The sequence below is a fragment of the Rhizorhabdus sp. P4_G6 genome (assembly GCF_056401045.1).
Window position 1 is genome coordinate 1 of sequence record NZ_JBFUKC010000016.1, and the last position, 57,671, is coordinate 57,671.

Here is a 57,671-nt window from a genome sequence, read left to right on the forward strand (position 1 = left end):
CGCCACCACCGCATCGAGCAGCAGCGCGCGGTCGTCGCGCGCGACGGCGACGGCGCTCGCCAGCCGGGCGTCGAGAAAGTCGGCGAGCGCATCCACCCCGCCGGCGCCGACGGTAAGCCCCGCCGCCATGGCGTGGCCGCCGCCGGCGACGAGCAGCCCCATATCCTTGGCCGCGAGCACCGCCGCGCCGAGGTCGACGCCGCCGATCGAGCGGCCCGAACCCTTGCCGACGCCCTCCGCGTCCAGCGCGATCACGATGACCGGGCGGCCGAGCTTCTCCTTTAGCCGGCCGGCGACGATGCCGATCACGCCGGGATGCCAGCCGCCGCCCGCGACCACCGCGACCGCGCGATTGCCCTGCGTGAGCGCGGCGACCTCGGCCTCTTCCTGGACGCTCTTCTCGATCGCGCGGCGTTCCTCGTTCAGGCGGTCGAGTTCCGCAGCGATGAAGCGCGCCTCCTCGGGATCCTCGGTGGTCAGCAGCCGCACGCCGAGATCGGACTTGCCGACCCGCCCCCCGGCGTTGATCCGCGGGCCCAGAGCGAAGCCGAGATCGGTGCAGGTGGGTGCGCGCGTCAGCCGCGCCGCCTCGATCAGCGCGGCGATGCCGATGTTGCGGCGGCCGGCCATGACCTTGATTCCCTGCGCCACGAAGGCCCGGTTGAGCCCGCGCAGGGCCGCGACATCGGCCACGGTGCCGAGCGCGACGATATCGAGCAGATCCAACAGGCGCGGCTCGGCGCGGGTGGCGAACCATCCCCGCGCACGCAGCAGCCGGACGAGCGCAGCGCCGAGCAGAAAGGCGACGCCGACCGCGGCAAGATGGCCGTGCGCGGCGCCGTCCGCTTCGTCGAGCCGGTTCGGATTGACCAGGGCGAACGCGCGCGGCAGCTCGGCGGCGCATTTATGATGATCGACGACGATCACGTCGATGCCGGCGTCATGGGCGAGCGCGAGCGCCTCGAATGCCTGCGCGCCGCAATCGACCGTGACGATCAGCTTCGTGCCGGCTTCGCCGATCCGCAGCAGCGCAGCGCCCGATGGGCCATAGCCCTCCATGAGCCGGTCGGGGATATAGGCCGCCGCGGGTAGGCCCAAGTCGCGCAGCAGGCGAACGAGCAGCGCTGCCGATGTGGCGCCATCGACGTCATAGTCGCCGAAGATGGTGATCGACTCGCCCTTCTGGACCGCATCGGCAAGCCGTTCCGCGGCGGCGTCCATGTCGCGGAAGATCGACGGATCGGGCATGAAATTGCGGATCGTCGGGACGCGGTGCTCCTCGATCCCGTCGCGAGGGCAGCCGCGCGCCAGCAGCAGCTGGGTAACGAGGCTGTCGGGTTCGAAATCGGCGTCGATGCCGTCCACCGTACCGCCCCGCCAGTGCCACGGCTGGCCGACGATAGAGCGGGTGATGTTGAGGACGGGAGCGCGCATGGCGGGACGTTAATGGGGGATCGGCAAGCTGGGAACCCCTCCCCATTTCCCAGCGCCGTCATTCCAGCGAAAGCTGGAATCTCTCTGCGCTAACCTGTCGAGAAGTGCCAAGAGAGATCCCAGCTTTCGCTGGGATGACGAGCGGAGGGGAAATGTGTGAAGGCCGCAGCTCCACGGGAGAGGGAGATCTTCAGTTCATCCCTTGTGGTGTTCGCCCTTGACCCAGCGGACGGTGCGGCTGGAGGCGCGCATCACCACGCTTTCGGTCGTCATGGTGCCGCCGGCGCGACGCTTGACGCCCTGGAGCAGCGAGCCGTCGGTGACGCCGGTCGCCGCGAAGATCGCGTCGCCCTTCACCAGGTCGTCGAGCTGGTAGATGCGGTCGAGGTCGGTCACGCCCCATTTCCGGGCCCGGGCCTTTTCATCGTCGTTGCGGAACAGAAGGCGGCCCTGGAACTGGCCGCCGACGCACTTCAACGCTGCTGCCGCGAGCACGCCCTCGGGCGCGCCGCCCGAGCCCATGTAGATGTCGATCGTGGTGTCGGGATCGGTGACCGCGATCACGCCGGCAACGTCGCCGTCCGGGATCAGCACGATGCCGCAGCCGATCTTGCGCAGCTCGGCGATCAGCTTTTCGTGGCGGGGGCGGTCGAGCACGCAGGCGATGATCTCGTTGGGCTGGACGCCCTTGGCCGCCGCAAGAGCGGTGACGTTCTCAGTTGGGGTTCGATCGAGGCCGACCAGCCCCTTCTCATAGCCCGGGCCGATCGCGAGCTTGTCCATGTAGACGTCAGGCGCGTTGAGCAGTCCGCCCTCTTCCGCGATCGCCAGCACGGCCAGCGCGTTGGGGCCGGCCTTGGCGGTGATGGTGGTGCCTTCGAGCGGATCGAGCGCGATGTCGATCTTCGGGCCGGTGCCGATGCCGCAGCCCACCTTCTCGCCGATATAGAGCATCGGCGCTTCGTCGCGCTCGCCTTCGCCGATCACCACGGTGCCGTCGAAATCGAGTTCGTTGAAGGCTGCGCGCATGGCCTCTACCGCAGCATGATCGGCGGCCTTCTCGTCGCCACGCCCGACCAGCTTCGATGCGGCGATCGCCGCGGCCTCGGTCACGCGCACCATTTCCAGAACGAGCACCCGGTCGAGCGCGTTACTTGCCTTCACCATGCGGGATTGCCTTCTCTATTGGGGAACGGGGGAGCGTTAGGCGAGGCTCGTGACATTGTCGAGAAGCTGCGCCTCTATTCATCCAGTATATGCATCAGCATAGGTTTGCCCGCGAGGCTCTGCGATCCGTCGAGCCGGTCGAGCGCGTCGGCAACCGCGCGCTCGGGACCGACATGGGTGACCATCGCGATGAGGACATTCCCGTCCTCGGTTGCGCCACGCTGTATGAGGCTTTCGATCGAAACGCCGGCATCGCGCATCGCCGCCGTGATCTCGGCGAGAACGCCTGGCCGGTCGGCGACGGTGAAACGCAGATAAACCCTGCCGCGACGGTCCCCGGCCAGTGCGGTCGCGGGCGTGGCGAGCGACGCCACCGGCATGGCGAAGGCCGGGCCGGTCTCGCCGCGGGCAATGTCGATAAGGTCGGCGACGACGGCGGAGGCGGTGGGGCCCTCCCCCGCGCCACGCCCCTGGAAGAACAGCCGGCCGACGAAATTGCCATGCGCGACGACCGCGTTCAGCGAGCCGGACACATGCGCGAGCGGGTGGCTGAGCGGCACCAGGCAGGGGTGAATCCTCTGGAACAGTCCCCGGGAATTGGCCTCGCCATGGCCGACCAGCCGGACCCGGAAACCAAGCGCGGCCGCCTCGGCGATGTCCGCGGCGATGACATGCCGGATGCCGGTGATCTGGATCGCGTCGAAATCGACGGCGGTGCCGAAGGCCAGGCTCGCCAGGATCGACAGCTTGTGGCCGGCATCGACGCCATCGATGTCGAAGCTGGGATCGGCCTCGGCGTAACCCAGCCGCTGTGCCTCGGCGAGAACGGCGGCGAAATCGCTGCCCTTTTCCTCCATCTCGGTGAGGATATAGTTGCAGGTGCCGTTGAGGATGCCGAACACCTCGGACACGACATTGGCGGCAGCGCCCTCACGCAGGCCCTTGATGACGGGGATACCACCCGCGACCGCGGCCTCATATTTCAGGGCGACACCGCGCTGCTCGGCCAGTTCGGCCAGTTCCAGGCCATGATGGGCGATCATCGCCTTGTTGGCGGTGACGAACGGCTTGCCCGCCGACAGGGTTTCGCGCGCGAGGGTCAGCGCCGGGCCGTCGGCACCGCCGACCAGCTCGACCACCACATCGACATTGTCGGCAGCCGCCAGCGTCGTCGCATCGTCCACCCAGCCGAAGCGGGCTAGATCGACGCCGCGATCCCGCGAGCGATCACGCGCGGACACCGCGACAACTTCGATCGACCGTCCGGCACGACGCTCGATCAGCGCACAATTCTCGTCGAGCAGCTTGATGACGCCGGCTCCGACCGTTCCCAGACCTGCTAGCGCAACCCTCAACGCCTGCGGCATGCATGGCTCCCTTTCGATTCAATCGGTGCGTCCTAGGGTGGACCGCCGATATCCGCAACGGCGCACACGCAGTCGCACTCATTGCGTTATCATAATATCGTGTTTCCAAGGCGTTGGCCGCAGCGACAGGAACGTCCCACACTAACCCCCGTTAATGTCCCATCCCTGTTCGGGGATATTCGCAGGAGATTATGCCATGGACGAGAATCGTCAGGGCGGCAGCGACCGCACCAGTCATAGTGAGATGAGTCAGGATCCCTATCCGAACCGCCAGCAGGATCAGCAGCGCGAAAGCCAGCTGGAGCGCCAGCGCCAGCGCCAGGGCCGGGAGCAGGGCGCGCAAGCCGGCCAGGGCAATCAAGCCAGCCAGGCTGGCCAAGGTTCTGGCCAGCCTGCGCGAGAGGATCAGCAGCGTCAGGGCTCGGTGGATCGCCAGCAGAACCAGCAGCGCGACCAGCAGAGCGGAACCGATCGCGACCGCCAGCAGGGCGGTCAGTCAGGCCAGAGCGGTCAGCCGGGCAGCGATCGCGACAGCGACCGGCAGCGCTAAGACGCGACACAGGCTTTGAAGAGCCGACTGGGAGAAGGGGTCGCGAAAGCGGCCCCTTCGTTTGTCGGGGCGGCGGCGGAAGCAGGGCTCCCGACGGCCTCCCCAGCCCCTACAGCAGCGTCCGCTCCAGCGTCACTTCCGCGTTTAGCAGCTTCGAGATCGGGCAGTTCGCCTTTGCGCCATCCGCCAGTCTGGCGAACTCGTCGGGGTCGATGCCGGGCACCTTCGCCTGCAAGGTCAGCGCGGATTTCGTCACCTTGAAGCCATCGCCTTCCTTATCGAGAGAAACCCTGGCGGTGGTGTCGAGTTCACCATCGCCATATCCCGCGCCGGCCAGCGCGAAGCTCAGCGCCATGGTGAAGCAGGAGGCATGCGCCGCGGCGATCAATTCCTCGGGATTGGTGCCCTTGCCATCCTCGAAACGGGTGTTGAAGCCATAGGGCTGATGGTCGAGCACGCCCGACTGGGTGGAGACATGCCCCTTCCCTTCCTTGCCGAGGCCCGAATATTGCGCGGAGCCGCTGCGAACGATCATGAAATACCTCCTCTGATGGATAGCCGCTACTGTAACGCGCGACGCAACCAGTCTCTACCGGCTGGCGTAAATGGCGATAACGGGTAGAGACGGAGACATGATGACAAAGCTGACCCTGGCCGGCCTGGCGCTGCTGATATGTGGTGCGCTGGTGGCCGCGGCCTGCGCGCCGGTGCGCGCATTCGACACGGTGATGCCCAAGGACGGCGGAAGCCGGAAGGTCGCGTCCGACATAGCTTATGGCGAGGGCCCGCGCCGCCAGCTCGACGTCTATGCTCCGGTCGCGGCGGCCAAGGGAAAGCGCCCGGTGATCATGTTCATCTATGGCGGATCCTGGGCGAACGGCACGCGCGAGGGCTATCACTTCGCCGCTCGCGCGCTGTCGGCCGCCGGTTTCGTCACGATCGTCCCCGATTACCGTCTTGTGCCGGAGGTCTATTTCCCCGGCTTCGTCGAGGATTGCGCCGCAGCGGTGCGCTGGACCCGCGCGCACGCCGCAGAATATGGCGGCGACCCGGACCGCATCGTGCTCGTCGGCCATTCCGCCGGCGCCTATAATGCGGCGATGCTCGCGCTCGACCCGCTATTTCTCGGGCGCGATCGGGCCGCTATCAAAGGTTTTGCCGGCCTCGCAGGACCCTATGACTTCCTGCCGCTCGACGGGCCGATATCGGTCAGGACCTTCGGCCGCTGGCCACGGCCCCAGGAAACCCAGCCAATCCACTATGCCGATGCATCGGCACCGCCGATGCTGCTGCTGCACGGCGCGGACGACGATACGGTATGGCCGAAAAACTCTATCAACCTGGATCGCAAGCTGCGTTCGCTGGGCGTTTCGTCGCAGCTGAAGATTTATCACGACCTCGGTCATGTCGGCATCGTCACCGCCCTCGCCCGGCCCTTCCGCGGCAAGGCGCCGGTGCTGGACGATGTGACGGCCTTCGCGCACCGCGTCGCCGGGAGCTGATCTCAGTCGAGCTGCAGAATCCGGCGGGCCTGCGCCCGGACGTCGCCGAGCCGCTCCGCCGGAACTGCGAAATAGTTGGTGGTCCGGCGGGGATAGCGGTGGCTGTCGAGAAAGCCGTCCAGGGTCAGCCCCGGCGCTTCATGGGCGAGGCGGTTCGGGATGAGGACCGCATAGCTGCGATCATCGAGGAAGGTCCAGAGATCGACCTTGCCATATCCGAGTACTTCCTGCGGCCCGCTCTCGAACATGATCACCGGGCGGGTTTTCTCGATCAACGCCGCACCGCCGCGCAGCACCCCGAGTTCGGCACCTTCGACATCGATCTTGATGACGTCGGCGGCCGTTACCAAGGCATCGAGCCGACATAGCGGCACCTCGATCTCGCGGACATCGCCACGGCCCAGCGCCAGCGAGCTGTAGCCCGATCGGGCCAGGTCTATGAAGAAAGACGCCTGGCCGTCGCGATCGGACAGCGCACAGCATTCGACCCGGACGTCGCGAAATTTCGCGCGAAGCCGCTCGGCCTTCTCGGGGATCGCCTCGAACGCGATGATGCTTGCGCCCGGCTGGTGACGCTTCACTTCGGCGACGATCGAGCCGATATGCGCGCCGACATCGATGAAGGTGCCGCCGTCTTGGACGAGGCGCGCCACCATCGTCCCGGCCAGCTGGTCATTGGCGAGCGTCCCGAGCACCTCCCTGCCGGCCGTCAGCAGCTGGTAGCGGTCGCGCAGCGACAGCGCCGCCTGCCCCAGAAAGGTTCCCAGCAGGCGTTGCCGCATCATTTGATCAGCGCTTCGTCGCGGCGATCGCGTCAAGCACGGCCTTGCGCTTGGGCGTCTCCGCAATCGGCTGGCCGCTATATTCGGCGAGACCGAAATGCATCGAGGAGCCGGCCGGACTGACCGAGTGGAAGATCATAAGCAGGTCGCCGAAGCTCCTGTCCCAACCGGCAAGATAGAGCCGATAGGCGTCGCCCATGCGCGGATCGCGGTTCAGGCGGGGAATCAGCGTGCGGTCCTTGCCGGCATAGCTCGCGTGCTGGCCGCCTTCATAGCCGATGTAGCGCAGGCCGCGCGCATCGGCCATCTGCTTGAACTGACGCGCCGAAGCAAAGGTGGATTCGATCGAGCCTTCGAGCTTCGGGAACAACGGCGCGATGTCGCTGCTATCCGCCGGCGGGTCGTTGAGGAGGAGCTGTCCAAAATAGAGCGCGGTCGACAGCGCATCGGCATGGCGGGCGGTGTCCTGGTAATCGAGCGCATATTGAAACAGCTGCGGCCAGCTGTTCTGACCGGACAGCACCCGCACGATCCGCTTCGGCTCACGCGCATAGATCCGTTCCCAGACCTTGAAGCCTTCCACCGAATGCTGGGCATAGCGGCGCATCCGCGCCTCATCGCCGGTCTTGCCGAGCTTGGCCGCCAGCCCCTCGGCCAAGGCCTGCCGCCCGGCGGGGAAGCTCATGTTCCAGATCTCGTTGCCGATCTCGACATAGGCGGTGCGGGCCGGATCGAGATGATCATGCACATAGCGCGCAAAGCCTTCCATATAGGCTGCATCGGCGTTCCAAGGCATCACGAACCAGGGATCGACCCCCGCTGCGTTGGCGAGCGCGACGAGATGCTCGACCGCCACGCCCTGCGGATTCGACTGGATCGTCGCGGCCGGCGGCGTGCGCAGCGCCCAGTTGCCCGCTTCATTCATATTGGCCTGCTGCCAATCGAGATACCGCACCGCCTTATAGGGCCGCAGGCTGTCGACGAAGGCGGGGTCGAACAGCGCCTTGGGGTCGGCTCCAGCCTCACGACAGTCGACGTGCCGGATCGGATCGGCCGGATCGGTTGCGTCGACCCGGATCTGGGCGGTGGCGACTTCGCGTTTCCAGATGAAATCGAACCGCCCCGGCCCGGCAGCGGGACTGGCCGAGCCGATGCCGCTGACCGAGCCCTTGCCGTCATACCGGCAGTGGATGGCGACATCGCCGCGATAGGCAGCGGGCGGCTTGGTCAACGCGAGGGCCGCCTGCTCGCCCGGCGGCAGCGACAGCAGCGTGCCATTCCGATCGACCAGCCGCGGGTCGACGGCCTTCCAGGATTTGGTCGAGCGCCAGGCGCCGCTGCCCGCCACGAGATTCATGAAGGCGCGCTGGTTGGTCCAGTAGATGACCGAGGAGAGATTGATGCCGAAGGCGGTCGGCTGACGCGGCAGCGGTGCCGCCGCTGTCGCGGGAGACTCTACCGCGTTCGATGCCGGTTGCTGTTTATTGTAGCTGGTGACGCCGGCAATGGCGATGCACAGCATGAGCGCGGCCAGCAGCACTAGCATTCGCTTCATGGTCTTCTCCGCCCGCATCGCCCTCTATTGGACACAGGCGGTGGAAAAGGGAAGCAGGACCGACCGCGCGGCCGAGCGATCAGCCTCTTGGCGCGGCGGGGGCGCATGTTCTACACATGTCCGAATGCTTACCGCGCTCGCCATCAGGGACGTCGTGCTGATCGAGGCGCTCGACCTAGAGTTCGGGCCGGGTCTCGGCACACTGACGGGCGAGACCGGCGCGGGCAAATCGATCCTGCTCGATGCGCTGGGACTCGCGCTGGGCATGCGGGCGGATAGCGGACTGGTCCGTAACGGCGCCGCGCAGGCGACCGTCTCCGCGAGCTTCGAGCTGGAGCCCGATCATCCTGCCTTGGCATTGATCGACGAAAACGGCTTCGACGCGGACCCGAGCGAGGCGCTGGTGATCCGCCGCGTCGTCAAGGCCGATGGCGGCAGCCGCGCCTTCATCAACGACCAGCCCGCATCGGCCGCGACGCTCCGGGAGCTCGGCGGCATGCTCGTCGAGATCCATGGCCAGCACGATGACCGTGGGCTGATCAACCCGCGGGGCCATCGCGCCCTGCTCGATATTTTCGGCCGTCTCGACGTTGCCGGCGTCGCCGCAGCGCACCGGAGGTGGCGGGCGGCGGAGGACGCGCTGGAAACCGCGCGCAGCGACCTGGAAAACGCAGCGCGGGACCGTGAATGGCTCGATCATGCCGTCGAGGAACTCTCCCGTTTCGCGCCCGAACCGGGCGAAGAGGCGGTCCTCGCCGGCGAACGATCGGACATGCAGAAGGGCGTCAAGCTGACCGACGACCTCCAACTGGTGACGTCCCATCTCGACGGTTCGGACGGCGGACTCTCGGCGCTGCGCCAGGCGGCACGGCGGCTGGACCGCATCGCCGCCGATCATCCCCTGCTCGGCGAGGCGCTGGAGGCCCTGGACCGCGCCGTCATCGAAGCGAGCGAGGCGGAAGACAAGCTCGCCGCCGCCGCGGAGGCGATGCGCTTCGATCCCGCCAGGCTGGACCTCGTTGAAACCCGCTTGTTCGAGTTGCGCGCCCTCGCCCGCAAGCACCGCGTCGACCCGGACGGGTTGGCTGCACTGCGCGATGAACTGGCCGCGCGCCTCGACCGGATCGAAGCCGGGGACGCCGGGCTGGCCAAGCTCGAAGCGGAAGCGCGGGCGACCCGCCAGGCCTATGACGACGCCGCGGTTGGGCTGAGCGAGGCGCGGCGCGCCGCCGCGGCTCGGCTCGATGCGGCGGTAGCCGGTGAACTGGCTCCACTCAAGCTCGATGCCGCGCGCTTTCGCACCGTTGTCGAGACGCTGCCCGAGAGCGGCTGGTCTCCGGCCGGGCGTGATCGGGTGGAGTTCGAGATATCGACCAATCCCGGCGCCCCATTTGCACCACTGATCAAGATCGCCAGCGGCGGCGAACTGTCGCGATTCATCCTCGCGCTCAAGGTCGCGCTGGCCGAGCAAGGCGCTGCCACCACGATGATCTTCGACGAGATCGATCGCGGCGTCGGCGGCGCCGTGGCAAGTGCCATCGGCGAACGGCTGCAACGCTTGGCTCGCAACGCCCAGCTGCTGGTCGTCACCCACAGTCCGCAAGTCGCCGCGCGCGGCCGCAACCACTGGCTGATCGCGAAAAGCCATGACGGGCTGGTCACCCGCACCGGCGTCCGTCCGCTCGACGCGGACGAACGGCAGGAGGAGATCGCGCGCATGCTTTCGGGCAACGAGGTCACCGCCGAGGCGCGGGCCCAGGCGATGCGACTGCTCGAGGCCGCCTGACCCTTAGAAGAAATCGATCCACGATTTCAGCAACCCTTCGGTTTTGACACATTCATCCGCCGTTTTGATCGGATAACGGCCGCGCGGCCTCCAGCAGCGGCCCAAGCCACTGAGAGCGTAACGAAAATCGCTGGAGACGAACGGATCGGACGTGCTATGAGCCGCAGAGCGGGCCGGGGGGCTGAGCGACACTCAAAACGGGGGGGAGACGAACAGGGAGCCGTTAGTGAACGCCGAAACCCCCATCGACGGTCTCGACCGCCGTCACCTGGTGTCTGCGCTGCGCAGTCTTCGCCGCGGCGACTTCTCGGTTCGCCTTCGGGATGATTTCTCGGGGCCGGACAACGAGATCGCACAGCTGTTCAATGAAGTCGTCGAAATCAACCAGCAGATCACCGAGGAGCTGGGGCGGCTCTCGATCGTGGTCGGCAAGGAAGGCAAGATCACCCAGCGGGGACGCGTCAAATCGGCGACGGGCGGCTGGGAGAACGCGATTCGCTCGGTCAACGAGCTGATCGAGGACATGGTCCAGCCGACCGCCGAGGTCGCGCGCGTGATCGGCGCCGTCGCCAAGGGCGACCTTTCCCAATCGATGACGGTCGAGATCGACGGGCGAGCCCTGCGCGGCGAATTCCTGCGCATCGGCAATGTCGTGAACACGATGGTGGGTCAGCTGGCGTCGTTCGCCTCGGAAGTGACCCGCGTCGCCCGCGAAGTGGGCACCGAAGGCAAGCTGGGCGGCCAGGCGACCGTGAAGGGTGTCGCCGGCACCTGGAAGGATCTCACCGACAACGTGAACCTGATGGCGGCGAACCTGACCGGCCAGGTCCGTAATATCGCCGAGGTGACCACCGCCGTCGCCTCGGGCGATCTTTCCAAGAAGATCACCGTCGAGGTGAAGGGCGAAATCCTCGAGCTTAAGAACACCATCAATACGATGGTGGACCAGCTCAATAGCTTCGCATCGGAAGTGACGCGCGTCGCCCGCGAAGTCGGCACCGAGGGAAAGCTTGGCGGCCAGGCGCGCGTCGAAGGCGTCGCCGGCACGTGGAAGGACCTCACCGACAACGTCAACCTGATGGCCGACAACCTCACCGGCCAGGTCCGTAACATCGCCGAGGTGACCACCGCCGTCGCCTCGGGCGATCTGTCGAAGAAGATCACCGTCGACGTGAAGGGTGAGATCCTCGAGCTCAAGAACACCATCAACGTCATGGTCGACCAGCTCAACAGCTTCGCCTCGGAAGTGACCCGCGTCGCCCGCGAAGTCGGCACCGAAGGCAAGCTCGGCGGCCAGGCGCAGGTGCCCGGCGTCGCCGGCACGTGGAAGGATCTGACCGACAACGTCAACCTGATGGCCGACAACCTCACCGGCCAGGTCCGCAACATCGCCGAGGTGACCACCGCCGTCGCCTCGGGCGATCTGTCGAAAAAGATCACCGTCGACGTGAAGGGCGAGATCCTCGAGCTGAAGAACACCATCAACGTCATGGTCGACCAGCTCAACGGCTTCGCGTCCGAAGTGACCCGCGTGGCCCGCGAGGTCGGCACCGAAGGCAAGCTCGGCGGCCAGGCGCAGGTGCCCGGCGTCGCCGGCACGTGGAAGGATCTCACCGACAACGTCAACCTGATGGCCGACAACCTGACCGGCCAGGTCCGCAACATCGCTGACGTGACCACCGCGGTTGCCCGCGGCGACTTGTCGAAGAAGATCACCGTCGACGTGAAGGGTGAGATCCTCGAGCTCAAGAACACCATCAACGTCATGGTCGACCAGCTCAACAGCTTCGCATCGGAAGTCACCCGCGTGGCGCGCGAAGTGGGTTCCGAAGGTAAGCTCGGCGGCCAGGCGCAGGTCGAAGGCGTTGCCGGCACCTGGAAGGATCTCACCGACAACGTCAACCTGATGGCCGGCAACCTGACCGGCCAGGTGCGCAATATCGCCGAGGTGACAACAGCCGTGGCAAGAGGCGACTTGTCCAAGAAGATCACCGTCGACGTGAAGGGCGAGATCCTCGAGCTCAAGAACACCATCAACACCATGGTCGACCAGCTCAACAGCTTTGCATCCGAAGTTACCCGCGTGGCGCGCGAAGTGGGTTCGGAAGGCAAGCTCGGCGGACAGGCCCAGGTCGAAGGCGTCGGCGGCACCTGGAAGGATCTGACCGATAATGTGAACGCGATGGCGGCGAACCTGACCGGCCAGGTCCGCAACATCGCCGAGGTAACCACCGCCGTGGCCCTGGGCGATCTTTCCAAGAAGATCACCGTCGACGTGAAGGGCGAAATCCTCGAGCTGAAGAACACGATCAATACGATGGTCGACCAGCTCAACAGCTTCGCATCCGAAGTCACCCGCGTGGCGCGCGAGGTCGGCACCGAGGGTAAACTGGGCGGCCAGGCCCAGGTGCGCGGCGTCGCTGGCACCTGGAAGGACCTCACCGACAACGTCAACCTGATGGCGGACAACCTCACCGGCCAGGTCCGCAACATCGCCGACGTCACCACCGCGGTGGCAAGAGGCGATTTGTCCAAGAAGATCACGGTCGACGTGAAGGGCGAGATTCTCGCGCTGAAGGACACGATCAACGTCATGGTCGATCAGCTCAACGGCTTCGCCTCGGAAGTGACTCGCGTGGCGCGCGAGGTCGGCACCGAAGGCAAGCTCGGCGGCCAGGCGCAGGTGCCCGGCGTGGGCGGCACCTGGAAGGATCTGACCGACAATGTGAACCTCATGGCGACCAATCTCACCAATCAGGTGCGCGGCATCGCCGACGTGGTGACCGCGGTGGCGCAGGGCAACCTCAAGCGCAAGCTGACGGTGGACGCCAAGGGCGAGATCGCGGCGCTGGCCGAGACGATCAACTTCATGATCGATACGCTGTCCACTTTCGGCGACCAGGTCACCAACATGGCCCGCGAGGTCGGCATCGAAGGCAAGCTGGGCGGCCAGGCACGCGTGCCGGGCGCCTCGGGCCTGTGGCGCGACCTTACCGACAACGTCAACGCGATGGCGACCAACCTGACCAACCAGGTGCGCTCGATCGCCGACGTGGCGACCGCGGTCACCAAGGGCGACCTTACCCGCTCGGTGGCGGTGGAAGCCTCGGGCGAGATGGCTGCGCTCAAGGACAACATCAACGAGATGATCCGCAACCTCAAGGAACAGACCTTGAAGAATGCGGAGCAGGATTGGCTGAAGACCAACCTCGCACGCTTCTCGCGGATGCTGCAGGGCGAGCGCGACCTGACCACAGTGTCGAACCTGATCATGTCCGAACTGGCACCGCTGGTGAACGCCCAATATGGGGTGTTCTACGTCGCCAAGCGCGAGGAGAATGAGACGGTCCTCGAACTGGCGGCGAGCTATGGCGCCGAAAAGCGCGAGGAGCTGAAGCCCGTCTTCAACCTGCGCGAGGGACTGGTCGGCCAAGCCGCCGCCGACAAGCGGCCGATCCTGCTGAAGAACGCACCCGCCGACTTCGTCCGGATCGGTTCCGGCCTCGGCCACGCCGCGCCCGCCAACGTCAACATCCTGCCGGCGCTGTTCGAGGACGACGTCAAGGCGGTGATCGAACTTGCCTCGTTCAGCGAGTTCAACGAGACCCACCAGAGCTTTCTCGACCAGCTGATGGAATCGGTCGGCATCGTGCTCAACACGATCGCCGCGACGATGCGCACCGAAGGCCTGCTCAAGCAGTCCCAGCTGCTGACCCAGGAGCTGCAAGCACGCCAGACCGAACTTACCACAAAGCAGGAAGAGCTTCACGCAACCAACGAGGAATTGCAGGAAAAGGCGCAGCTTCTCGAGAATGAGAAACGCCAGGTCGAGGCGAAGAACCTCGAAATCGACATGGCCCGCCGCGCCGTCGAGGAGAAGGCCGAGCAGCTCGCCCTCACCTCCAAGTACAAATCCGAGTTCCTGGCCAACATGTCGCACGAGTTGCGTACACCGCTCAATTCGCTGCTGATCCTCTCGAAGCTGCTGGCGGACAATCCGCAGGGCAATCTCAATGAGAAGCAGACCGAGTTCGCCCGCACCATCCACTCGGCCGGCTCGGATCTGTTGAGCCTGATCAACGACATCCTCGATCTGTCGAAGATCGAGTCGGGCACCGTCTCGATCGAGCTCGGCGATATGCCGATGAACAGCCTCAAGCAGCATATGGAGCGGACCTTCCGCCAGCTTGCGGCCGACAAGAATCTCGAGTTCCGGGTCGAGTTCGAAGGCGCCCTGCCCGGCGCGATCCGCACCGATGAAAAGCGCCTGCAGCAGGTTGTGCTGAACCTGCTGTCCAACGCCTTCAAGTTCACCGCGCATGGCAGCGTGACGCTTGCGGTTCGCAATGCCACGGCGGGATGGAGCACCAATCACCCAGTGCTGCGCAATGCCGACGGCGTGGTGGAGATTGCGGTCACGGACACCGGCATCGGCATTCCGAAGGATAAGCAGAAGCTGATCTTCGAGGCATTCCAGCAGGCCGACGGCACGACCAGCCGCAAATATGGCGGAACCGGGTTGGGCCTTTCGATCAGCCGCGAAATCGCGCGGCTGTTGGGCGGCGAGCTGCAGGTCCGGTCGACCCCCGGCTCAGGCTCGACCTTCACCCTGTTCGTTCCCACTCAAGCGATCGCCCCGGCGGCAATCAGCGGCGGCGGTGCGACCGCGCGCTACGACAATAGCGGCGCGAACGTGCCTAACGCCCTGCCCGCGCCGATGGAGGTAACCGACGACCGCGACGGCATCGGCGATGCGCCGTTCGTTCTCATCGTCGAAGACGACCCGGCTTTCGCATCCATCCTGCTCGACGTGGCGCATGAGGCCGGGCTCAAGGGCGTGATCTCCACCGCGGGAGCCGGCACTCTCAACACGGTGCGCAAGATGCAGCCGAACGCGATCACGCTCGACCTCGGCCTGTCAGACATCGATGGCTTCGTGCTGCTCGACCTGCTGAAGCATGACCCCCAGACGATGCGCATCCCGGTCCATGTCATTTCGGGCGCTGACCGATTGGCGGAAGCGCAGGTCCTGGGTGCGATCGGCATCACCGAGAAACCAGCGACGACGGGCCAACTGAAGGATGTCTTCTCCGCCCTGGCCGAACTGGCGAGAAACCAGCCGCACAATCCTTCGCTGACCCTGATCGACCGCGACGGCACCAGTCCATCGCCCCGCGCGGTGCCCGAGCTGGCCGGCGCCAAGATACTCATTGTCGACGACGATATCCGAAACATCTATTCGCTGACCAGCGTGCTCGAAAGCTACAATGTCGAGGTCCTCCACGCCGAACGCGGGCAGGACGGCATCCTCATCCTCGAACAGACGCCTGGTATCGATATCGCGCTGATCGACATCATGATGCCAGAGATGGACGGTTACGAGACGATGCAGCAGATCCGCCATCGTCCGAAGCTGGCCGATCTACCGCTGATCGCGGTCACGGCCAAGGCGATGAAGGGCGACCGGCAGAAATGCCTCGACGCCGGCGCATCGGACTATATCGCCAAGCCCGTCGACATCGAGCTGCTGCTCGCGCTGCTCAGAGTCTGGGTCGGCCGTTCGCGCGAATGGTCCGCCGAAGAACTTGCCCACTCGGCCGCCGAGTGATTGCGCGAATGCCGGTGAAAAACGACAGCGCCCCTATGAAGGGTTCCGATGCCTTCGGCGACGAGCGGGCGAGGATACTCGTCGTCGACGACGACGAACGCAACCTGCTCGCCTTGCAGACCGTGCTTGAGGATGTCGCCGACGTCGTTCTCGCGCGATCGGGCGAGGAGGCGCTGCGGCACCTTCTGAAAGGCGAGTTCGCGGTCATCCTGCTCGACGTCTATATGCCGATGATGGATGGGTATGAGACCGCCCAGATCATCCGGGGCCGCGAGCAGACCAAGCGCATCCCGATCATCTTCCTGTCGGCCGTGAACAAGGAGACAGAGCATCTGATCCGCGGCTATTCGATGGGCGCGGTCGATTATGTGTTCAAGCCGGTCGAGCCGGTGGTGCTGCAATCGAAGGTGGCGGTGTTCGTCGACCTCTACCAGATGCGCCGCGAGATCCAGCGCAAGGCCCGCGCCGAACAGCTGCTGCTCGACGAGAATCTGCGGGCCAATGCGGAACTGCTGCGTACCGAACAGGAGCTGCGGCTGGCCGAGCAACGCCAGCTTGCGATAATCGAGTCGCTCCCGATCATGCTCTATCTCGAGGACCCGCACGCATCGCCGCGGGTGCCAAAATATGTCAGCGGCAATTTCAAGGTCCTCACCGGTTTCGAATTCGACGATCTCCGGCATTCTCCCGACCTCTGGCGCAAGCGGCTCCATCCCGACGACCGCCAGCGTGTCGAGCAGGCGATGGCGGGCCGCGCCGAGGGCCAGGGCCTCGCCGTCGAATATCGCTGGCAGTGCGCCGACGGGAGCTACAAGCATTTCCTCGACCAGGCCGTGCTTCTCCACGATGCCGAGGGACTCCCCTTCGAGCTCGCCGGAACCTTGCTCGACGTCACCGATCGCAAGGAGCTCGAAATCCAGCTGCTGCAATCGCGCAAGATGGATGCGATCGGCAAGCTGACCGGCGGCATCGCGCATGATTTCAACAACCTGCTCGCGGCGGTTCTCGGCGGCCTCGGCATGATCGAGCGCCGCGTTGCGCTGGAGGACGACCAGCGCAAGATCATTACCATGACGAAGCGCGCCGCCGAGCAGGGCGCCGAGCTCGTCGCGCGGCTGCTCGCCTTCGCCCGCAAGCAGCGACTGGAACCGGCGCCGATCGACGTCGCGGCGCTGGCCGGCGCCGTCAACGATCTGCTCGCCCACACGCTCGGCGGGCTCATCGAGCTGCAATGGAATACCGATAGCGGCGTCTGGCATGCATATGCGGACGATGCGCAGCTCGAACTCGCGTTGATGAACCTCATCATCAACGCGCGCGACGCCATGCCGCAGGGCGGTACGATCACCGTCTCCGTCTCGAACCAAGCGCTTGCGCACGACCATGCCGGGCTGAAGGCGGGCAGCTATGTCGTCTTCGAGGTCGCCGACATCGGGGCCGGCATCCCGCCCGACATGATCGAGCGCGTGATGGAGCCGTTCTTCACCACCAAGCCCGTCGGCAAGGGCACCGGGCTGGGGCTCAGCATGGTCTACGGGTTTGCGCAGCAATCGGGCGGCACGATGCGGATCGACAGCCGGCTGGGCGAAGGCACCAGGGTCCAGATCTGGCTGCCGCGTGCGCCGGACGCTTCGGCGCAGCTGGAGGAGATCGAGAGCCCCGCGCTGCCGATGGAGACCGCCAATCCGCGCGCGATATTGCTGGTCGACGATCATGAAGGCGTCCGCGCCACATCGGGCGCGATGCTGAGCGACATCGGTCATCGGGTGACGACCGCTGCCGACGGCTTCGAGGCGCTGACACTCCTGAGCGACGGCACATGGCCGGTGGACGTCCTGATCACCGACTATGCCATGCCGCAACTGGCGGGGACGGAACTGGTCCGCCGCGCCCGGCAGACACGCCCGGGGCTGCCCGCGATCATCATCACCGGCAATGCCAATGCCTCCGAGCTGGGCGAGCTGGACGACCGCATGGCGCTGCTCTTCAAGCCCTTCACCGCGGATCAGATGCAACGCTCCATAGCGGCGCTGGTTAGTGCGCCGCTGGAGACGAAAGTGGCGTGAGCCGCAGTCCTCGGACGCGGCTGAAGGCGGCGAAGGTGGCACCTCGAGGTATCGACAGTCGCCCTCGTCCAACCCCATAGTTGGCTTTCAGCTTGAAGCATCCGTTCGTGTCGAGCGAAGTCGAGACACGTTGGCGTACGACGCGTCCCTCGACTTCGCTCGGACAAACGGTTCAAATTGAACAAAACGGACGTTAGAACGCGCCTATGACCACCGAATCTCAGGCCGCCGAGCGGCTCGCCTTCCTTGCGACTGAGATCGCGCGACACAACGCGCTCTATCATCGCGAAGATGCACCGGAGATTTCGGATGCTGATTATGACGCGCTGATGCGCGAAAACACTGAGTTGGAAGCGGAGTTTCCGCACCTGATCCGCGCAGACTCGCCTTCGAAGCTGGTAGGAGCAACGCCATCGGGGCGCTTAGCGAAGGCGCCACACGCCGCGCAGATGTTTAGCCTAGACAACGCCTTCAGCGATGAGGACGTAACTGACTTCGTCGAACGGGTGCGCAAGTTCCTGAGCTTAGCAAAAAGCTCCATCATAACGCTAACGGCCGAACCGAAAATTGACGGATTATCCTGCTCTTTGCGCTTTGAGAAAGGTCTCCTCGTCCAAGCTTTAACGAGAGGCGATGGCACAATCGGGGAAGATGTCACTCCCAATGTACGATTTGTCAGAGGCGTATCGCCCAAATTGCGAACAGGGGGGAACCTATTTTCAACTCCCCCAGATGTTTTTGAAATTCGGGGTGAAGTTTTCATGGCGAAAGATGACTTCACCGAACTAAACGAGAGACAAGCGAAAAATGGCGGCAAAATATTCGCGAATCCGCGCAATGCAGCTGCCGGATCTTTACGCCAAGTAGACCCTGAAGTGACTCGGTCTCGTCCCTTGCAATTCCTCGCTCATGGCTGGGGCAGTATTTCGGCCCAGCCAGCTGAGACTCAGAAAGGTGTGATGGATGCGATCGAAGCAATGGGAATTCCTGTTTCGAACGATTTGAAAGTCGTGGAATCGGTAGATGAAGCGTTAGCGCATTATCGTGATATCGAGACGCGGCGCGCAGCCCTGCCATTCGATATAGATGGTGTGGTTTATAAGGTTAATCGCCTAGACTGGCAACGACGGCTTGGTTTCGTCACTAGATTTCCGCGCTGGGCGATCGCGCATAAATTTCCCGCCGAGAAGGCGCAGACGCTGCTCAACGCGATCGACATCCAGGTCGGCCGCACCGGCAAACTGACCCCGGTGGCGCGCCTTGAGCCGGTGACGGTCGGCGGCGTCGTCGTCACCAACGCGACACTGCACAATGCCGACGAGATCGGACGGCTCGGTGTCTGGCCCGGCGACCGTGTAATCGTCCAGCGCGCCGGCGACGTGATCCCGCAGATCGTCGATAATCTGTCGCGCGACGAGAGCCGCGGCAGCTGGCCCTTCCCGGAGATCTGTCCGGAATGCGGATCGGCGGCCGAGCGTGAGCCGGGCGAAGTCGACTATCGCTGCACCGGCGGGCTGATCTGCCCGGCCCAACGCGTCGAGCGGCTTCGCCACTTCGTGTCCCGCCACGCCCTCGACATCGAAGGCCTCGGCCTCGTCCATATCGAAAGCTTCTTTCGCGACCGGCTGGTCGAAACGCCGGCCGACATCTTCCGTCTGACCAAGGACATTCTGCTGTCCCGGGAGCGCTGGGCGGAGGTGTCGGCGGCCAACCTGATCACGGCGATCGACGCGAAACGGTCACCGCCGCTCGATCGCTTCCTGTTCGCGCTGGGCATTCGTCATGTCGGCGAGGTGACGGCGCGCGATCTCGCCCGCCGCTATCGCAGTTGGGACGCGCTGAAGGGGATGATCGATCGCGCGGTTGCCGCACGCGAGGCGGCCGTTCAGGCCATCGGCGAAAGCGATCAGAAGTTCGCGGCGCGCGTGGCGAAGGAACTCGCGGCGATCATCGAGACCCCCGGCGTAGGGCCGGAGGTCGCCTTCGCCCTGATCGACTTCTTTGCCGAACCGCATAATGCCGTCGCCGTTGCCGACCTGCTCGACCAGCTACAGCCGGCAGACGTCATCCATGAGACACGGGCATCGGCCGTCAGCGGCAAGACCGTGGTCTTCACCGGCTCGCTCGAGACTATGTCACGCGACGAGGCCAAATCCCAAGCCGAAGCGCTGGGCGCTAAAGTATCGGGATCGGTTTCGGCAAAGACCGATCTGGTCGTGGCGGGTCCAGGCGCCGGATCGAAGCTGAAAAAAGCGGCGGAGCTGGGCATCGATGTTGTCGACGAAGCAGGATGGGCAGACATCGTCGCAGCGTCGCGGTGAATCCCGCCCGGGTTCTCCGTGACTTCTTCCGCAAAAGTACGGGGAGCCGGCCATTTTCTCTTGCGACCGTCCCACAGACGCCTAATAAATCCGCATGGGGGTCGTCAGGCATCGCATTCCGTTCCTGGCCGTGGTCGGTCTGGCGGTCGCCATGCTGGCTGTCATCGCGGCCCTGTTTCTGACGCGCGAGCAGAGCCGATCGGGAGAATGGGCGGCACATTCGCTCCGTGTCGAAGTCCAGCTTACCGAACTTACCGATCATGTCCGCGCGATCGAATCCGATCATCGCGGCTATGTGCTGACCCGCGATCGGCGCATGAAGGCCCAGCTGGTCCAGCTGGCAAGCGAACTTGGTCCGGCAGTAGACCGGCTGCAGCAGGAGATCCGCGACAATCCAACGCAGCTCGCCAATATTGCTCCTCTCCGCAAGACGCTCAATGCCAAGGTGGCTTTTGCCATGCGCGGCGTGGCCGCCGTCGACGCTGGCGAACTGCAGGATGAAGTCGCCCGGATCGAGTCCGGCGAAGGCTTCCGGCGCATGCAGGCGGCGCTCCGCGTGATAAACCGCATGATCAAGGAAGAGGAAAAGCTGCTATCCGAACGGCAGCGTAGCGCCGAATTGCTGGTGCGGATCCTGGGCGGGACGCTGGTCGCCACGGTGCTGGTCGTGCTGCTGGTCGCTTCGATCATCATCACCGACAGCGGAAAGCGCGAAGGCGAGCTTCTGGCGGCGCGTGACGAAGCGATCGGCGCCGAGCGGAAGCTGCGCGATCAGATGGCGGCGCGCGAGAACGCCGAGGAGCAAATTCGCCAGATGCAGAAGATCGAGTCGATCGGGCAGCTGACCGGCGGAATCGCGCATGATTTCAACAATATGCTCGCCATCGTGATCGGTAGCCTCGATCTTGCCAAGCGACGCCTCAACGATCCCGAACGGCTCGAGCGCAATATCGACGCTGCCTATGAGGGTGCCGAGCGCGCCGCCTCATTGACTGCACGGCTGCTCGCTTTTTCCCGGCAGCAACCGCTCGCGCCGCTGACGCTCGACGTCAACAAGCTGGTTGCCGGCATGTCCGAACTGCTGCAGCGGACGCTCGGCGAGGAATATATGATAGAAACCGTCCTCGCCGGCGGACTGTGGCGAACCTTCGCCGACCCCGGCCAGCTGGAAAATGCAATCCTCAACCTGGGCGTCAACGCGCGCGATGCGATGGCCGGCGGCGGGCGTGTGACGATCGAAACGGCGAACGCCTATCTCGATGACGAATATGCCAGCACCCGCGGCGGTGTCGTAGCAGGTCAATATGTGATGCTCAGCGTCACCGACTCCGGAACCGGCATGACTCCCGAGGTAGCGGCCCGCGCGTTCGATCCCTTCTTCACAACCAAACCCGTCGGCAAGGGCACCGGCCTCGGCCTAAGCCAGATTTTCGGGTTCATGAAGCAGACCGGCGGCCATGCCGCGATCTATTCCGAACCCGGACAGGGCACCACGGTAAAGCTGTATCTGCCTCGCCATCATGGCGAGGCCGTCACCCCGCTGGACCGCCTGAGCCATGACAAGACAGCCGTGCCGCAGGCGCGGCGGGGCGAGGTGATCCTGGTCGTCGAGGACGAGCAGCGGGTCCGCCACTTCTCCGTCGATGCCCTACGCGACCTTGGCTATCTCGTAGTCTCGGCCGCCAATGGCACCGAAGCGCTGGAGGCGCTCGCCGAACAGCCGACCATCGACATGCTCTTCACCGATATCGTGATGCCCGAGATGAACGGCCGCAAACTCGCCGACAATGCGCTGGCGATGCGCCCGGACCTGAAAATCCTGTTCACGACCGGCTATACCAGAAATGCCGTCGTTCATAATGGCATGCTCGATGCCGGCGTGGCCTTTCTGCCCAAGCCCTTCAGCGTAACCCAGCTGGGCGTCAAGATACGCCAGGTGCTCGACAATGGCGGCGCGAACCGGCCGGTGTAACTCCTGATACCGTCCGATCCGCCTCCTGTGCCGGACGACCAGTCTTGTGCGGGTGGACACCCCCCTCTATCCGTCGACGCATGTTCCACAAAATTATCGCCGCGCTCGCCGGCTTCATCATCGCGGTGATTTCCAGCGGCGGCTATGGCGGAATCGTCATCCTGATGGCGATCGAGAGCGCCTGCATCCCGTTGCCGTCGGAGATTATCATGCCGTTCGCCGGCTATCTGGTGTCGACCGGGCAATTCAATCTCTATTTGGCGGCGACCGCCGGTGCGATCGGCTGCAACCTCGGATCGATCTTCGCCTATGAGCTGGGAAAGCGTGGGGGGCGGGCCGTTGTCGACCGCTGGGGCCGCTATGTGCTGATGAGCCATGCCGATCTCGATCGCGCCGAGCGCTTCTTCGTGCGCTGGGGCGACCTGACCGTGCTGATCTGCCGGCTGCTGCCGGCCGTGCGTTCGTTCATCGCCTTTCCGGCGGGCGTGGCGCGCATGCCGTTGCTGCGCTTTCATGTCTATACATTTGCCGGATCCTGGCCGTGGTGCTTCGGTCTCGCCTGGGTGGGCATGAAGCTGGGCGACCAGTGGCGAACCGATCCGCGACTGAGCGGCCTGCTCCACAAGCTCGACATAGTGATCGTCGGTGCGATCGTCGCCGCCGCGATCTGGTTCATTTGGCACCGGCTGAAGAGGCCGGCCCCCAGCGCATGAACCCCGTCTACGCCGCGCTGCCGACCACCATCTTCGAGAAGATGTCGGCAATCGCGCGCGAAACCGGCGCGATCAATCTCGGCCAGGGCTTTCCCGACGCGCCGGGCCCGGACGATATCCGCCGGGCAGCCGCCGACGCGCTGTTCGAGCGATCCAATCAATATCCGCCGATGCTCGGCATAGCCGAGCTGCGCCAGGCCATCTCCGATCATTATCGCATGCGCCACGGTCTCGACCTCGACTGGCATTCGGAGGTTGTAGTCACGTCCGGCGCGACCGAGGCGATCTCGGCGGCGATTCTGAGCCTGATCTCGCCGGGCGACGAGGTGGTGCTGATCCAGCCGCTCTACGACGCTTATATGCCGATGGTCCGGCGCGCGGGCGGAATCCCCCGGCTGGTGAACCTCGAACCGCCGTTGTGGACGCTGGATGCGCCAGCCCTCGATGCGGTGATGGGGCCGCAAACGCGGCTGATCATCTTCAACAATCCGGCCAACCCCACCGGCAGGATGTACGATCGCGCCACGCTCGAGCTGATTGCGGAACGCTGCATCCGGCACGAGGTGATCGCGCTATGCGACGAGGTGTGGGAGCATGTCATCTTCGACACGGAGCATATCCCCCTGATCACCCTGCCCGGCATGCGCAACCGCACCGTGAAGATCGGATCGGCCGGCAAGATCTTCGCGCTCACCGGCTGGAAAGTCGGCTGGATGGTCTCGGGAAAGGCGCTCGCCCGCCAGGTTGCCAAGGCCCACCAGTTCATGACCTTCACCACGCCGCCCAATCTGCAATGGGCGGTGGCGCAGGGGCTGGGAAAGCCCGCATCCTGGTTCGAGGAAATGCGCGCGGGCTTTGCGCGGTCACGTTCAAGACTGGTCGCGGGACTGGAGGCCGCGGGCTATGCGGTCCTGCCGAGCCAGGCGACGTGGTTCGTGTCGGTCGATCTGGCGGCATCCGGGATCGCGATGGACGACGCGGACTTTGCCGATCTCATGGCGCTCGCAGGCGGGGTAGTGACGATACCCGTATCGGCGTTCTTCGAGGAGACCCCGGTCCGCAACATCCTGCGGCTATGCTACTGCAAGGACGATGCGACGCTGGACGAAGCAGTGACGCGACTGGCGGCTATGCGGACGAGATTGGTGCCCTAGCCCTCTCCTCCGGGCTCCCGGATTAACACTTCGCCGCTCGCACGAAGAGATCGTTCGAACACAGGAACCTATCCAAGGCCGTCATTCCAGCGAAAGCTGGAATCTCTCTGCGCCAACTTGTTCAGAAAAATGCCAAGAGAGATCCCAGCTTTCGCTGGGATGACGAACCTAAGGGAAGTGTTTTGGAAGTCGTAGCCCCGTAGGGGCAGGCTTGGACTACCGTGCGCTGAACCTGCGCACCGCACCCTTATGCGCACCCGGCGCGCCCTTGGGGCGGCTGAAGTGGCGCTTGGGCTGCGCTTCGCCGGAGCGGCCGCCACCGTCATGGCGACGACGGTCGCCCTGCGGCGACGGCGTGCTCGGCACGGGCTTAGGCAGCTTCGCCTTTTCGGCGATGAAGTTCTCGGGCAGCGGCTGGATATCGAGACTGATCTTGGTCAGCTTCTCGATCGCCTTGAGATAGGGCCGCTCGTCATCCGCCACGAACGCGATGGCGATGCCGGCGGCGCCGGCGCGCGCGGTGCGGCCGATGCGGTGGACATATTGCTCGGCGACATTCGGCAGTTCGTAGTTGAACACATGGCTGACGCCGCCGACATCGATACCGCGCGCGGCGATGTCGGTCGCAACCAGGATGCGGATGTCGCCCTTGCGGAACAGGCCCAGGGCGCGCTCACGCTGCGGCTGGCTCTTGTTGCCGTGAATGGCTTCCGCCTCGATGCCTGCGGCTCGCAGGTTCTTCACGATCCGGTCCGCGCCATGTTTGGTGCGCGAGAAGACCAGCGCACGATCGATCGGCTCCGAGCGGATGCGCAAGGTGAGCAGCGCCTGCTTCTCGGTGGGGTTGCAGAACGTCGCATATTGCTCGACGCGTTCCGCTGTCGTCGCGGCCGGAGCCACCGACACCTTCGCCGGATTGGTCAGGAAACGATCGCCAAGCTCTGCGATCGCCTTCGGCATCGTCGCCGAGAAGAACAGCGACTGGCGCTTCTTCGGCAGCAGCTGGTCGACGCGCTTGAGCGCATGGATGAAGCCGAGATCGAGCATCTGGTCGGCCTCGTCGAGCACGAAGATCTCGACGAACTTGAGGCTCAGCGCACGCTGATCGATCAAGTCGAGCAGGCGGCCCGGCGTGGCGACGAGAATATCGACGCCGCGCTGCAGCTGACGGATCTGCTTGTTGATCGGCACGCCGCCGAACACGGTGGCGACGCTCAGGCGCAGGAACTTGCCATATTGGACGAAGCTCTCGGCGATCTGGCTGGCCAGCTCGCGGGTCGGCGCGAGGACGAGCATGCGGCAACCCTGCGGCGGCGTATGCTTGAGGTTTTCAGACAGGTGGTGGATCGACGGCAGCGCGAAGGCCGCGGTCTTGCCGGTGCCGGTCTGCGCGATGCCGCAAAGGTCGCGGCCTTCCAGCAGCGCGGGAATGGCCTGCGCCTGGATCGGGGTAGGAATGTCATAGCCCTTGGCGGCAAGCGCGCGCTGCAGGGGCTCGATAAGACCGAGTTCGGAAAATTTGGTCACAAATGCACTTTCATAGTGCGGGCGCACGAACGGGCGTTCATGCGACAGCGGGTTCACATGACGACCCGCGTGAATTGGGAAGCCTCAGCTTGGTTTTGCGTCCTGCGGGCCCGAGCCGGCCTGTCCCTTGGAATGGACAGGAGATCACGCTGCTCATCGGCCAAATGCTGCAAAACAGCATCGACGCGAGTTGGGATATGATCCATGTTGGACCAGAATACAAGCCGAGCTGTACACGGCTATCCGAAAATGGCGGAATCTAGCCGCCTGTGTCCTAAGGGCATCAGATTCACGTCGGCACTGGCGACTTCGAGCGAGATCGAAACGGCGCTGCGCCGCAGCGCCTATGGTGGAAACGGCTGCCGACTTTGGCCGTCCATCCGGCGGTCTCTAGAAATCCGGCTTTTCATAATGTTCGGGCGGACCRACCAATTCCATCCGGTCGGCCAGAATGACCCGCAGCGAACGGCGGGATTTCATGCCTGAATACCACTGCTTGGTCTCATCATGACCGCGCCAGTCAATACCGCCGAGATAGTCCGCCACCGAGATGTGGGCCGCGCAGGCAAGATCGGCGAGGCTGAGCAGCGGCCCCCCGATCCAGCGGCGGCTACCGACGAGATAATCGACATAGTCTAGGTGATCGTTGACCGCCTTCATCGCCTGGCGCAGCACGCCTGCGTCTGGCGGAGCACGGTGGACGATGCGCTTCAAGGCGCGTTCGTACAGCAGCGGCCCGACGACATCCCCATAAAATTTTTCGTCGAAATAGGCGACCAGCCTGCGGATCTCGCCACGCTGCGCGGCATTGCCGGGGATCATCGGCATAGGCTCGACGGTCTCCTCCAGATATTCGGAGATCGCGCAGCTGTGGATCAGCGTCGTGCCGAGCGCGGCATCGACGAGGACCGGGGTCTGGCCGACCGGATTGAGATCGAGGAACTCGTCGCGGCGCAGCCAGGGCGATTCGCGCACCAGATCATAGGGAACGCCCTTTTCCTCCATCTGGAGCCGGATCTTGCGGGAAAAGGGACATAGAGGAAATTGATAGAGCTGCCACATCGTGGCGCAACCTATCCGGCCAGGACAGACATGTCAGTAGCCGGACGCGAGAAAAATCGCGCTTTGCTTTTCCAGGGAGCCGGTGGGTGCGGCCGCCGCCCGCTCGACGACCGCATCCCACTCTTACATCCCTGCCCGAAGAGGAGGGAGGCCGCTTGTTTCTATTCCGCCGCCACGACCTGCGCTTCGGCATCGCTTAGCGGATAGTCCAGCCGGCTCACCATCTCCTTGGGGCAGACCTGCCAAATGTAATCGCGCCAGCGGTCCCAGTCGTCGAGCACGCTGTGCGCCCATTTGCTGTCGGTGCGCTCTGCATGTTCGGCGATCAGCGCCTTGCAGCGCATCTCCCAATGCATCGAAGCGAAGCGCTGCCAGAGAATGCTGTCCGGATTCGCGCGGCGCTCGAACTCACCATGCTCGTCGAGCACGAAAGCCATGCCGCCGGTCATGCCCGCGCCGAAATTCTCGCCAACCCGGCCCAGGATCACCGCGATGCCGCCGGTCATATATTCGCAGCCATTGGCGCCACAGCCTTCGACCACCACGGTCGCACCCGAGTTGCGGACCGCGAAGCGCTCGCCCGCCTGCCCCGCCGCGAACAGCTTGCCCGCCGTCGCACCGTACAGCACGGTGTTACCGATGATCGTATTCGACTTTGTCTCGAGCGGCGACGACACCATCGGCCGGACCGCGATGATCGCACCCGACAGCCCCTTGCCGACATAATCGTTGGCGTCGCCGAACACTTCGAGCGTTATGCCCTTGACCGCGAACGCGCCAAGCGACTGGCCTGCCGATCCGCGGAGCCGGATATGGACATGGCCGTCGGCGAGCGAGGACATGCCGAAACGCTGGGTGATCTCGGCCGAGAAGCGGGTGCCGACCGCGCGGTGGGTATTCCGCACCGTATAGGTGAGCTGCATCTTCTCGCGCCGCTCGAACACCGCCTTGGCATCCTGGATCATCTGCGCGTCGAGACTGTCCGGTACTTCGTTGCGGAAGGTCGGGATGTTGAAGCGGCGCTTGCCCTCCGGGGCATCGACCTTGGCGAGCACGGGGTTCAGATCGAGATCGTCGAGATGCTCGGCGCCGCGGCTGACCTGACGGAGCAGCTCGGTACGGCCGATGATGTCGTCGAGTGAGCGCACGCCGAGCTTGGCGAGAATCTCGCGGACTTCCTCGGCGATGAAGGTCATCAGGTTGATGACCTTCTCGGGCGTGCCGACGAACTTCTTGCGCAGCGACTCGTCCTGCGTGCAGACGCCGACCGGGCAGGTGTTCGAATGGCATTGGCGCACCATGATGCAGCCCATCGCCACCAGCGACAGCGTGCCGATTCCGAACTCCTCCGCCCCCAAGATCGCGGCGATGACGATGTCCCGCCCAGTCTTGAGGCCGCCGTCGGTGCGCAGCTTGACGCGGTGGCGCAGCCCGTTGAGCGTCAGCACCTGGTTGGTCTCCGACAGCCCCATTTCCCATGGCGTGCCGGCATATTTGACGGAAGTCTGCGGGCTGGCGCCGGTGCCACCGACATGGCCGGCAACGAGGATCACGTCGGCATGCGCCTTCGCGACGCCGGCCGCGACCGTGCCGATGCCGGCCGAGCTGACCAGCTTGACGCAGACCCGCGCGCGCGGATTGATCTGCTTCAGGTCGTAGATCAGCTGCGCCAGATCCTCGATCGAGTAGATATCGTGGTGCGGCGGCGGCGAGATCAGCATCACCCCGGGCGTCGAATGACGCAGCCGGGCGATCATCTCGGTCACCTTGAAGCCAGGCAGCTGCCCACCCTCGCCGGGCTTTGCACCCTGCGCGACCTTGATCTCGAGCTCCTCGGCCGCACCGAGATATTCCGCGGTGACGCCGAAGCGGCCCGACGCGACCTGCTTGATCACGGAGTTGGCGTTGTCGCCGTTCGCATAGGGCGTGTAGCGGCTCTTGTCCTCGCCGCCCTCGCCCGACACCGCCTTGGCGCCGATCCGGTTCATCGCGATCGCCAGCGTCTCATGCGCCTCGGGGCTCAGCGCACCCAGCGACATGCCGGGCGTTACGAAGCGCTTGCGGATCTCGGTGATCGGCTCGACCGAATCGATCGGAATCCCCTCGCGTGCCCAGTTGAACTCGAGCAGGTCGCGCAGATAGACCGGCGGCAGATCGCGCACGCCGCGCGCGAACTGCAGATAGGTCGAATAGCTGTCAGTCGCGACCGACGATTGCAGCAAGTGCATCAGCTGGGCGGTATAGGCGTGCACCTCCCCCCCTGCCCGCTGCTTGTAGAAGCCGCCGACCGGCAGCGACACGACGACATCGTCGAACGCAGCTTCGTGGCGAAGCATCAGGTTGTGCTGGAGCGAATTATAGCCCTCGCCCGAGATCTTCGCCGGCATGCCCGGGAAGAAATCGTTGACCAGGGCGCGGCTCAGCCCGACCGCCTCGAAATTATAGCCGCCGCGATAGCTGGAGATCACCGCGATGCCCATCTTCGACATGATCTTCAGCAGGCCGTCATCGATCGCCTTGCGGTGCCGCTTGAGGCATTCCGCGAGAGTGCGGTCGCCGAACAGCCCGCGCGCATGGCGGTCGACTATCGCCGCCTCGGCCAGATAAGCGTTAACCGTGGTCGCGCCGACCCCGATCAGCACCGCATAATAATGGGTGTCGAGGCATTCCGCCGAGCGCACATTGACCGACGCATAGGAGCGCAGCCCCTTGCGGACGAGGTGGGTGTGGACCGCGGCAGCGGCCAGCACCATCGCGATCGAAACGCGGTCGGCCCCGACATGCTCGTCGGTCAGGAACAGCTCGGCCTTGCCCTCGCGCACCGCGGTCTCGGCCTCGGCACGGACGCGGGTGATCGCCTGGCGCAGCGCGTCAGGGCCGCCATTCGCGTCGAAGGTGCAGTCGATCTCGGCGGCGGAACCGGCGAAATGCTCCTTGAGCGTATGCCAGTCGCGGCAGTGGAGCACCGGGCTTTCGAGCACCAGCACGTCGGCCTGCTGCCCCTCATTGTCGAGGATGTTGGCGAGGTTGCCGAAGCGGGTCTTCAGGCTCATCACCCGCGTCTCGCGCAAGCTGTCGATCGGCGGATTGGTGACCTGGCTGAAGTTCTGCCGGAAGAAGTGGCTGATCAGCCGGGGCTTGTCCGAGATCACCGCGAGCGGCGTGTCGTCGCCCATCGAGCCGATCGCTTCCTTGGCCTCCTCGATCTGCGGGCTCAGGATGAGTTCCATATCCTCCATGGTCTGCCCGGCGGCGACCTGGCGGCGCAGCAGTTCGGGCCGGGACCAGCGCGGGATCATGTCCTCGACCGGCGCCGGCAGATCCTTGAGCAGCCTGAAGCCCTTGACCCATTCGCCATAAGGCTGCTCGGCGGCGATCTTGTCCTTGATCTCGGCGTCGCCGTAGAGGCGGCCCTCCTCGAGGTCGATCGCGATCATCTGACCCGGGCCCATCCGGCCCTTGGCGATGATGGTGCTCTCAGGCACCACCACCATGCCGGTTTCAGAGCCGACGATCAGCAGATTATCGGCGGTCCGCGTGGTCCGTAGCGGACGCAGCGCATTGCGATCGACCCCGGCCACGACCCAGCGGCCGTCGGTCATCGCCAACGCGGCAGGTCCGTCCCAGGGCTCCATTACGGAACCGAAATAGCTGTACATCGCGCGGCGCGGCTCGGGTATGTCGCTGTTCTGCCACGCCTCGGGAACCAACATCAGCTTGGCGGTCGGCGCGTCGCGGCCCGAGCGGCAGATCGTCTCGAACACGGCGTCCAGCGCCGCGGTATCCGAAGCGCCGGCGGGGATCAGCGGCTTGATCTCGTCGGAGTGCTCCCCAAAGGCGAGCGACGCCATCTTGATCTCGTGGCTCTTCATCCAGTTCTTGTTGCCGCGGATCGTGTTGATCTCGCCATTGTGGGCCAGCGCACGGAACGGCTGGGCCAGCCACCATTGCGGGAAGGTGTTGGTCGAATAGCGTTGATGGAAGATCGCGACGCGGCTGACGAAGCGCTCGTCCTTCAGGTCGGGATAGAAAACCGACAGCTCCTCCGCGAGGAACAGCCCCTTGTAGATGATCGAGCGCGCCGACAGCGAGCAGATGTAGAAGCCCTGGATCTGCGCCTCGATGACCTTGCGCTCGATGCGCCGGCGGATCAGGTAGAGATTCTTCTCGAACTCCTCGAGCGACATCTCGTCCGGCATCGGCCCGGCGATCATGATCTGCTCGATCTCCGGTCGGGTGAGCTGCGCCTTCTCGCCGATCACCGACACGTCGACCGGCACCTGCCGCCAGCCATAGATGGTGTAGCCGAAATCGATGATCTCGCTCTCGACGATGGTGCGGCAGGTTTCCTGCGCGCCGAGATCGGTTCGCGGCAGGAACACCATGCCGACCGCCAGCCGGTTGGGCAGCGGCCGATGCCCGGCATATTCGATCGCGTCGTCGAAAAACCGGACCGGCAGATCGACATGGATGCCGGCGCCGTCGCCGGTCTTGCCGTCGGCATCGACCGCACCACGATGCCACACCGCCTTCAGCGCATCGATTGCCGCCGCAACGACACGGCGCGAGGGCTTGCCGTCGGTTGCGGCGACGAGGCCGACGCCGCACGCGTCACCCTCGAACTCGGGGCGATACATGCCTTCGCGGGCGAGGCGTTCGCGTTCCGACGCCATCCAATCGTTTTCGGTGGGATTGCTCATGGGGCGACCTTTCCTTCGGCGCGGTCCTTGAAATAGCCTTCGAAGAAAGCCTTCGTAACTGCCTCGATCTTCGCTTCGTTGTCGGGCGACGGCTCATTTCCCCAGTCCGCAGTGATCTCCGTGATCTCAGGCCGGATTGCCAGCATCTTGGGCGCTAACGGCGAGCTTTCGAGTCGTTGTATCTCCGCCTTATCGGCAGCACTCAGCTCGCTGCCGATTGAGCGAATGCCTACATCAACGCCGGACCGAAGACTCTCCGCGCTTATTTTGGCRTCAGGCGTCTGAATTGCCTCATTGAGAAGCCGCGTAAAATCACCACGCCTCCCGATGACTTCGATCATCCGCGTACCGGTCGGGCTGCGGTAGAAATTAAGCAATTCCCGTAGTTCGCTTTCGGTGAAAGACCGTGCGTAAACCGGTCCGATCCTTGCCCATAGCTCAGGCAGTTTTGGGATCACCGCATCGATGATCAATGGGGACAGCTTTGCGATATACGCTGCCGAGATGCCAGAAAAGCGAGACTCCAGCTCGACGAAATCCGGATTTGCGGCAAATTGCTTTGGTAAGGTTTCACCCAATAGCTTGTTCAACTGCGTCCGCGTCAGCGCTTCGCTATTTGTAACCTGCGCAATCTGATAGCCGAGCGCGACGGCCTCAGCCGACGGCTTGGCAGCAGCGCTCGGAGGCTGCGCGATCAACGGCGTGCTCAACATACTCAATAGCGTGATCGCCAGCAGGATAGCACGCATCACGCCGCCACCTTCTGAGCCTTGGCTTTCGTCTTGAGGTAAAGATGCATCCGCTCGGCGACATCGCGGCCGTCGCGGATCGCCCAGACCACCAGGCTCGCGCCGCGGACGATGTCGCCGGCGGCGAACACGCCGTCGATCGACGTCTGCATCGACTTGTGATCGACCCGCAGCGTACCCCAACGGGTCACCGACAGCTCAGAGGAGCCGAAGGCGCCGGGTAGATCCTCGGGATCGAAGCCGAGCGCCTTGATCACCAGATTGGCGTCGATGCGGAATTCGCTCCCGGGATCGGGTTCGGGGCTCCGCCGGCCCGAAACATCGGGATCGCCAAGCCGCATCCTGATCGCACGCACGCCACTGACGCCGTCAGTGCCTTCGAATGCCTCGGGTGCGGACAGCCAGACGAACTCGACGCCCTCTTCCTCGGCATTTTTCGTCTCACGCTGAGAGCCGGGCATGTTCGCGCGATCGCGGCGGTAGAGGCATTTGACCGACGCGGCACCCTGTCGCACCGCAGTCCGAACACAATCCATCGCGGTGTCGCCGCCACCGATAACGACGACATTCTTGCCCTTCGCGTCGAGCGAGCCGTCGTCGAACGAAGGCACGGCATCGCCGAAGCTCTTGCGGTTCGAGGCGGTGAGATAGTCGAGCGCCTCGACCACCCCCGCCGCACCGACGCCGGGTGCCTTGATCGCACGCGGCTTGTAGACGCCGGTGGCGATCAGCAGCGCATCGTGGCGACCGCGCAATTCGGCGAGCGAAGCGTCGGGGCCGACCTCGAAGCCTTCATGGAAGATGATACCGGCGTCCTTCAGCCGCTGAACGCGGCGCATGACAATCGGCTTTTCGAGCTTGAAGCCTGGGATGCCATAGGTGAGCAGGCCGCCGGCGCGATCATGCCGGTCATAGACATGCACCTCGTAACCGCGTGCGCGCATCAGCTCGGCAGTCGTAAGGCCCGCTGGGCCGGCACCGATCACACCGACCGATTGGCCGCGCGCAGGGCCAACCGCCACCGGCTCCACCCAGCCATTTTCCCAGGCGGTGTCGGTGATATATTTCTCGACCGAGCCGATCGTGACCGCGCCATGCCCCGAAAACTCGATGACGCAATTGCCTTCGCACAGCCGGTCCTGCGGGCAGATGCGGCCACAGATTTCCGGCATGGTCGAGGTGGCGTTCGAAAGTTCATAAGCCTCGCGCAGCCGCCCCTCGGTCGTGAGCCGCAGCCAATCGGGGATATGGTTGTGGAGCGGGCAATGCGTCGCGCAATAGGGCACGCCGCATTGCGAGCAGCGCGATGCCTGTTCCTCGGCTTGAGGCGGAGCATATTTCGGGGCGATCTCGGCGAAATCGGCCACACGCGCATCGGCGGCACGTTTTGGCGGGAAGGCCTGCCCCACGCCCACGAACTTCAGCATCGGATCGTCTGCCATCGAACTGCCCCGCCAGAGCCGCCGCCGCAGCCGGAAGCGCGCGCGCATCCGTCGGGACGTTACAGCTCTCCCTACCGTTGGGACCTGCATCTGCCATGAGTGCCGGCTATCCGATCACATCTGCCATGGCGATAAAGGCCTGCCGTCTCCTTGTCATGGAAACAGGACCGAGTCACGTGCTTTTCGCACAATAAGGCAGCACAGCTTACCTATTTTCTGTGGAAATCAACGAAATTGTTGATAGGCAATTTGCTTCGGGCAGTAAATAAGTCCGATTTGGCCCTATCTGACGATAAGCCAGATCAGTGCGACCGAACCGACGACGATGCGATACCAGGCAAAAGGCGCAAAGCCGTGCTTCGTCACCACGTTCAGAAACCAGCGTATGACGAGCATCGCAACAATGAACGACACGACGAAACCGATCGCAATAGCGGTGGCCTGGGCGTCGCCAAGCTCGTGCCGCGCCTTCCACAGCGCGAGGGTGGTGGCGCCGACCATGGTCGGTATCGCGAGAAAGAAGCTGTATTCCGCAGCGGTGCGGCGCTCCACGCCCAGGGTTAGTGCGCCCATGATCGTGGCGCCCGAGCGGCTAACACCCGGGATCATCGACAGGCACTGGATGAACCCGATCCCCAGCGAGGTCCTGAGCGACATGCCCTCGACGCTGTCGCAGCTCGGCTGGCGCACGCTCCGCTCTATGACCAGGATCGCGATGCCGCCCAGGATCAGCGCGACCGCCACCACCATCGGAGTCATCAGCAGCGCCTTGATCGCGCCATAGGCGACCGCGCCGATGACGGCCGACGGCAGAAAGCCGACCAGCACATTGCGCGTGAAGCGGATCGCCGGCGGATCGCGCCGGGCAAGTCCGGCCAGCACCGCCGCGAAGCGATGGCGGTAGAGCACGACGACGGCAAGGATCGCACCGAGCTGGATGACGATATCGAAGGTCTCGGTGCCCTGCGGCACCTGCATGACCTCGCCAGCCAGGATCAGGTGGCCAGTCGAGGACACGGGCAGGAATTCGGTGAGCCCCTCGACAATGCCGAGGAGGATGATCGACAGCAGTGACAGTTCCATCCCGTTCAGGCCACCGACTTGCCGTGGGAGGCGAAGCGCCCATGCTGCCGATACTGGACCAGCCAGGCTGGCGCGACCGCCTCCATCGGCGTGGGCGAGATGCCGAATGCCTCGAAGCCTTTGGCGCCGGGCGAAACGATATTATCCTTCTGCAGCATCCTCCATTGATCGCGGGTGATGGGTGCCCCGGGCAGGACTCCGGCGACGTTGGCCAGGATAGCGCCCACGGCATCCGGCACAGGCAGAAAAGTGGGATTTCGACCGGTTGCCTGTGCGAGCCAGACATTGAGTTCGGCCATCGTCATCACCTGCGGTCCGCCCAGTTCATAGGTCTTGCCGGCATGCGCTGCGGGATCCATCGCGGCCGCTGCGATCGCCCGCGCGACATCGACAACCCACACCGGCTGGAACTTCGCCTCGCCCCGCAGCACCGGAACGAACGGCAGGCGCTGCATGGCGGCAAATCGATTGAGAAAGGAGTCTTCCTGCCCGAACACCACCGATGGCCGGACGATCGTCGCGGCCGGGAAAGCCGCACGCACGGCGCTCTCGCCCTGCCCTTTGCTCCGACCATAGGCCGATGGGGATTCGGGATCGGCGCCGATCGCCGATATGTGAACCAGCGTATCGGCGCCCGCGGCCTGCGCGGCAGCCGCGACATTGGCCGCACCCTTGTGTTGAACCGCGTCGAAATCGCCCTTCAGGATGCCGACGAGATTGATGACCGCATCGGCGCCTTCGACCGCTGCCGCAAGCGTGGCCGGCCGAATGACACTGGCCGGCAGGAACTGGGTCTGGCCAAGGCCGCCGAGCGGCTTGAGGAACCATGCGTCGGACGGGTCGCGCTCGGCGATCCGAACGCGGGCGCCGGCCTTCAGCAATTCCTGCGCCACATAGCGGCCGAGGAATCCACCACCGCCGAACAGCGTGACAAGACGGCTCATCGTCATATTCCCTTGATGATCAGATTTGCTCCGCATTGCCTTGCGGGACGGCCGTTGACAAGACGGTTGACAAGCCCTCGACCTCACCGCTATCCGCCCGGCCTCCGCTCCGAATGCCCAGGTGGTGGAATTGGTAGACGCGCTGGCTTCAGGTGCCAGTGGCCGCAAGGCCGTGGAGGTTCGAGTCCTCTCCTGGGCACCACAACTTCTCCTAAGATATTGACTATACTTCGATATCTTAGTTCGAAGAAGTTTCTGGCCCACCTTTTGGTCCACCTTTGCCGATCAGGTGATTTCGTATCCGGAATCAGTTATCAGATGCCAGATGCACAAAACTCCGGAGATCACGCGGCTAATCCACGAGAACTTCTGGATCGTGCTGTCCTTTGCGCTCGCACAGCCGGCCGCAAAGAAGCTTATGGGCGACCGCTTCTATGGTGAATGGCAATACCTTCACCAGACGATCGACGAATACGCCGAGAGGCGCGCCGATCGCGCCTTGCTTGAACTGGGCGTACAGTTGCGAGTGCTCGACGACGCATACCAACTCAATGCCGACTATCTTAGCCAGACACCGCAAACGCCATTCGGGACAGTGACGCAGAAGGATGGCTCGACCACCGATCTCCGGTTCCGCGACATGACGAACAAGATCGTCCATGCCGCGAGCTTCGAATGGGCACTTGGGTCAGATGATCCGTTCGTGATCTGCCATCCTCATGACCGCGACCGATGGCTTCGCGCCGATGTTCGTCTCCAGGCGCTCATGGCGTTTGTCGGTCAGTTGATGTTGTAACTGTCCCCAGCCTCGCCTCCCCCAGCCCACCTTCTAGTCCACCTTTTGATCCGAGATGTAGTAAGCAGGCAGGAAGAGGTATGAGCTAACCCCCTGACCCTACTTCAGTAACTTAGGGTCAGCATGGCACGATATGAGCAGGTTCAGGGGTCCAAATTTGCGCCTCTCCTGGGCACCATTTTGTTCTTCCGGGGGCACCTGGAATCGCTCAGCAAGTGGCTGATTTTCCAGCATTTTCTTAGAGAGAATCGCCGATTGGAACCCGGGCTCATCCGCCCGGAACCATCGGCATACCATCAGCTTTGATGGTGTTTTTGGTGGGAGCGGCCGTGCCATGCGGCCCGCCGGAACGCCTGGTTCAGCACATGCCGCCGTTGGCGCGAATGACCTGGCCGTTGATCCAGCCGCCTTCCTGACCCGCGAGGAAGGTGACGACGCGCCGCGTTGACGGTGACCGAGCGGCCACGCAGCTCTTGCGCCAGAACCTGCGTGAGGCTTTCGACCGCCGCCTTGGTGGCGATATAGACGCCGTAGGTGGGCAGGCACACCCCGACCAAGCTGGTCGAGACATTGATGATCCGGCCGCCCTTGCGCACGCGCCGGGCCGCCTCGCGGCATATGTTGAAGGTGCCCTTCAGGTTGATGGCAATGCTCTGGTCGAAGGTGGCATCATATGGCGCGCCGGAAAGACCGGAAGAGGTGGCGCATGGCCACCAGGCTTTGTTGATCCGCAACGATGCGACCGGGCGGCCTTTTGAGTGGGAGTTCCAGCGGGGGGAGGAAAGGGTCCCGGTTGCCCCCAGCGGCAGGCTGCTTGTGAATGACACAGGGTCTTTGCTGGGCGCATGCCTGGGGGGCGCCGGCATTGCGCAATAGGTCTGTGCGCGCCCGATCATTGCCGAGGGGCGGCTTATCCACCTCTTGCCAGAATGGTCGGATGAGACCTTCCCGCTCTATGCCTATCACCACGGCGCCAGTATCATGCCGGCAAAAATCACGGCTTTCCTCGATTTCGTGCGTGAAATTGCGCGGTAACACCTTGAATGCCGCCGCCAGCGCTGTTGATCAGCGATTAGAAATCAATGACTTGCTGTCCGATCATCCGCCAGCAAAGGTATACTGTCCACTATGTCGTCGGAAAACGTGTCAAGCACGTCTCGTATCGCCCGCAACTCGTAAATCGCCAGGCGAAAATTTATATTACCTAAGCTGTTACGAAACATCAGACGTCTCGTTTCCCAATGAGCGACACCTTCGGCCGTAAGCTTAATGATGTAGCCCCGCTTGTCCGCCGCGTTCGGCTCAAGGGTCACCCAACCGCGATCCTCGAACTGCCGGGCCAGCTTCACCACGAACTGGCGCGATACCCTGCGAAAGCGCGCGATTTCCGTGATGCTATGCGGTCCGTGCAGATAGAGGAGGTTCAGGACCTCGGTCACATTGCTTCCATACTCATGGAAAAATCCTACGTGGTCGCCGAAATCCTTGAGCGCGAAATAGGCGCGGCTGATCGAGCGGGTCAGTTCAACCAGCTCATCCGCGATTTCGTCATCAGGCGATCGCTCGCTCATGCATGCTCCACAGCCTCATCAAATGCCTAGCCGATGACGCGCGTCGCCGTTGTCGGCAAGCCCAAATCGCGCAAAGGAGTTGACAACCTGGTTGTCATATGAGAGACGACAGGCACTAGTTTATAGCATTAGGTATAGGAGAAGGGTCTTGGCCAAAGTGGGCACGTCGCGTCCCGTCGATCCGTCGCGTTTTCCCGAACATCCGGAGGAAATGGTTTGGCAAAAGAGCGCTACCAGCCTCACCATGGACCCTAAGGAAGTTGAGCGGATCCAGCTCGCAGGTCTGCGCAAGCGATTCGCCGAGTTGCGGCCGAAGATCCCGGCGCTCGACAGCCTGGCGACCGAGCAGGGCATCGATCAGATCGAGACGCTGAACGACGCGGCGGCGCTGCTGTTCAAGCATTCGATCTACAAATCCTATCCTATGTCGCTGATCGAGAAGAATCGCTTCGACCGGCTCACCGCCTGGCTGGCCAAGCTCACGACGTGCGACCTGTCGGGCGTGAAGACGGAGGGGGTCGAGTCGATCGACGACTGGCTCGACGCCGTGCGGCGCGACGCGGGCGTGCGCGTCATGCATACGACCGGCACCAGCGGAAAGCTGTCCTTCCTTCCCCGCGGTCCGGCGGAAGCTGCGCGGCAGGTCCGCTACACCTATCTGCCGATCACGCGGGACGGTGAGGAAGACCCCGCCGATCTGGACCAGATGCCGATGATCCTGATCGGCTATCGCCACATGTACAACGCCTATGGCGCGATGATCGATTCGATCGTGGACGAACTCTACGATGGTGACGAATCGATGCTGAACCCGCTCTATCCGGGGCGGATGAGCGCCGACATGGTGTCGCTCGGCGGTCGTCTTTCGGCGGCCGAAGACCGGGGCGACCGCTCCACCATCTCGCCCTCGCTCCTCGCCCGGCGCGAGAAGTTCATCGAGGACCAGAAGCAGGCGCCCGCCCAGCGCAGGGCGTTCTACGACAAGGTCTTTGACACGCTGCGCGGCAAGCGCATCATGATGGCCGCCAACTGGATCATGCTCTACGAGATGATGGAGGCCGGGCGTGAGCGTGGACTGACCGCTGTTTTCGCGCCAGAAAGCCGCATCACCGTTTCTGGCGGCACCAAGGGCAAGACGCTGCCGGAAGGCTATCAGGAGGAAATCCGCGAGTTCCTCGGCGTGCCGCGTTTCTTCGAAGGCTATGGCATGAGCGAGATGTCGACGCTGATGCCACAATGTTCAGAGGGCAAGTTCCACGCGCTGCCGTGGATGATCGTCTACCTGCTCGATCCCGAGACGGGTCAGCCCTTCCCGCGTAACGGCACTCACACCGGCCGTTTTGGGGTGATTGATCTGGCGCAGGAAAGCCGCTGGGGCGGCGTGCTGAGTGGCGATGAGGTGACGATGACGTTCGGCCCCTGCAAATGCGGCAAGTCCGGCCCCTTCATCGAGCCGATGATCCGCCGCTTCAGCGAAAAGGAAGGCGGCGACGACAAGATTACCTGCGCCGGCGCGCCCGAAGCGCATGACAAGGCCCTGGCCTTCCTGACCGAGATGGAGTGAGCATATCATGACTGCTACCGGCTATAGTGTGCCGCTTATCATCCGCGGTGAAGTGATCGAGGACGGCGACGTAGAACATGGCGGTCGTGGCGGCGACATAAGCTTCCGCTCGCCTGACGTTCGGCGCTATATCGACCGACTCCCGCTCCGCTCGCCCGGCGCAATGGCGGATCTCTACCGTTTGAGCATGGAGGAGATCCTCGATTTTCTCGGCGCACTCGGCCAGCGGCTGACCTTGGGGCAAAATCGCTGGGTGCAACAGGCGTTCGACATCTCGTGCCGCACCTCGGGACTGGGCGCGGATATCCTGCGAAACATGTATGAAAATATGGGCAGTCTGCTCAATCGCGATTCATTGCGCGAAGTAGCGGAACGGACGATCGGCATCCCCCATCTGGAAGGCTGGGTGGAGACCCGGCTGGATAGCGGTCAACTCGCACGCATCCGTGCCTTTGGCTCGCGCAGCGTGCACATCGTCGCCGGCAACGCGCCGGGCACTTCCGTCACGACGATCGCCCGCAATGCGCTCACGCGCGGTGATGCGATCATCAAGACGCCCAGCAACGACCCGCTGACCGCGTCGGCCGTCGCCCGCACGATGATTGAAATGGCGCCAGATCATCCGCTCACCAAGCATATCAGCGTGGCCTACTGGAAGGGCGGCGACACCGAGGTTGAGGAAGATCTTTACCAGTCCGCCAACATCGAGAAGATCGTCGCCTGGGGGGGCATGGCGTCGATCAAGCATATCGCCAAATATATCGGACCGGGTGTCGAGCTCGTCTCGCTCGATCCCAAGCTGAGCTCAACCATCATCGGGCGTGAGGCATTCGCAGACGAGGCAACTGAAGCGGCGGTAGCCCAGTTGCTGGCGATCGATGCCGGCGGGCTGAACCAAGAAGCATGCGTCAATGCTCGGGTCGTCTATGTGCAGTCCGGCACCGATGCGGCCGGCATCGCCCGGCTGAACCGCTTCGGCGAACGGCTATACGAAACTGTGCAGGCGCTTCCGTCGACGTTGAGCAGTCCGGCAGTGCGCATCGATGCCGCGCTGGCGGATGAGATCGAAGCGCTGAAACTTGGCGGCGACGAATGGTATAAGGTCATCGGCGGCGGACGGAACGGCGCGGTAATAGTGTCGCAGGACAGTGAGCCGGTGGATTTCGCGCGCATGCTTGCAAACCGCGTCATCAACCTTGTGCCGGTGGATGATGTCGACACGCCGGTTCGCGCGGTAACGAGCTATACCCAGACGATCGGCATCTACCCCGAAAGCTTGAAGCGCGAACTACGAGACCGACTGGCGCTGCAGGGCGCACAGCGGCTCGTGACGCTTGGCAGCGCATTGGGCATGGCGAACCACGGCATTCAGGATGCGATCGAACCGATGCGCCGCATGTGCCGCTGGATCGTCGAAGAGGAGACGGAACTGCCCTCCCCCAAGCAGGCGGCGTGACCGCTAGGCTGACATGGAAAGCGCAGGCGGCAATTGCAGGACAGCAACGGCCGGTAATCACCAAGAACTGAGTGCTTCACAAATGTGCCGGCTTCAGCAAGCCGTATGGGAGAAGAGAGGATGAGCGCAGAAACGAGCGAACTGGCGGACCGGGAAGCTCCTCAGGGTGAGAGAGCGCCGGTTGATGAGCAGCTCCTTGCCATCCAGCCTGACGATCGCGTCACAGCTGCCCTCCTCCAGCCAGGGCTTTCGCTTCGGCAAGCCTATTCGCTCCTTTTCGATGCTTACGCCTCTCATCCCGCGCTGGGCGAGCGGGCCTGGCGCGTGGCGGAGACCAAAGAGGCCACGCGGGTGCGTGAGTACCTCGATGCGTTCTCCACGATCAGTTATGCTGAACTTGGGCAAAGGGTGACGGGGCTTGCCACGGCCTGGCGATGGCACGAAAAGCACCTTGTCCGGCCGGGCGAATTCATTGCGCTGTTCGGGCAACCGGGAGTTGATATAACCACCGGCATACTCGCGGCAATCTTCGCCCAGGCGGTGCACGTTCCCCTTCTGGCGTCACAAGCGGCGGACGACACCCGGACGATTCTGGACGAGGTGGCGCCGGCGGCGATGCTGGTCGACATCCGCGATGTGGAGCGGATGGTCCCCTTCGCCCTGGCCACGCCCTCGCTGCGAAGTTTCGTGGTGCTGTCGGCTGATCCCCGCATCGACGAGGATTCAGCTATTCTTGAGCGCGCACGCAAGGCTCTGGCCGTTGCCAGCCACGCAATCTCGCTCGCCACCATCGACGAACTGATCGCCTTTGGGCGGGAGAGGACATTCGAACCGCTTCCGGCGGATCCTGCAGGTGCGGATGCCATGCTGGCGATCCTCTATACCTCGGGCAGTACGGGCAGGCCCAAGGGCGCGATTTACAGCGAGGCGATCGTGCGCCTGCCGATCCTCCAGGTGGAAAAGGCGCAGGCCAATATCGCGCTTGTTTTCGCGGGAATGAACCACTCCCTCGGTTACTCGCAGGTGTTCCGTACCCTCGCTCAGGGCGGGACCGCGCTCTTTACCCTCAAGAGCGACATGTCTTCACTGTTCGACGACCTACGGATCAGCCGGCCTACCCACCTCAACCTATTCCCGCGCGTGATCGAGCAGATCTATCAGTATTTCCTTGGCGAGGTCCTGCACCGCGTCAGCAGGGGCCAGGATCGGGCCGAAGCGGAGGCCGAAGTTCGCCAGGCCATGGCAAAGACGTTCCTTGGCGACCGCCTGGTCTTTGCCGTGGTCGGCGGCGCCCCGATATCGCGAGAGCTTCGCCAATTCTTCATGGATACGTTCAGCGTTCCGCTATGCGTAGGCTATGGTTCGACCGAAACCTCGGGCGTGACCTTCGACGGCCGGCTCGACCGCCGCTTCGTCACCGATTTCGAGCTGCGCGACGTGCCGGAGCTCGGCTATTCAAACGCCGACCGCCCTTGGCCGCGCGGCGAACTGGCGGTCAAGACGCGCAGCGCCATTCCCGGCTATTACAAGGACGCCAAGGCCACGGCCGGGATCCGCGATGAGAACGGCTGGATCCTGACCGGCGATGTGTTCGAGCTTCGCGACGGCGAGGAACTGGTCTGGATCGACCGGCGGAACAACGTGCTCAAACTTTCACAGGGCGAATATGTCGCGCTGAGCCAGTTGGAGATCGAATACGCCGGGTCGGTTCCCTGGATCAGGCAGATCTACCTCTATGGCACCTCGTTCCGGCCCAATTTGGTCGCAGTGATCGTGCCGGATCGCGAGCTCGCGGCCGAGCGGCTAGGGCATGCCCCTGACGAGATGGAACTGCGCAGCCTGCTTCACGCCGGCCTGGCCGAGGCCGCGCGCAAGGCCGGTCTGCGCAAGTTCGAAATCCCGCGCGACTTCATCATCGAAGATGAACCATTCACCATCGAAAGCGGTCTCCTGTCGACCATTCGCAAACCGCTCAGGGCCGCATTCAACCGCAAGTACCAGGAACGCCTGGAATCGCTCTACGATGGCATTGCGGCGCGACAGCGCGAAGAGGTGCTGATGCTGCGCAACCCGGACTCGGGCCTGACGATCGAGGATCGCATCGCGCTGGCTTTGCGTGCGACCTTGGGGCGTGACGACATCGACCTGTCGGGTGACCCCAGTTTTCTTGACCTTGGCGGCGATTCCTTCGACGCCATCACCCTTTCCATGCTGCTGGAAGATGTCTTCGGAACCGCCATTTCCGCTGGCGCCATCCTCAGCCCGAGTGGCGGCCCGCGGCGCTGGGTCGAAATGCTTCGCGGCGGTCAGGAGCAGCACGGCCTGACCTTCGCCGATGTCCATGGAAAAGATGCGCAGGAACTTGACAGCGCGGACCTCGATCCTGCGCGCCTGCTGCCGGAGGACATGAGCAGGAGCACGAGCCCTGCGGGGGATCCCGCTTTAGCGCGCGTAGTTTTGGTGACCGGCGCCAATGGGTTTCTGGGCCGTTTCGTCACGCTCGAATGGTTGGAGCGGCTCGCCCACGTTGGCGGCAAGGTGATCGCCCTCGTCCGAGGTGCAGACAAGGCGGATGCGCAACGCCGGCTCGAAGATACGTATGGCACGGATGACGCCGAACTCACGAACCGATTCCGCGAGCTTGCGGCCGATCATCTTGAGGTCGTCGCGGCCGATCTCGGTGAGCCGGGCCTCGGCATCGATGCTGCCGTGTTCAACGATCTTGCCCAGCGGGTTGACAGGATCGTCCACGTTGGCGCGCTGGTCAATCACCGGATGTCCTACAAGGACCTGTTCGAACCGAATGTGAAGGGAACTCTTACACTTATCCAGCTGGCGCTCACCGGACGGATGAAACCGATCGACTTCGTCTCCTCCCGGGCGGTTTCGGAATTGCCCGGCGCCAGCGGGATTGAACTGGAAACGGCCGATATACGCACCGCTCTGCCCCGGATTGCGCCCGGCGATGACTATGCTTCCGGCTACGCCGCCAGCAAATGGGCCGGCGAGGTCCTGCTGCGCCATGCGCACGAGCAGTTCGGACTGCCGGTCAATGTGTTCCGGTGCGGGATGCTGATGGCGCATCGCAAATTCGCCGGGCAGATCAACGTCCCGGACCTGTTCATCCGCCTTCTCGGCAGTCTCGTGCTGGCGGGAGTACGCCCTCCTTCATTCTATCGCGATGCAGCCAACCCCTCGGGGTTCGAAGGTCTGCCGGTAGACCATGTCGCCCACGCAATGGTCGATCTCGCACTTACCGGCGAGCAGGGCTATCGCAGCTTCGACGTCGCCCCGACGGTGGAGACCGGATCGGCCTCGCTCGACCACATCGCCGACTGGATCGAATCTGCCGGCTATGCCCTCGATCGGGCAAACAGCCATTCGGAATGGCTGGCGCAGCTTGAAGCACGCTTGGAGCGCCTGCCAACTCAGGCTCGTCAGTCCAGCGTCCTGCCGATCCTCTCTGCCTTCGCCATGCCCATGGCCCGGAACCCGGTCCGTGCGGGAGGTGCCTTCGCCCACGCACTGCGGACCGGCGGCAGCGAAGCGCCGCCGGCTCTGACGGAGGCGTACCTGCACAAGCATCTCACCGACATGCGGCAGCACGGCCTTATCTCACCGGCTTCCAAAGGATGTGTCCAATGACGAATGAAGTAGACGCCATCGTGGTCGGTGCCGGCTTTGCCGGACTGTACATGCTGCACAGCCTGCGGGAGAAGGGCCTTTCGGCCAAGCTGATCGAGACCGGCAAGGACGTGGGCGGCGCATGGTACTGGAACCGCTATCCGGGTTTGGGCTGCGACGTGGAATCGGTCGATTACCAGTATCAGTTTTCTGACGAGATCGAACGCGGGTGGGAATGGCCGGACCGCTATTCCAGAGGACCAGTGATCCAGAAGTATCTGTCCTATGTCGCCGACACACTGGATCTGCGCCGCGACATCCTGTTCGAGACGACAGCCAAGGCGGCTACTTTCGAAGAGGGCACGCAAACCTGGTTGGTCCAGACCGATCGCGACGACACTTTCCGCGCCAGCTACTTCATTCTTGCGGTGGGGCCGCTGACTTCGGTCAATACGCCCTCCTTTGCAGGCATGGAAGAATTCCAGGGCCGGCTGTTCCACACCGCCCGATGGCCAGAAGAGCCGGTCGACTTTGCCGGTCGTCGGGTGGGAATCATCGGCACAGGCTCATCGGGTGTGCAAAGCATCCCGGTCATAGCCCAGCAGGCAGCCAGCCTGACGGTTTTCCAGCGAACCCCGGCTTTCAGCCTGCCGGCCGAAAACCGCTCTCTCTCGGCAGAGGAGATCCAGCAGAAGCACGAGCGATTCGCCAAGGACCGCGAGGTGCGCCGCGCCTCTCCGGGTGGATTGAGCTGGATGCTGAGCTCGCGTAGCGCGCTTGAAGTCAGTGAGGAAGAGCGCGAGGCCGAGTTCGAGCGCTGCTGGACCCTGGGTGGCTTCGCCTTCCTGCAGTCTTTCCGTGACATCTTGCTTAGCCAGGAGGCGAACGATCTTGCCGCCGACTTCGTCAAACGCAAGATCCGGGCCAAGGTGAACGATCCGGAGACTGCCGCTGTCCTGACCTCGCAGACATATCCGATCGGCGCCAAGCGGCCGTGCCTCGACATCAATTACTATGAAACCTTCAATCTGCCGCACGTGAAGCTGGTGGACCTCAGGAAGACTCCGCTTGAACGGTTCTGCGCCGAAGGTATCGCCGCCGGCGGCGAACTCCATGCCTTCGACGACATCGTGCTGGCGACCGGGTTCGACGCCGTGACCGGCGCCGTGCTAAAGCTGCAGATCACAGGCAAGGATGGTCTCTCGTTGCGCGATGTGTGGTCCTCGGGGCCGCAAACCTACCTCGGCGTCGGGATTGCTGGTTTCCCCAACCTGTTCATGATCGACGGCGCGCAGAGCCCATCGATCATGGTCAACGCTCCCTTGGCGATCGAGCAGAACGTCGAATGKGTCAGCGATTGCATCGAACACATGCGCCGGAATGGTTACACCTCGATCGAGGCCACCGAAGAGGCGCAGAGTGACTGGGTGACCCACGTCGGGGAGGTGGCAAATTACACGCTGATGACCAAGGCCGATTCCTGGGCCATGGGTGCCAATATCCCCGGCAAACCGCGGGTCTATTCCTTCTATCTCGCCGGTCTCGATGTCTATCGTAACAAGTGCGCGGCGGTGGCGGCGGGTGGCTACGAAGGTTTCCGCCTGGAGAAGAAGGTGGGCGCGATCGCCGCCTGATGGCTTTACAGGACGCACGGGAAAACGACATGGAGTTCGACTATATCATAGTCGGCGCGGGATCGGCAGGCTGTGTCGTGGCCAACCGTCTCAGTGCGCGAGCGGGCAACCGCGTCCTGCTGATCGAGGCGGGGGGCGATGATCGTCCGTTCCACAATCCCCGGCAATTCGTCCTGAACAGCCTGATCCACATTCCCGCCGGATACCGCTATACGGTGGAGGCCCCGCCGCTTAGCTGGAAATACAACTCGGAGTTGGGCGGGATTAATGCGGGCCGAACTGCGCCGTTTCCGCGCGGGCGCGTGCTCGGCGGCTGCTCTTCCATCAATGGCATGATCTATGTGCGCGGACAGGCGGCAGACTACGACCTTTGGTCGCAGCTTGGCTGCAGCGGATGGGGCTGGAGCGATGTCCTGCCTCTGTTCAAGCGCAGCGAGGATCAATGCCGGGGCGCCGATGACGCCCATGGCGCCGGTGGCCCTCTCACGGTTTCCGACATTCCCCGCGACTTCGTTTCGGATGCCATTCTCACTGCCGCCTCGCAGGCGGGACACAAGCTGATCGATGACTATAATCGGGGTGACCAGGAGGGATTCTCCTATATCCAGGCCACGCAGCGGCGTGGGCGTCGCCGATCGAGCGCGGTCGCCTATCTTCACCCGATCCTCCGCCGCAAGAACCTCAAGGTGGAGACCGATACTTTGGTGACCGGCATCCTCATTGAGGAGGGCCGGGCGAAGGGGGTGCGCGTTCGCAAGGGCGGCAAGACGCGCGAAATCGCCTGCCGGGGCGAAGTCATTCTTTGCGGAGGAGTGGTCAATTCGCCGCATCTGCTTGAACTGTCTGGCATCGGCGATCCTACGATCCTAGGTGCGGCAGGCATTGAGGTGCGTCACCCCCTGGGCGGCGTGGGCAAGAATCTGCAGGACCATTGGTGCACCATGTTGCGGTTCCGCCTGCGGTCGGGCACGCCGTCGATCAACACGGCAGCACGCGGCATCGGACTCATGGGCGCGGTTGCGAAATATCTTGTTGCCAGGAAGGGCGCGTTATCTGCGCCGCCTGCGTCTGTCATGGGATTTGTCCGCAGCGAGCTATCGCTCGACCTGCCGGACATCCAGATCAATACGGTGGCCGCCTCGGCTGATCCCGCCACGGGCGAAATCGATCGCTTTCCCGGAGTCACCATGGCCGCTTGCCAACTGCGTCCGGAAAGCCGCGGTTCGATCCATGTCACCAGCGCCGACGCAGATCGACAGCCGCGCATCCTGCTCAACTTCCTCGATGCAGCCGAGGACCGCCGGAAGATCACCGCGGGCCTTCGCATCTGCTATGAAATGTCCCGCCAGCCCGCGCTTGCATCCATCATAGAAGGAGCCGCCGGCAGCCAACCGGACGACAATGATGAGGCGTCACTGCTCGAACATGCCCGCACCTTCGGCTACGGCATCTTCCACGGCGTGGGCACTTGCGCGATGGGTATTGGCCAGCATGCCGTCGTCGATCCGCGCTTGCGCGTGCGCGGCATCGCCTGCCTGCGGGTGGCGGACGCCTCGATCATGCCGCGCATCGTTTCAGGGAACACCAACGCCGCCGCGATCATGATCGGTGAAAAGGCGGCGGACCTGATCCTGGCCGACGCTTGATCGGATGCGCTGAGCGGACCGCCGTATACCACTAGCCTGCCCGCTGTCCGGAAAGCCATCCTCGACTATCTCGCTCAGCCGCCATCGTTCGTGCTGCACCACCAAATAATCTGCCAAAGTAGTGCTACGCTGAAGCGACATTGACCGGCGATCCTGTGCGCAGCTATGGCAATCTCAAGACGCTCGTTCGAGCATGTCCTTGTAAGCGCGTTACCCATCATCGCCGATCGCGACGGACCGTACCGGCCGCGCTGAAAATCGCACGTGTGATTCGGGGCATTCTCCTAACACAGATCAGTCTGATCGCTCCATCGGCGCGCGCGAACGCTTGGCCGCCGAAAAGGTTCCCTGTAATCTGAGGTTAATAAAACTTTTCCTAGCGACGGGAGGTGAACCACGGGGGAACAATTAGATGAGTAATCCGACGCGCACGGCCGACTTCGTTGGAAGCATCGGCGTTAATGTCCACATGGCATATAATGACGGTAAGTACGCAGATTACAACACAGTCATTTCGGATCTGAAATATTTAGGCATAAATACTGTTAGGGACCATGCTCCTACCGTTTGGTATCAATCAAAAGCCGATAACGCCATGGCGAGTGCTGGCATAAAGTTCGATTTCTCCACAGCCGGAAATCTTTCGCCCAGCTCGTTCGTTTCTGCGGTGACAACATTCGCACAGGCTCATCCAAGGTCGGTCATCGCGCTGGAGGGCCTCAACGAGATCAACAATTGGCCGGTCAGCTATGGGGGCCTGACCGGCACGTCCGGCGCGCTGAGCTATATGGCGGCATGGACCAAGGCACTGGCCGGCAGCGCCACGCTCAGCAGTATCGACACCTATGGCCTGACCGGTGCCAACCTCGTGCAGAACGTCGATTTCGCGAACATGCACGCCTATCCGAAACAGGGTTTCCAGCCGCTCAATACGCTCCTCAACGCTGTCCGGGACCAGACTTCGGCCATGCCGGGCAAGCCGATTGTCCTGACCGAAGCCGGATATTATACGGCGCCGGCCAGTTCGAACTGGGGCGGCGTCGACCAGCCGACCCAGGCGAAGATGACCCTGAACCTGCTGATGGATGCCACCAAGCTGGGCGTCTCCAAGACCTACCTCTACCAGCTGCTGGATGCCTATCCCGATCCTACGAAGTTGAGCATCGACAAGAATGTCGGCCTGTTCGACATCGCAGGCAATCCGAAGCAGGCAGCGACGGCAATCCACAATCTCACGACGATCCTGGCCGACAACGGCGCCAACGCCTCTACCTTCACGACCCATGCATTGTCGTACACGGTGGCGAACCTGCCGGCGGATGGCGCGGTGCTGGCGATGCAGAAGTCGAACGGCAAGACCGACCTGGTGGCCTGGTCGGAGCCGGACATCTGGGACCAGGTCAATCATCATTCACTGACCGCGGCCGCCAAGACCCTTACCTTCGATTTCGGCGGCAATCACGTCAGCATCGCGGTGTTCGATCCGCTGAAGTCGGCGAGCGCGATCGCCACCTATGCGGACGTCACCTCTGTCAAGGTCAACGTCGTAGACCATCCGGTGATCGTCGAAGTGACCGATATCCCCGACACCGGGATGACGACGACTACAACCACGACCGCCGCCACCAGCACGGCCACTACCGCCAGCACCATAATAGCCTCCAGCTATTCGGTCGACACAGCCTCGACAACGCTGCTGGCATCGCTCGACGCCAGCGGAGCGTCCGCGGCCTACGGCACCTTCTTGTCGACGACCCTGTCCACGACCTATCCCGACTACATCGGGGGCGCAGGGCAGGACCAGGTCTACGGCAACAGCATGGCCAATGTGATCGTCGGCGGCGACGGCAACGACATCCTCTACGGCGGCGGCGGCGACGACAAGATCTATGCCGGTGCCGGCAACGACGTGATGGACGGCGGTGACGGCCACAATATCCTCTATGGCAGCACGGGCAACGACAAGATTTACGGCGGCGCGGCCGGCAGCAAGCTGATCGGCGGCAGCGGCAACGACACGATCGTGGGCGGCGCGGGCAGCGACCTGATCGTCGGCGGCAGCGACGCCGATGTGATGACCGGCAACGGCGGCATCGACACCTTCAGCTTCGCCGCGGGACATTCGGCCGGGCTCTCCAGCAACGACTTCGACCGGATCGTCGACTGGCACTCCGACGACCGGCTGAATGTCGGCCTCATCGCCACCTCTGCCAATTATCGCGAATCCACGGCGACCGACCTTGCCGATGCSCGCGCCGATGCGAACGCCCTGTTCGCAGCCGGCACGGTCAAGCTGGCCGCAGCGCAGGTGGGATCGGACGTGTTCATCTTCGCCGAGACCAATTCCGCCCATGCCGGCTATGATCTGTCGTTCGAACTCAACAACACCAGCCTGTCGGCAGTGAGTTACGCCACCTTCATCTGATGGTGCCGGGCCGGGGGTTGCTCAGTGCCCTCGGCCTCGTAATCCTCTCGCGCAATGCCTACACCATGAAGATGATCTTTTTCCGCCGCGCGCTCGCGTCGCTCCTCGCCCTGTTGCTGGCCATCCCCGCTGCTGCGGCGCCGGCGCTTTGGAAGTTCGGCGATGCCGACACGACCATCTATCTGTTCGGCACCATCCATGCGCTGCCGCCCGGCTATAAGTGGCAGGACGCAAGGATCGGCGATGCGCTCGCAAAGGCCGACACGCTCGTCATCGAGACTGTGATAGACAAGGACCCGCAGGCCATCGCCCGGCTGTTCCCGCCGCCGGACCCCAGCCTGCCGCCGATCCTCGAGCGGGTGCCCGCCAAGAGCCGTCCCGCCTTCGTCCGCGCGGTCGCCGGATCGGGGTTGAGCCAGGCGGCGCTCGATCGCATGCCGACATGGCAGGCCGCGTTCATGATGATGGGCGCGATGATGCGGCATCTCGGCATCCAGCGCGATGCCGGGGTCGAAAACAACATTGCTCCCGCCTTCGAAGTGCCTGCCGCTGCCGGCGGCGTGCCTAGGAAGATCGAGGGGTTGGAGACGGCATCCGCCCAGCTCGCCCTGTTCGCCAATCTCTCCGAAGCCGACCAGCGCGAGCTGCTGGCGAGCATCGTCGACGGGCAGAACGACGCCCGCACCGACTATGCGCGCATGCTCCGCGCCTGGGCCAAGGGCGATGAACCGGCGATCGCCAAGGCCTTTGCCGACGACAAGGATCTCACGCCGCATTTGCGCGAGGTGTTGTTGCGACAGCGCAACGCCAACTGGACCCAGTGGCTTAAGGCGCGGCTCGCCACGCCCGGTACCGTCTTTGTCGCGGTCGGCGCAGGACACCTTGCCGGACCGCTCTCGGTGCAGGCGATGCTGGCCGCCGACGGCATCCCGGTGGAGCGCATCGTGGATCAGCGCCGCCGCCATCGCCCAGTGGCGCATCCCAAGGCGGTCGCGGCCCGCTAAGCGGCTGGAAGAGGACTGATCTCCACGCGTGTGTCGCGCAGCTTCGGCGACCCGTCCGCCGTCGCGAATTAGCCTGGCGCGGACTGCGGAACCTTCGCTGCAAAGAGCCGTTGCAATGAGTCGTCAAGCGTCTCGGCCGGCCCTCCGACCTAGCTGCGTATCAACGTCGATCGCGAGACCGATTGTACGCTGGACTGTGTCCGAAGGATAATGAGGCAATGGCATCTTACAGGTTGCAGATCAGGAATATCGCCCATGGGGGGCAGTATATCGACGCCAAGACCGACGCCGAGGCGCTGGCGATATGCCGTCGCGATCTCAAGGGCCATGATTGGGATCTGCGCTGTGGCGCGCGCAGAGTGGCCGCTGCCCGGTCAGGCCAGCATCCGATCTGACGGTGGGCGCCGCCAGGYGGCTCCCCGCAGCGTCAAAGATCGAGATAGCGGCGCAATATGTCGTCCATCTCCTGCGCCGCGGCATTCCAGGAAAACAGCCGTGCCCGCTCCAGGCTCGCCTCGCTCAGCTCCTGCCGCAACGACGGCTCGGACCACAGGCTGATCATCTGTCGGGCAAGGTCTGCCGGGTCGTCGGCGTCGACATAGATCGCGGCCGAACCGCCCACTTCGGGCAAGCTGGTCAGCGCGGTGGTCACCGAGGGCGTGCCGCACGCCATCGCTTCCAGGATCGGCAATCCGAAACCTTCATAACGGCTAGGGTACAGCAATGCACAAGCACCTCCCAGCAGCGCCGGAAGATCGCCGTCGGGCACAAAACCCGCGCGAAGCACGCTCTTGCCCGAGATCTCTTCTTCGCCGCTGCCGGAAAAAATATGCGTCGCGCCGCCCGATCCGAGCAACAGCAGTTGCACGTCCTCGGGAAGGCGCGCGCGGGCGCTTTGCCAGGCTCGCAACACCAGCGGCAGGTTCTTTCGAGGCTCGATCGTGGAGAGCGTGACGAAATATCGCTGCGGCTGGACGCCATATCGTGTCGCGACGCGTGATATCTGCTCGGCGGTGGAAACGCCGAAGCGGGACGAAACCCCATTCGGGACGACATCGATTGCGCCCGGCGCGATGTCGAGCGCCTCGGCAAGGCGGCGGCGTGAATATTGGGAAACGGTCACCACGCGCCTCACCCGGCGTGCCAATCGCGGCCAAAGGAGTCGATAGGTTTGAACGAAAGCGCGAGAAAACCATTCAGGATGGTCGAACACCACGGCGTCGTGAAACGTCACGACCTGTTCGCGAACAGCAAGAGGACCGGTATTGCATGGACTCCAGAGCGGCTTGCCATGACTGAGCAGTGGCAGCATCGTCTGCTCCCACAGATGGCCGCGCATGCCCGTCGCATGCCGCGTCGGGACATGTTCGACGGTGCGAACACCCAGCCGCTCGATCAATTCCGAGGCGACGCGTTGCACGCCGGTTTGCGGCCCGCGCCTGAAACGCCCGTTAATTCCGAGGCTTGTCATCCCGCTCGTCCTTCCGATCGCCCGCGCAGCGGCCAAAGACGAATAGCGTTTGACCTCATCGTTCGCTACCCGGTAGGCCTGCTGCAGTGCAAGATCAGGAGCGCTCGGTGACGGTCGATCTACCGAAAGACTTCGCTTCTCATATGTCGAATGCCTTCATCCACCCCGATGCGGTCGAGCGGCTTCGGGCACCCTTCGCCAGTCTCGCCGACGCCCTCCTGAAGGCTTCTGCGGGACGCGACGTCTATTTCATGCGCAATGACGGGAATTTCGGCGACGCGCTGATCCACCGTGGAACCGAGGTGTTCCTGGAAGATGTCGGCATCCGCTACACGCTGCTCGATATGGCCTCACGCGGGGCGAAAATCCGCGGCATGCTCCGCGGCGCCGCGGACCATCTTCGATCGCGCGACCGCAGGGCGCTGTTCATCTACAGCGGCGGCGGCGGCTGGGCGGATGTCTGCGATGTCGCCCTGAAGAATGTCCGTCGGCAATTCGCCATAACCAGGGACATGTTCGTGCTGCCGAGCACGATCGAGCGCACCCTTCCCGACCCTTCCCTGCCACTCTTCGTCCGCGACCTGTATCAGAGCCACCGCAATCTGCCGGCGGCGCCGTTCTGCCATGACATGGCCTTCTACCTGGCGCTGGTCGATCCGGACCGGCTGCTCGCGGATCGCAAGCCGCCAACGAAGCGCCTCGGCCTCGTCTTCCGCACCGACAACGAGGCGCGCATCTCGTCGGCGGTCCGGCACCCCGACAATGTCGACATCAGCGCACTCGGCACCACAGGAAGCCCGATCGAAGAGTTCCTGCGCCATCTGGACCAATATGAGCATGTCGTGACCGATCGGCTCCACGCGGCGATCGGCGCGGCGCTGCTCGGCAAGCGTGTGTCGATCGTCACCGGCTCCTATTTCAAGATCGAGGCGATCTACCGATCCTCGATCGAGAATATCTTCCGGAACTGCACGCTGGTGAGCGACGAGGAAGCCGCCGCCCTGATGGAGCAGATGCATGACTGACGCCGATAAACGGCCCGCATTCTCACTCGTCGTCTCGACATTGGGCCGGTGCGAGACAATCCTCGCCCTGCTCGCAAGCCTGCAGGCGCAAAGCTTCCAGGATTTCGAGGTTATCATCATCGATCAGAATGATGACGACCGTCTGGAGGCCGCGCTGGCCGGCAGCCGTTCCAGCCTCAACCTTCGCCACATCCGGACACCGGGTGAGCGGGGCCTGAGCCGCGGACGGAATCGCGGGTGGCGTGCCGCGACCGGCGATCTCGTGCTCTTCCCCGACGACGATTGCTGGTATCCGGCCGACTTCCTGTCGCGGATCGCCGCTTCGATGGCGTCTCCCCACATCGATGTGCTGGCAGGGCGGGCGGCCGATGAAGACGGGCGCAGCATCAACGGGCGATATGCGACCACGCGCCAGGAGATCACGCGGGCCAATATCTGGACCACGCAGATCGAATGGGTGGTCACCTTCCGCCGCGCTGTCCTGGAACAGGTCGGCGGCTATGACGAGGATATCGGCGTCGGCGCGTCCTCGGCCTGGCAGTCCGGCGAGGGGCAGGACATCATGCTGCGCGTGCTGGCAGCTGGCTTTCGATGCGTGTTCGATCCCTCGATCGTCGGCCATCACGCCGAGTTGAACGTCACCGAACCGGATCGGGCGATGTGCAACAAGGGCCGGCAATATGGGCGGGGCATGGGCCATGTGCTCCGCAAGCACCGCTTTGGACTGCTTTCGAAGATGAACTGGCTGATGCGTCCCTTGGCGGGCGCAATCCTGTACCTGCCGCGCAACGCCCGGCGGTCGCATTATTACGCGTCGGTCTGTATCGGCAGAGTGGAGGGAATTGTCGGCAAGACCTACTGCCAATAGGCCTCGAACCCTTCCCTCAGGCTTTGCGTGTACCAGCGCCGTCCGGCGCCGCGTACAGAGCGCTCGCCCGAGTATGCAGCTCGGAGATCTGAGCGACTGTCAGACACACGCGCTCGGATTGCCCATTCTCGAGCGCCTCGGTCAGCACGAACATGCCATCGCCCATATGGTCGGCGATTATGGCGGGCGCATCCGAGTCGAAATGGTCCACGAGATCGAAGCTGGTTTCGGTCATAAGAGTTCCCCCGGAGTCGCGAACGCCCCCGGTCCGCTCGATCCCGCATAATCACCAGCGCGATGATTGAAAATAGGGTAGTGAAAATGAATAGATCCGCGGTCCCGGAATAGCACAATGCGCGGCCTCATCTATAACGCCTCTTCAAGCCAAGCACCCCGCCCCGAAGATTCTCGTGATGCCTATTCAGAAAAAAGGATAGAAAATCGAAACACAGGCGAAACAATTCGCAAATCCCTCCACCCGCGACTTCCCAAGCTCCGCTCATCGGGCCGCCGTAAAGCTATCGTCGAGGAACCCCAGTAGCGCAGCCCATGATTGCCGCTCGGCCAGCGGATCATAGGCCATCCGCGGATCACCAATGGCATCGACGGCTTCATTGGTGAAGCTGTGCAGGGCACGACCATATATGATGAGCTGCCAGTCGGCCGCCGCTGCCGTCATCTCGGTCTGGAAGGTGGCGACATCCTCGGGCGGCACCAGAGGATCGAGCGCTCCTGTGCAGGCCAGGATCCGCGCTGTGATGCCGCCTGCTGCTGCCGGCGAGTCGGTGGTCAGCAGTCCATGGAAACTCGCGACGGCGCGCAGCGGCGCGCCCGAGCGGGCGAGTTCGAGCACCGCAAGCCCGCCGAAGCAATAGCCGATCGCCGCGATGCAATCGGGAGGCAGATCGCTGACATCTGCCAGCGCATCGACGCCCGCCCGGATCCGGCGCAGCAGCAGTGCCGGATCGGCGCGGAAGCGCGCCATGGCCGGCGCGATTTCAGCGTCATCGAGCACCCGCCCGCCGCCATGCAGATCGGCGGCCGCGGCCATATAGCCCAAGCCGGACAGCATGGCGCAGCGCCGCCGCACATTGCCGCCGATTCCGTCGGCCTCGTGGACGACGAGGACCGCACGGCCATTGGCCGCACCGGCAGGCCTGTAAAGCTCCCCGAGCAATTCGGTCTCGTCATCGCAATAGGCGAAAGCCTCGATCGTCATCGGGTCGCACTCCCATCATCGTCGCTAACGCGCGGCCTGCGAGGCGCTCAACGTCCGCGCCGGCGGTTATGTCCCCCGCGCGCACGACCGTGCCGCAGGACTTAACGGACGAACGTGTCGGTGCGACCAACGAGGATGCAACGCGTGCTGCCCTGCCTGTCGCAACGACGGACGATCATGTGGAACCAGATATGGAACCGGCTGTTCTACCCTAGCCGATGCAAGCGCCCCCGCTCTTCGGTGCCGGACCCATCGGCATCCCCCCCGTTGCCGATGGGTCCAACTTGATGCGTGAACGATCGCGGGTTTCCTGACGGCGACGGGCTGTCGGGCAAGCAATCTGACAACCTGGAGAGGTTCAGGGAAGATTCGCAGATGCTTGACTATGAATATTATGCGAGCCGCGCCGAGGTCGAACTGAGACTTGCGATATCGGCGGCCCATCCGGCTGCAGCGCGCGCGCATTACCACCTCGCCGGCTATTACCTCGACAAAGCCTATAGCGAACGGCCGCAGCGGGATCAGTGCCCGCCTGCACATACAATTTTTACTTAGGTAAAAACCGCTAATGGCTTTTAACGCCGGATTAACCTTTTACCTTCATTAACGACGTGGTTAATCACTGGTTCACGGGCGGCACGGGGCACGTCGTTCCCCCGCCAACGCTAGAGCAGGAACAGTCGCATGCGGGTATTGTTGATCGAGGATGACCCCACCACTGCCAAGAGCATCGAGCTCATGCTCGGATCGGAAGGGTTCAACGTCTACACGACCGATCTTGGCGAGGAAGGCCTCGATCTGGGCAAGCTCTATGATTACGATATCATCGCGCTCGACCTGAACCTGCCCGATATGCACGGCTATGACGTGCTCAAGAAGCTCCGCACCGCCAAGGTCCAGACGCCGGTGATGATCCTGTCAGGCATCGGCGAGATGGACTCGAAGGTCCGCGCGCTCGGCTTCGGCGCCGACGATTATGTCACCAAGCCTTTCCACCGCGAGGAACTGGTCGCCCGCATTCATGCGATCGTCCGGCGCTCGAAGGGGCACAGCCAGTCAGTCATCCGCACCGGCAAGCTGGCGGTCAATCTCGATGCCAAGACGGTCGAGGTCGACAGCGCCCGCGTGCACCTGACCGGCAAGGAATATGCGATGCTTGAGCTGCTGTCGCTGCGCAAGGGCACCACGCTGACCAAGGAAATGTTCCTCAATCATCTCTACGGCGGGATGGACGAGCCCGAGCTCAAGATCATCGACGTCTTCATCTGCAAGCTGCGCAAGAAGCTGAGCCTGGCCTGCGGCGGCGACAATTATATCGAAACAGTCTGGGGTCGCGGCTATGTTCTGCGCGATCCTGAAGAGGGTCAGGTCGCGGCCTGAACCCACGAGTTTGCTACAGGGGCAAGGCGAGGCCGCGTTCCGCAAGGAGCGCGGCCTTTTCGCTTTTTTTCATCAAACAGCGCGTCAGCCGAGGGTGAGGTAGATTTCCGCCTCGATCACCCAATCCGCGCCGACCCTCCGCCATTTCGCGCTATAGTCTCCCGATGCCAGGGGCTGGCCGGTTGCAGCGGCGACACGCTCCCACCGGCCGTGTTCGAGTGCGATCGGCTCGACGGCGGACACCACGATCCTGTCCGGCCTCCGGGTGTAGATGGCGCGCTCCGGCGCGGCGAATTCGCGCTTCCACGCCATCAACTGCGCCTTGCGCCCGGAGAGCAGCGCGCTGTCGGTGCCAGCGACGAGGATGACGCTCGGCGCAAGGAACGGCCCGATGGCATTGAGGTCGGCTTCGGCCAGCGCACGGTTGAAGGCGGCGCGACGCAGGCGGATGGCAAGATCGGTCGGAGGAGACATTCGGGGCTTTCGGCGGAGGGGATGGACGAC

The 57,671-nt window shown here is 63.7% G+C and carries 41 protein-coding genes and 1 tRNA gene; 23 read left to right on the top strand and 19 right to left on the bottom strand.

Annotated features, from left to right (window positions below; genetic code table 11):
- The 3 genes from recJ to AC1DPF_RS14975 all read right to left on the bottom strand — a co-directional run.
- On the bottom strand, positions 1 to 1,434 hold a 1,434-nt coding region (gene recJ, locus AC1DPF_RS14965; RefSeq protein ID WP_477962151.1), incomplete at its 3' end, for a single-stranded-DNA-specific exonuclease RecJ.
- 195 nt (positions 1,435 to 1,629) lie between these two features.
- Positions 1,630 to 2,601: a class II fructose-bisphosphatase gene (glpX, locus tag AC1DPF_RS14970; protein ID WP_477872271.1), complete on the bottom strand. Its 972-nt coding sequence runs from the start codon at positions 2,599 to 2,601 to the stop codon at positions 1,630 to 1,632.
- A 74-nt stretch (positions 2,602 to 2,675) separates the two neighbouring features.
- Positions 2,676 to 3,968, bottom strand: a complete 1,293-nt coding sequence (locus tag AC1DPF_RS14975) for a homoserine dehydrogenase (RefSeq protein WP_477962153.1) — start codon at positions 3,966 to 3,968, stop codon at positions 2,676 to 2,678.
- A gap of 196 nt (positions 3,969 to 4,164) precedes the next feature.
- On the opposite strand from AC1DPF_RS14975, the gene AC1DPF_RS14980 reads away from it, so the two are divergent.
- Positions 4,165 to 4,518, top strand: a complete 354-nt coding sequence (locus AC1DPF_RS14980) for a hypothetical protein (protein WP_477872267.1) — start codon at positions 4,165 to 4,167, stop codon at positions 4,516 to 4,518.
- A 109-nt stretch (positions 4,519 to 4,627) separates the two neighbouring features.
- Here AC1DPF_RS14980 and AC1DPF_RS14985 read toward each other — a convergent pair whose 3' ends face one another.
- Positions 4,628 to 5,053 carry an OsmC family protein gene (locus AC1DPF_RS14985; protein WP_477872265.1) on the bottom strand — a complete coding sequence of 142 codons (426 nt, stop codon included), beginning with the start codon at positions 5,051 to 5,053 and terminating at the stop codon, positions 4,628 to 4,630.
- Positions 5,054 to 5,153: 100 nt separating this feature from the next.
- On the opposite strand from AC1DPF_RS14985, the gene AC1DPF_RS14990 reads away from it, so the two are divergent.
- Positions 5,154 to 6,020, top strand: a complete 867-nt coding sequence (locus AC1DPF_RS14990) for an alpha/beta hydrolase (protein WP_477872263.1) — start codon at positions 5,154 to 5,156, stop codon at positions 6,018 to 6,020.
- A 2-nt stretch (positions 6,021 to 6,022) separates the two neighbouring features.
- Here AC1DPF_RS14990 and AC1DPF_RS14995 read toward each other — a convergent pair whose 3' ends face one another.
- Together AC1DPF_RS14995 and AC1DPF_RS15000 are read right to left on the bottom strand one after the other, a co-directional pair.
- A complete protein-coding gene (locus AC1DPF_RS14995; RefSeq protein ID WP_477962155.1) occupies positions 6,023 to 6,805 on the bottom strand; it encodes an FkbM family methyltransferase in 783 nt (260 codons plus the stop codon).
- A 4-nt stretch (positions 6,806 to 6,809) separates the two neighbouring features.
- Complete coding sequence (locus AC1DPF_RS15000) at positions 6,810 to 8,357, bottom strand: hypothetical protein (protein ID WP_477962157.1); 1,548 nt, start codon at positions 8,355 to 8,357, stop codon at positions 6,810 to 6,812.
- 124 nt (positions 8,358 to 8,481) lie between these two features.
- Here AC1DPF_RS15000 and recN point away from each other — a divergent pair, with 124 nt between their 5' ends.
- From recN to AC1DPF_RS15035, 7 genes are all read left to right on the top strand, one after another.
- Positions 8,482 to 10,143 (top strand): DNA repair protein RecN, encoded by a 1,662-nt coding sequence (gene recN / locus AC1DPF_RS15005; RefSeq protein WP_477962159.1) that lies wholly within the window; start codon positions 8,482 to 8,484, stop codon positions 10,141 to 10,143.
- Between the two features lie 226 nt (positions 10,144 to 10,369).
- The gene (locus tag AC1DPF_RS15010; RefSeq protein ID WP_477962161.1) at positions 10,370 to 15,751 is read left to right on the top strand and encodes a HAMP domain-containing protein; all 5,382 of its coding nucleotides are present in this window, start codon (positions 10,370 to 10,372) and stop codon (positions 15,749 to 15,751) included.
- A gap of 35 nt (positions 15,752 to 15,786) precedes the next feature.
- Positions 15,787 to 17,817, top strand: coding sequence for a response regulator (locus AC1DPF_RS15015; RefSeq protein WP_477962163.1), 2,031 nt, complete (start codon positions 15,787 to 15,789; stop codon positions 17,815 to 17,817).
- Positions 17,818 to 18,023: 206 nt separating this feature from the next.
- Complete coding sequence (ligA, locus tag AC1DPF_RS15020; protein ID WP_477962165.1) at positions 18,024 to 20,138, top strand: NAD-dependent DNA ligase LigA; 2,115 nt, start codon at positions 18,024 to 18,026, stop codon at positions 20,136 to 20,138.
- A gap of 94 nt (positions 20,139 to 20,232) precedes the next feature.
- Complete coding sequence (locus AC1DPF_RS15025) at positions 20,233 to 22,110, top strand: CHASE3 domain-containing protein (RefSeq protein WP_477872249.1); 1,878 nt, start codon at positions 20,233 to 20,235, stop codon at positions 22,108 to 22,110.
- 80 nt (positions 22,111 to 22,190) lie between these two features.
- Positions 22,191 to 22,823 (top strand): DedA family protein, encoded by a 633-nt coding sequence (locus tag AC1DPF_RS15030; RefSeq protein WP_477872247.1) that lies wholly within the window; start codon positions 22,191 to 22,193, stop codon positions 22,821 to 22,823.
- Complete coding sequence (locus AC1DPF_RS15035; protein ID WP_477962167.1) at positions 22,820 to 23,977, top strand: aminotransferase; 1,158 nt, start codon at positions 22,820 to 22,822, stop codon at positions 23,975 to 23,977. Before AC1DPF_RS15030 ends, AC1DPF_RS15035 begins: the two co-directional genes overlap by 4 nt.
- Positions 23,978 to 24,193: 216 nt before the next feature.
- Here the strand turns inward: AC1DPF_RS15035 and AC1DPF_RS15040 are convergent, their stop codons facing one another.
- From AC1DPF_RS15040 to AC1DPF_RS15070, 7 genes are all read right to left on the bottom strand, one after another.
- Entirely contained in the window at positions 24,194 to 25,504 is a 1,311-nt protein-coding gene (locus AC1DPF_RS15040; protein WP_477872243.1) for a DEAD/DEAH box helicase, read from the bottom strand.
- A gap of 390 nt (positions 25,505 to 25,894) precedes the next feature.
- Positions 25,895 to 26,566 carry a glutathione S-transferase family protein gene (locus AC1DPF_RS15045; RefSeq protein ID WP_477872241.1) on the bottom strand — a complete coding sequence of 224 codons (672 nt, stop codon included), beginning with the start codon at positions 26,564 to 26,566 and terminating at the stop codon, positions 25,895 to 25,897.
- 161 nt (positions 26,567 to 26,727) lie between these two features.
- Positions 26,728 to 31,266, bottom strand: coding sequence for a glutamate synthase large subunit (gene gltB, locus AC1DPF_RS15050; protein ID WP_477962169.1), 4,539 nt, complete (start codon positions 31,264 to 31,266; stop codon positions 26,728 to 26,730).
- Positions 31,263 to 32,015 (bottom strand): DUF2059 domain-containing protein, encoded by a 753-nt coding sequence (locus AC1DPF_RS15055; protein ID WP_477872237.1) that lies wholly within the window; start codon positions 32,013 to 32,015, stop codon positions 31,263 to 31,265. Before AC1DPF_RS15055 ends, gltB begins: the two co-directional genes overlap by 4 nt.
- Entirely contained in the window at positions 32,015 to 33,457 is a 1,443-nt protein-coding gene (locus tag AC1DPF_RS15060; protein WP_477962171.1) for an NAD(P)-dependent oxidoreductase, read from the bottom strand. Before AC1DPF_RS15060 ends, AC1DPF_RS15055 begins: the two co-directional genes overlap by 1 nt.
- A 282-nt stretch (positions 33,458 to 33,739) precedes the next feature.
- Positions 33,740 to 34,540, bottom strand: a complete 801-nt coding sequence (locus AC1DPF_RS15065) for an undecaprenyl-diphosphate phosphatase (protein ID WP_477962173.1) — start codon at positions 34,538 to 34,540, stop codon at positions 33,740 to 33,742.
- A gap of 5 nt (positions 34,541 to 34,545) precedes the next feature.
- On the bottom strand, positions 34,546 to 35,484 hold the full coding sequence (locus AC1DPF_RS15070) for a complex I NDUFA9 subunit family protein (RefSeq protein WP_477872231.1): 939 nt from the start codon (positions 35,482 to 35,484) through the stop codon (positions 34,546 to 34,548).
- Between the two features lie 115 nt (positions 35,485 to 35,599).
- Here AC1DPF_RS15070 and AC1DPF_RS15075 point away from each other — a divergent pair.
- Positions 35,600 to 35,686, top strand: a tRNA-Leu gene (locus tag AC1DPF_RS15075).
- Positions 35,687 to 35,773: 87 nt separating this feature from the next.
- Positions 35,774 to 36,280, top strand: a complete 507-nt coding sequence (locus AC1DPF_RS15080) for a hypothetical protein (protein ID WP_477867058.1) — start codon at positions 35,774 to 35,776, stop codon at positions 36,278 to 36,280.
- Positions 36,281 to 36,576: 296 nt separating this feature from the next.
- Here the strand turns inward: AC1DPF_RS15080 and AC1DPF_RS15085 are convergent, their stop codons facing one another.
- Together AC1DPF_RS15085 and AC1DPF_RS15090 are read right to left on the bottom strand one after the other, a co-directional pair.
- Positions 36,577 to 37,014: an SDR family oxidoreductase gene (locus AC1DPF_RS15085; RefSeq protein WP_477962175.1), complete on the bottom strand. Its 438-nt coding sequence runs from the start codon at positions 37,012 to 37,014 to the stop codon at positions 36,577 to 36,579.
- Positions 37,015 to 37,359: 345 nt separating this feature from the next.
- Positions 37,360 to 37,851, bottom strand: a complete 492-nt coding sequence (locus AC1DPF_RS15090) for a MarR family winged helix-turn-helix transcriptional regulator (protein WP_477867062.1) — start codon at positions 37,849 to 37,851, stop codon at positions 37,360 to 37,362.
- Between the two features lie 148 nt (positions 37,852 to 37,999).
- Here AC1DPF_RS15090 and AC1DPF_RS15095 point away from each other — a divergent pair, with 148 nt between their 5' ends.
- From AC1DPF_RS15095 to AC1DPF_RS15130, 8 genes are all read left to right on the top strand, one after another.
- The gene (locus AC1DPF_RS15095; protein WP_477962177.1) at positions 38,000 to 39,415 is read left to right on the top strand and encodes a hypothetical protein; all 1,416 of its coding nucleotides are present in this window, start codon (positions 38,000 to 38,002) and stop codon (positions 39,413 to 39,415) included.
- Between the two features lie 7 nt (positions 39,416 to 39,422).
- Positions 39,423 to 40,871 (top strand): acyl-CoA reductase, encoded by a 1,449-nt coding sequence (locus AC1DPF_RS15100; protein WP_477867066.1) that lies wholly within the window; start codon positions 39,423 to 39,425, stop codon positions 40,869 to 40,871.
- 120 nt (positions 40,872 to 40,991) lie between these two features.
- The gene (locus tag AC1DPF_RS15105; RefSeq protein ID WP_477962179.1) at positions 40,992 to 44,516 is read left to right on the top strand and encodes a thioester reductase domain-containing protein; all 3,525 of its coding nucleotides are present in this window, start codon (positions 40,992 to 40,994) and stop codon (positions 44,514 to 44,516) included.
- Positions 44,517 to 44,536: 20 nt separating this feature from the next.
- Positions 44,537 to 46,129, top strand: a complete 1,593-nt coding sequence (locus AC1DPF_RS15110; protein WP_477962181.1) for a flavin-containing monooxygenase — start codon at positions 44,537 to 44,539, stop codon at positions 46,127 to 46,129.
- A gap of 29 nt (positions 46,130 to 46,158) precedes the next feature.
- Complete coding sequence (locus tag AC1DPF_RS15115) at positions 46,159 to 47,775, top strand: GMC family oxidoreductase (protein WP_477962183.1); 1,617 nt, start codon at positions 46,159 to 46,161, stop codon at positions 47,773 to 47,775.
- 667 nt (positions 47,776 to 48,442) lie between these two features.
- Positions 48,443 to 50,200 (top strand): calcium-binding protein, encoded by a 1,758-nt coding sequence (locus tag AC1DPF_RS15120; protein ID WP_477962185.1) that lies wholly within the window; start codon positions 48,443 to 48,445, stop codon positions 50,198 to 50,200.
- Positions 50,201 to 50,265: 65 nt separating this feature from the next.
- Positions 50,266 to 51,204, top strand: coding sequence for a TraB/GumN family protein (locus tag AC1DPF_RS15125; protein WP_477867076.1), 939 nt, complete (start codon positions 50,266 to 50,268; stop codon positions 51,202 to 51,204).
- A gap of 218 nt (positions 51,205 to 51,422) precedes the next feature.
- Positions 51,423 to 51,599 (top strand): hypothetical protein, encoded by a 177-nt coding sequence (locus AC1DPF_RS15130; RefSeq protein ID WP_477867078.1) that lies wholly within the window; start codon positions 51,423 to 51,425, stop codon positions 51,597 to 51,599.
- A gap of 32 nt (positions 51,600 to 51,631) precedes the next feature.
- Here AC1DPF_RS15130 and AC1DPF_RS15135 read toward each other — a convergent pair whose 3' ends face one another.
- Positions 51,632 to 52,675, bottom strand: coding sequence for a glycosyltransferase family 4 protein (locus tag AC1DPF_RS15135; protein ID WP_477867080.1), 1,044 nt, complete (start codon positions 52,673 to 52,675; stop codon positions 51,632 to 51,634).
- 107 nt (positions 52,676 to 52,782) lie between these two features.
- On the opposite strand from AC1DPF_RS15135, the gene AC1DPF_RS15140 reads away from it, so the two are divergent.
- On the top strand, positions 52,783 to 53,700 hold the full coding sequence (locus tag AC1DPF_RS15140; RefSeq protein WP_477867082.1) for a polysaccharide pyruvyl transferase family protein: 918 nt from the start codon (positions 52,783 to 52,785) through the stop codon (positions 53,698 to 53,700).
- Complete coding sequence (locus AC1DPF_RS15145; protein ID WP_477962187.1) at positions 53,693 to 54,568, top strand: glycosyltransferase family 2 protein; 876 nt, start codon at positions 53,693 to 53,695, stop codon at positions 54,566 to 54,568. Before AC1DPF_RS15140 ends, AC1DPF_RS15145 begins: the two co-directional genes overlap by 8 nt.
- Positions 54,569 to 54,584: 16 nt before the next feature.
- Here AC1DPF_RS15145 and AC1DPF_RS15150 read toward each other — a convergent pair whose 3' ends face one another.
- Both AC1DPF_RS15150 and AC1DPF_RS15155 read right to left on the bottom strand, forming a co-directional pair.
- On the bottom strand, positions 54,585 to 54,803 hold the full coding sequence (locus tag AC1DPF_RS15150; RefSeq protein ID WP_477867086.1) for a hypothetical protein: 219 nt from the start codon (positions 54,801 to 54,803) through the stop codon (positions 54,585 to 54,587).
- Positions 54,804 to 55,067: 264 nt separating this feature from the next.
- Positions 55,068 to 55,787: a dienelactone hydrolase family protein gene (locus AC1DPF_RS15155; RefSeq protein ID WP_477962189.1), complete on the bottom strand. Its 720-nt coding sequence runs from the start codon at positions 55,785 to 55,787 to the stop codon at positions 55,068 to 55,070.
- Between the two features lie 291 nt (positions 55,788 to 56,078).
- On the opposite strand from AC1DPF_RS15155, the gene AC1DPF_RS15160 reads away from it, so the two are divergent.
- Positions 56,079 to 56,342, top strand: a complete 264-nt coding sequence (locus AC1DPF_RS15160; RefSeq protein ID WP_477962191.1) for a hypothetical protein — start codon at positions 56,079 to 56,081, stop codon at positions 56,340 to 56,342.
- 129 nt (positions 56,343 to 56,471) lie between these two features.
- Complete coding sequence (ctrA, locus tag AC1DPF_RS15165; protein ID WP_477867092.1) at positions 56,472 to 57,167, top strand: response regulator transcription factor CtrA; 696 nt, start codon at positions 56,472 to 56,474, stop codon at positions 57,165 to 57,167.
- An 84-nt stretch (positions 57,168 to 57,251) separates the two neighbouring features.
- Here the strand turns inward: ctrA and AC1DPF_RS15170 are convergent, their stop codons facing one another.
- The gene (locus AC1DPF_RS15170; RefSeq protein WP_477867094.1) at positions 57,252 to 57,641 is read right to left on the bottom strand and encodes a nuclear transport factor 2 family protein; all 390 of its coding nucleotides are present in this window, start codon (positions 57,639 to 57,641) and stop codon (positions 57,252 to 57,254) included.
- Positions 57,642 to 57,671 lie beyond the last annotated feature (30 nt).

What these genes read in the sequence shown, in the direction of transcription:
- AC1DPF_RS14980 (WP_477872267.1), top strand. Translation starts at nt 4,165, where the DNA reads ATGGACGAGAATCGTCAGGGCGGCAGCGACCGCACCAGTCATAGTGAG.
- AC1DPF_RS15170 (WP_477867094.1), bottom strand. Translation starts at nt 57,641, where the DNA reads ATGTCTCCTCCGACCGATCTTGCCATCCGCCTGCGTCGCGCCGCCTTC.
- gltB (WP_477962169.1), bottom strand. Translation starts at nt 31,266, where the DNA reads ATGAGCAATCCCACCGAAAACGATTGGATGGCGTCGGAACGCGAACGC.
- AC1DPF_RS15025 (WP_477872249.1), top strand. Translation starts at nt 20,233, where the DNA reads ATGGGGGTCGTCAGGCATCGCATTCCGTTCCTGGCCGTGGTCGGTCTG.
- AC1DPF_RS15115 (WP_477962183.1), top strand. Translation starts at nt 46,159, where the DNA reads ATGGAGTTCGACTATATCATAGTCGGCGCGGGATCGGCAGGCTGTGTC.
- AC1DPF_RS15125 (WP_477867076.1), top strand. Translation starts at nt 50,266, where the DNA reads ATGAAGATGATCTTTTTCCGCCGCGCGCTCGCGTCGCTCCTCGCCCTG.
- ctrA (WP_477867092.1), top strand. Translation starts at nt 56,472, where the DNA reads ATGCGGGTATTGTTGATCGAGGATGACCCCACCACTGCCAAGAGCATC.
- AC1DPF_RS15105 (WP_477962179.1), top strand. Translation starts at nt 40,992, where the DNA reads ATGAGCGCAGAAACGAGCGAACTGGCGGACCGGGAAGCTCCTCAGGGT.
- ligA (WP_477962165.1), top strand. Translation starts at nt 18,024, where the DNA reads ATGACCACCGAATCTCAGGCCGCCGAGCGGCTCGCCTTCCTTGCGACT.
- glpX (WP_477872271.1), bottom strand. Translation starts at nt 2,601, where the DNA reads ATGGTGAAGGCAAGTAACGCGCTCGACCGGGTGCTCGTTCTGGAAATG.
- AC1DPF_RS15145 (WP_477962187.1), top strand. Translation starts at nt 53,693, where the DNA reads ATGACTGACGCCGATAAACGGCCCGCATTCTCACTCGTCGTCTCGACA.
- recN (WP_477962159.1), top strand. Translation starts at nt 8,482, where the DNA reads ATGCTTACCGCGCTCGCCATCAGGGACGTCGTGCTGATCGAGGCGCTC.
- AC1DPF_RS14975 (WP_477962153.1), bottom strand. Translation starts at nt 3,968, where the DNA reads ATGCCGCAGGCGTTGAGGGTTGCGCTAGCAGGTCTGGGAACGGTCGGA.
- AC1DPF_RS14995 (WP_477962155.1), bottom strand. Translation starts at nt 6,805, where the DNA reads ATGATGCGGCAACGCCTGCTGGGAACCTTTCTGGGGCAGGCGGCGCTG.
- AC1DPF_RS14985 (WP_477872265.1), bottom strand. Translation starts at nt 5,053, where the DNA reads ATGATCGTTCGCAGCGGCTCCGCGCAATATTCGGGCCTCGGCAAGGAA.
- AC1DPF_RS15000 (WP_477962157.1), bottom strand. Translation starts at nt 8,357, where the DNA reads ATGAAGCGAATGCTAGTGCTGCTGGCCGCGCTCATGCTGTGCATCGCC.
- AC1DPF_RS15035 (WP_477962167.1), top strand. Translation starts at nt 22,820, where the DNA reads ATGAACCCCGTCTACGCCGCGCTGCCGACCACCATCTTCGAGAAGATG.
- AC1DPF_RS15135 (WP_477867080.1), bottom strand. Translation starts at nt 52,675, where the DNA reads ATGACAAGCCTCGGAATTAACGGGCGTTTCAGGCGCGGGCCGCAAACC.
- AC1DPF_RS15100 (WP_477867066.1), top strand. Translation starts at nt 39,423, where the DNA reads ATGACTGCTACCGGCTATAGTGTGCCGCTTATCATCCGCGGTGAAGTG.
- AC1DPF_RS15130 (WP_477867078.1), top strand. Translation starts at nt 51,423, where the DNA reads ATGGCATCTTACAGGTTGCAGATCAGGAATATCGCCCATGGGGGGCAG.
- AC1DPF_RS15065 (WP_477962173.1), bottom strand. Translation starts at nt 34,540, where the DNA reads ATGGAACTGTCACTGCTGTCGATCATCCTCCTCGGCATTGTCGAGGGG.
- AC1DPF_RS15015 (WP_477962163.1), top strand. Translation starts at nt 15,787, where the DNA reads ATGAAGGGTTCCGATGCCTTCGGCGACGAGCGGGCGAGGATACTCGTC.
- AC1DPF_RS15060 (WP_477962171.1), bottom strand. Translation starts at nt 33,457, where the DNA reads ATGGCAGACGATCCGATGCTGAAGTTCGTGGGCGTGGGGCAGGCCTTC.
- AC1DPF_RS15030 (WP_477872247.1), top strand. Translation starts at nt 22,191, where the DNA reads ATGTTCCACAAAATTATCGCCGCGCTCGCCGGCTTCATCATCGCGGTG.
- AC1DPF_RS15150 (WP_477867086.1), bottom strand. Translation starts at nt 54,803, where the DNA reads ATGACCGAAACCAGCTTCGATCTCGTGGACCATTTCGACTCGGATGCG.
- AC1DPF_RS15155 (WP_477962189.1), bottom strand. Translation starts at nt 55,787, where the DNA reads ATGACGATCGAGGCTTTCGCCTATTGCGATGACGAGACCGAATTGCTC.
- AC1DPF_RS14990 (WP_477872263.1), top strand. Translation starts at nt 5,154, where the DNA reads ATGACAAAGCTGACCCTGGCCGGCCTGGCGCTGCTGATATGTGGTGCG.
- AC1DPF_RS15070 (WP_477872231.1), bottom strand. Translation starts at nt 35,484, where the DNA reads ATGAGCCGTCTTGTCACGCTGTTCGGCGGTGGTGGATTCCTCGGCCGC.
- AC1DPF_RS15090 (WP_477867062.1), bottom strand. Translation starts at nt 37,851, where the DNA reads ATGAGCGAGCGATCGCCTGATGACGAAATCGCGGATGAGCTGGTTGAA.